Genomic DNA, 57,671 nt, shown 5'->3' with positions numbered 1-57,671 from the left:
CAGCCAAAGCCACAACCATTGCAGCAGGCATAATCGGCAACCCAACTCTTACAGCTGCTGGCACGAGTAAGGCACATATTAATGGTACAGCCGGCGTTGGCCAGAAAAAGAGTGATATAATAAACGTAATAACAATTAAGATCAAAAACGCCACATGGCCATTTGTCATAAACTTTTCTACCGGTTTGATCATTTGTTGATCTGCGCCCAAATCTTTCAAAGAATGCAATAAAGCAACCATAAAAGTGATAATTAAAAAGATACTGAATAACTCTATAGCCGCTGTTAAATTAGCATTAAATACGGATGTAAAACCTGTTATTAAACTTCCGCTATACACCCAAGCAACTAAAAATGTTCCAAGTAGTGTAGGAAGAACAACACCTCTTCGGAACACCATTGTTAAAATAACAATAAGTGTCACTAAAGCATATAAACCATGTGATAGGGTTAACTCCATAATAATGCCCCCCTCCTTTTGAGAGCATAATATGTACAATCGCCTATATTGGTTCCACATGTTAATAACTTTTTCATCTACAACAAAAACAGTACATTTTTCACTACTTGAGTGAAACGGCATTAATCAGGCGAACTCCCAATTAATTAAACGTTCGCCCGATTAATACGAATTTCGCCTAATTATTATGAATTTCGTCTAATTATTATGAATTTCGTCTGAAAATTTAAAAGATCGCCTGATTCTCAAATAATCAGGCGATTTCACGACACAAAAAAGCCGAATGATTGGTTTAACCACTCGGCTTCTACTTTAACTCATCTACACACGAACTATTTTCGCTTCAACTTGTGTGTATAATTCATCTAATAATTTTTTATAATGATCAGCTTCTACATCAGGTAAATGTAGATGAGCATTTTCATCTAGCATATCATAAATTCCACTAACCATAACACGAGGTTGAGCAGGAACTTGTACTCCCAAATGACTTAATACTTCACGTAAATGAAGCTGTGCTTGGATCGTTCCGCTTTGACCTGGTGTACCACCAATCACACCAGCTACTTTACCTCCAAGAGAATTATCTCCAGCAGGGCGAGTCATCCAATCAATTGCATTCTTTAACGCTCCAGAAAAGGAACCATTATATTGAGGAGTTGCAAATAGGATAATATCTGCACTTTCAATTTGATTCTTTAATCGCTTGACACTTTCAGGTACAGGTTTTTCAATATCTTCACTAAAAACCGGTACGTCAGAGTAATCAGCATATTCATACTCTACATTATCAGGGGTTAATATTTTAACCAAATCTAATAACTTCTTATTAACTGAGTCTTTGCGTAAACTACCGCAAACACCGACAATCTTCAGTTGACGATCCATTACACTTCACTCCTATGTATAATCTCACTATTATCGTAAATGTTTGCAGCTATATGAGCAAATATATTGCTTAGCCTATTATAATTCTCACTACTTGTTTAATTTATAGACTAATACAACCGCCACAAAAAATGAAAGGCTCATATACATGAGGAATGTATTTACATTATAGAGTTGATGGTTCATATGACTTGAAACAAACACTGTTGAAATTGAATCAATATAATCCCAATCCACATACCCAAATTGATTCTCAAAATGCTCAGCCAACTGCTCGCGATATTGATTAATAGATTTATATTGATCACTAATAGCAACACCCCAATGAATTGAAACGAAAACCGCAGAAATTGCAATCCATTTTCTCACGACATACGGTCTGATCAACTCATACCACAAATAGACTAGATAGAAAAATAAACCAATTAATAAAACTATTATAGGTAGTGCTCGGTTTACAGAATCAATTGATTGACCTGGAAGGGTACTCATCGCTCCCACTTGTAAAAATAATACAAATGCCAACACAGCAGTCATAATCAGTAATGTGTAAGTATTTCGCAATAACTTCGCCAATATAGACCCCTCCCTAACTGATTACTAAATAGTTTATGAGAAAGGAGAGGTCATTAGACTAATGTGACTCACCAAATGTTAACTGTGATGAGCAAATATAATGCACCAATTAATCCACACAATATAAACCAAGAGTAAATATGTTTCGGACTTTTTATAACATCAATAGTCAAACAAACCACTAGATAAAATAAAAATAACGCACCAAAAAAATATAGTATAATAAATACAATCATCGGATCCATTTATGACCACCACCTAAAATTAAAACGAAGCGTCTTTAGATTAGTAACTAGGTCGAGTTAAAGTTAAATTTCCATAAATGTCTTAAAAACAAAAAGAAGAGGTCTTCACCCCTTCTTTTAATGGACTTTTAAGTCTGTAATAAATCGCCACGCCTCTTCAAAGTCAGACTCGGTATAATTCTGTTGGCTTTTAACCGTTTTTACTTTATCTTCAATTTCTTCTTTTGAAAAATTATCAAAATATAACATAGTAGCGACTAACTCTAAAAATTTTGAACTGTGATCATCCATTTTTTGAATAACATGGCTCATATCTGATGGTTCAACTCCAGAATGGTCCAAAAAGCCAACGCCGCGGTCTGTTAAATGATAACGATATTGATAATACCCTTTTTCCTTTTCACGTTCTTCATCTAAGAAACCTAAATTACATAGCTCTTCAATTCGTGTTGATAACTCTTCAGAATAAGGCCCATAAAAATGAAATGAATACCGTTCAGAGAAAGCAAAACCACACTTTTTTAAAATGTAAACCATCTTTTGTAAACGTTTACGGCCTACTACTTCTTTAGCCTGTTCAAAAAGCACCATAAGCCTCGCGTGATCTTCTAACATGAGCACAACTCCTTACTTTTTCAAGATTTCATTTATCCGCTTCTTGATGTCATGATCTGGTAGTTGATCAATTAAATCTTTCGCGAAATACAATTTATGATCAGTGCGTTTCTTCCCTGATATAGATTCCACAATATCAGATTGTCTTGATAACTCTTTTAATTCGCCATTTGGCAATTGAAGGTGAATCGGAAGTCTCTCTTCTTCTTCACCCGGTCGGTAGAAATCATACGGCAAATCTGATGAGGAATCGACTTCTAGATAATATGTAGGGTCGACACCTGCCTTGCTAAAACATTCTCGTAATTCCATAAATTCCTGATATTGATTACCCGGGTCAAATTCTACATATTTATATAAGTCGCGATTAACAAATCTACGACATAAATCAGCTAAAATAGCATCATCTTCCTCTTGCCAGATGTGGAAATAATAAAATACCACATTCTCATCTAACTTTAAATAGTCCTCTAAACTCACATTTTTTAAAAAGAAGCTCTCAAAATGCCGTGGCTTTAGTTTAAACTCATAATCACTTGATAAATATAACTGTTTCGCACGGTGTAAAATTTTTGACAAGATCACCTCTGCACTTCTCGTAACAGGGTGAAAATAAACTTGCCAATACATTTGATAACGACTCATAATATAATCTTCAACCGCGTGCATACCACTTTCTTTAATCACCATTTGATCTTCTATTGGACGCATCACTCGTAAAATACGTTCCATATCAAAATGGCCATAGCTGACACCTGTAAAGTAGGCATCCCGTTGTAAATAATCCATTCTGTCAGCATCAATCTGACTTGAAATTAAACTTACTACTAATTTATTTGAATATGTCTTATGAATAACATCGGCAACATCTTGCGGGAAATTTACATCAACACGAGTGAGAATTTCATTAACTTTCGTATCACCTAAAATAACCGCTCTTGTGAAGTCTTCATGATCTAAGTCAAATACTTTCTCAAACGAATGCGAAAACGGCCCGTGCCCTAAATCATGTAACAAAGCAGCACATAAACATAATAAGCGCTCATCATCGTCCCAAAACGGTTGATCGCGGAAATTTTCAATAATTCGACGAACAATTTCATAAACACCTAATGAATGGTTAAAGCGGCTATGTTCAGCCCCGTGGAACGTTAAATAAGTGGTTCCAAGTTGTTTAATCCGCCTTAAACGTTGAAATTCAGGTGTCCCGACCAAATCCCAAATCACCCGGTCGCGAACATGTATGTAACGGTGAACAGGATCTTTAAACACCTTCTCTTCATGTAATTTTTCATCACGATATGCCATTTTCCCCGACCTTTCTTTCAAAGTCTATACTACTTAGAATAATTATAGCTTTTTTCTTACATGATTGAACTACTCCACCTTAATTTCTTACGAAATTTGAAGATGGAGATTCCTAAGAACACCAACCTAACGGTCAGTTATGGATTAGGCTAACCCCGAAGTCCCTTCGGTTAGAAGCCTTAACGCTTCAGCTTCAATATTTTTACTTGCGTTAATATCTCTATCGTGGTGAGTATGACACGTTGGGCACTCCCACTCACGCAGGGCGAGATTCTTAACGTCTTTATGTCGGTAGCCACAGCAAGAACAAATCTGACTTGAAGGAAATGTTTTTCCAACTGCAACAACCTTCTTACCGTACCATTCCGCTTTATATTCGAGCATAGCTCTAAACTCTGCCCAACTGACTTCACTGATGGCTCTTGCAAGTTTATGATTTTTTAACATATTTGACACCTGCAAATCTTCAATACCGATGATGTCGTGGTTTTTGACAATGTTGGTACTGATTTTATGCAAGTAGTCTGTACGTGCATGTTTGATCTGTTCATGAATACGTGAAACTTTTACTTTCTGCTTTTGATAGTTTTTTGCTTCATTTAACGGTTTTTTGTCTTTTTTCGCCTGTTCGTATCTTCGTGAAAACTTACGTTGTTCCATTTCTAATTTCTTTTCTAACGAACGGAGAAAGCGAGGGTTTTTATGAATTGTGCCATCTGACAGGATAGCGAAATCCTTTAAACCAACATCAATCCCTACTGATGTTTCAGTTTTAGGAAGTTTATCGACTTCGGTTTCTACAAGAATGGAAATGAAATATTTCCCTGTTACGTTCCTTCTGATGGTAGCAGACAGAATACGTCCTTTAACTTCACGACTTTTGGCAAACTTGACAAGACCTAGTTTTGGAAGTTTAATCTTCTGATCAACAATAGCAATATTTCCGTTTGTGTGCTTTGTTGTAAAGGACTGAATAGGGTTCTTTTTTGACTTATAACGTGGGGGTTGATTCTGTTTTTTGAAAAAACGGTCAAAGCTGTCGGATAGATTTTTAACACTTGTTTGCACAGCAATACTATCCACTTCTTTTAACCATTCATGTTCTTTTTTCAGTTTCGGAAGTTGGGATGAACAAGCACTATATGTTAATCCTTTGCCTGTTGTTGTGTAGGTATCATTCCACTTTGAAAGAAAGTGATTGTATACAAAACGAGAACACCCAATCGTTTTGGCAATTAAGATTTCCTGTTCTTTCGTTGGATAGATGCGGAATTTGTATGCCTTGTTTACCATCATAACTTTCACCTCCTTACATGTTACGATATACATATTATACCATAGTTCGTTAAATAGGAGGACTATCATGGAGAAGCAAACAGTTGTATTAAAATTTCCCAAAACTCTTTTAAATAGAGTAGATGCATTCAAAGAACAAAAGGGTTTTGGTACTCGTACACAGGCTAATTTTCATCTATTGCAAGTAGCACTCGAACAGTCGGACAATCAAGATAGCTTTAGGCTATCCCTTGTCCGAAGGCAATTCATCCCCCACTTACTCATTGAGCTTCGCCCTTCACATCACTTGAAGATGGGGGTTTTCTCGCCTACTTATTGATAAAACAGGCTTAGTAGATAAATCTAGTTTTATTATTTAGATTAGAGAATCATAATTAAACCTCTTTCCACTCACTCAATAAATCTTCTGCCTCTTCCAAGGGCAGTCGAGTAAAATTGACCTTTGATCCCGGGATTAACTGAGCCAACTTCCAGTGATCTACAGATACGACAGTCCCGACAGTCGTATAACCCCCTGTCGTCTGAGAATCAGCTAACAATACCATCGGCTGACCGTTAGATGGGACTTGAATTGTTCCAAATGTAACTGCATCTGATACAATATCAGCCGTACCTCGATGTTTTAGTGGTTCTTCACCTTCTAACATACATCCCATACGATCGCCTTTTTTAAACGTATACGTTGATTCATAGAAATAAGCAACTGATTCCTCTTCAAAACAACTTTCCTGATAACTTGGAATAACCCTTAGCTTGACATCTTTTGTGTAAACGGGGCGCAAATCACGGCGCAATGTGCTTCCGAATGATGGCTGATCACCGGATTCGTTTTGGTTCACAAAGTCCCCTTGACTTAAGCGTTTTCCCATACTCCCTCGTTCAAAAACTGACTGACTTCCAAGCCACTGTTCTGACTGGACCCCACCTGAAACACACAAGTAAGACCGCACCCCTTGAACAGGGCGTTCCAATACTAACGTTTGACCTTCTTTTACCTTAAAGGTTTCCCACATTGGTACACCCTTCCTGTCAACATGCGGAGCTAAATCAGCACCCGTTAGACAAACCACTGTTTCTTTTAAAAACGTCAACTCTGTTCCACCTAGCGTAATTTCAAGTGCTGCAGCATTCCTATTATTACCTAAAAGAAGATTACCTGTTACAAGCGCATAACGGTCCATAACACCTGAAATTGGCACACCTAAATGCTGATAACCAGATCGACCTAAATCTTGAATTGTTAAAAGTAGTCCAGGTTCTTTAACTTTTAATAAAGTTGACATATATCATCACCTTATTTAATCAAACGTTTGATTAATCAACTAGTTATTGCTTTAACTTGTACTCCTTCTTGTTCTAACTTTGTTCGAATACGATTGGCATGGCGAAACACTGATTTTCCATCACCGTGAAAGCATAGCGTATCAGCTTCAATAAATACCCGCTCCCCTGTTATCGTCTCAACATATCCATGGAAAACGAAGTTAAATACTTGCCGTTCAATTTCCTCATAATCCGTTATAACAGCTTTAGCGTCTTTTCGAGGTGTTAAGAAACCTTCTTTCGTATAAGTTCGATCAGCAAAAACTTCTGAAGCAACATTCAAGTCTAATTGATGCCCTACTTCTACAAGTAGACTATTGGCTAATCCAAATAAAACTAGATTATGATCAACATCTTTTACTGCTTGTACAATGGCTTTAGCGACCTGTTCTTCCTTTGCTGCTTGGTTATACAATGCCCCGTGAGGTTTAACATGGCTTAATGGTACATCTTCAACATCACAGAAAGCTTTGATTGCACCAAGTTGATAGATGAGTAGATCATAGATTTCTTCAGGCGCTAAATTCATTTCCCTTCGACCAAATCCAAACAAATCAAAATAACCAGGGTGAGCACCAATTGCTACTTTAGCTCTTTTAGCCTGTTTAATAGCTTTAGGAATCGTTCGATAATCCCCTGCATGAAAACCACAAGCAACGTTTGCAGATGAAATCACTGTCATTAATGATTCATCTTCTCCCATATCATAATGACCAAAGCCTTCAGCTAAGTCAGCATTAAGATCAATTCGCACTACTACTCCTCCTAAGGACGATAAAGTCTTTAATTCGCGCATGTTGTTCAATTTGGATAAATTCACGACTCGAAACAGGTTCAAACCTTAGCTGGTCTCCAATTTCAAATAAAGCAGGGTCTTTTTGTTTTGGGTCGAATAGCTTGATTGGTGTTTTTCCGATAATATTCCACCCACCAGGTGATGTTATGGGATAAACACCTGTTTGCTTTCCTGCAATACCCACACTACCACTTGTAACCTGTTGTCGTGGCGTTTCTAAACGCGGTGTTTCTAGTCGTTCATTTAAACCGCCAACATAAGGAAATCCAGGTAGGAAGCCAATCATATAGACTAAATAAGTCGGTTCACTATGAAGCTTAATGACATCAGTTTCTGTCATATTATGGTATTGGGCTAGTGGTTTTAAATCAGGTGCAACTTCTTCTTCATAACAAACGGGTAAATAAATCGTCTTGCCCTTTTTAAACGCCCTATCTTTATTCGCTTGCCACACCACTGATTCGACAGCTTGCTTCATATCTTCATAGTTCACTATTTTCCAATTATAATAAACCGCAATCGAACGATATGTCGGAACCAGACCTTGCACCCCTACTAAATCCGCTTCTTTTAATGCGTTATAATTTGTAACAACCTGTTCATGCAACTCAGTCGAAATGTCTTCTCCAAATGTAACGATGAGCGCTTGGTTTCCTAAAGGGCTAATCGTAAATTCCATCTTAATCATCCTTTAAACAAGACAAACAAACTTTAATAGCATCAGTCAAATCTTGTTGTGACCAGCTAGGGACCTTACCATGCTGGATCGCTAATTCATGGGACGCAGGAATGTGAATAAAACCTGATGGGACTGTCCAACCTTTTTCTTTTATATAATACAAACTATGATACATCACATTATTACATAAATACGTCCCTGCTGAGTTTGATATTTCAGCCGGGTAACCAGCATCTTTCATCCTTTTAACCATCGTAAGAATCGGAAGTGTACTAAAGAAGCCATCATCGCCACCATCAATAATCAGCTCCCCTTCAGGCTTTTCCCCTTGGTTATCAGGTGCACCTCCATCATTACAATTAATCGCAATTCGCTCAGGTGTTATTTTGTGCCTTCCACCAGCTAACCCTAAAGATATAATCGCATCTGGTTTAACTTCATCAATCATTTCAATTAACTGTTGTCCACTCGTTGAAAAATCAACCGTTAATATTTTACCAATAATTTCATATCCATTAACCTCACTACCCTCTAAGGCTCCCACCACTTCCATTGTCGGATTAAGTTTAAAATCTAAAAATGGTTCAAAACCTGTTAAAAGAAGCTTTTTCATATAGACTAAACCTCTCAATCTAATTCTAATTAAATCTATTCTAACACTTTATTTTTATAAAATTAAAACTTATTAGAAAATAGTTGTATACTTAGTGCTTTTTCTAATGTTAGAACAATCTGCTATAATGGTTACAGCTTACTATAAGGAACGATCAAAAGATGAGACATGAATTATTACAATTTAATGAACTTAGGTTAGTTGACCATAGTAACCCTAAGTCATCCAATATTACACAATCATTCGCAACAGATGATGCGCTTTGTCTATCTGTGAGTGAATCCAATATGACAGCGATACGGTTTTGGGTACACGAGCCAACTGTTGTGTTAGGCATACCTGATAGCCGCCTTCCTTATATTGGGGAGGGGATTGATTTTTTAAAGAATAATGGATACAACACTGTTATTCGTAACTCAGGCGGTTTAGCTGTTACTCTAGATGAGGGTATTTTAAATATATCTCTTATCTTCCCAGACACTAAACAATACGATATTCATGATGGTTACGAAGCAATGGTCGACTTCATAAAATGGCTTTTTGAAGATGAAGGTATGAAAATAGAAGCCTATGAAATTGAACAATCCTATTGCCCTGGTGCTTATGACCTTAGTATTAATGGGCAGAAGTTTGCTGGTATTTCACAGCGAAAAGTCAAAAGTGGTTCTGCCGTGCAGATTTATCTTTGTGTCGAGGGTGATGGTGGTAAACGAGCTGAATTATTACAGCGCTTTTATGAAGTTTCTTTAAAAGATGAACAAACGAAATTCAAATACCCTAATATCAACCCAAATGTCATGGCTTCACTCGAGCAATTATTCGGTAAATCGTTAAGAGTACAACAAGTCCAAGACAAGCTTTTAAACCGTCTAAAAGAGTGTGGTGTCAATGTTCTTGACCAGTCATTAACTGCACAGGAGAAAGAATGGTTTCAATCACGACTGCAATTAATGCAGAAACGAAATAAAGACCTCTCAAGTTAACAAAACGTTCATAACCATATCTTTTAAACTCTAATTAAGGTTGTGTTATATTTATATTGAAATTGTTTAAGACGACTTAAGGAGAGTGACATAAATGGCAGAAGCAGTTGAAACTTTAGATGGTTGGTATATGTTACATGATTTTAGACAAGTTGATTGGACAGCTTTTAAGAAAGCAAGCACTGAAGAACGTGAACAGGCAATTAGTGAACTCAATCATTTAATGGCCTCATGGCAAGATGTCGAAGGTGAGAAACAAGGTAGCTTCGGATTTTATACCGTCATTGGTCATAAAGCTGATTTACTATTCCTAAACGTTCGTCCAACGATGGAAGAACTGACAGAATTAGAAACAGCTTTAAATAAGACGAAAATGGCTGAGTATTTCACGCAACCTTATTCTTACGTATCAGTTGTTGAATTATCTACTTATATGGCCCAAGGCAAAGACCCTGAAACAGACCCAGAAATTCAAGCACGTCTAAAGCCGATTTTACCTAAGTGGAACCACGTATGCTTCTACCCAATGGACAAGCGTCGTCAAGGTGATGATAACTGGTATATGATGTCTAAAGAAGAACGCGTGAAGCAAATGTATCAGCACGGCATGACTGGCCGTAAATACGCTGGTAAAGTCCGCCAAATCATCACTGGAAGCCAAGGCTTAGATGATTGGGAGTGGGGCGTCACATTATTTGCTCACGACACATTACAATTCAAAAAACTTATTTATGAAATGCGCTTTGATGAAGTAAGCGCACGATTTGCGGACTTTGGCTCATTTTATATCGGTCACCGCAAAGAACGAGAAGAACTCGAAAGAATTATGCACGTATAACCTCCTAACCTTAAGCCAGACATTGGCTTAAGGTTTTTTTAGAATGGACAATCATCCACATTCTCCTTCAATTTAATACTTGTCCAGACAATTTTCTTCAATTAGGTATTCATCATTCCCTAAGTTCTACATATACATGAAATAGTAATGGATTTTGAATAAAAGAGGTGGTGGTTAATTGGCACTTATAGCATATACAGAAGCGCAACTTAAAGAGCTCGCCCGCCTCATGCGTGCCGAGGCTGAAGAGGACGGGGACCAAGGTATGCTTCTTGTTGGAAACGTAGGAGTTAATAGAGTTGTAGGCGATTGTTTAGATTTTGAAGATATACGTTCCTTACCTGATATGATTTACCAATCCCCAGGTGGGTTCGAAGCTATTCAAGAGTCTTATTTTTATCAACGCGCACGCGAAAATGAAATTCGCCTTGCTAGAAGAGCAGTTCAAGGTGACCGAATTCACCCAGGGCGTTTTTCACTTTGGTTTTTCAGGCCCCCAGGTGGATGTCCGCCTGAGTGGTTTGGTCAGCCATTTGCTGGAGAATTTGGCGCCCATTGTTTTTACGAACCATATCCGGGCGAATGCCCAGCAATTCATTAAAAGTTTAATAATTTTTTTAAATAATTGAGGGAGGTTGATTTTTTGGATCAGTCTAATAACAATCAAGACAGACGCCAAAATGAAGCGAACAGATCCAAATTGCCAAAAGGGGATGCTCACAAGCAGCCTGCAAAAAAACCGTACCAGCCAAAGGACAGTAAGCAAGGTTGGTATCCTGACAAAAAACACCCAGGAGCTAAGGGACCACAAGCTAAACACGGTGACAAAATGCCACCCAAAATGCCTGGAGTAGGATTCGGGAAAGGGGGATCAGACTACAAGCCAGGTGGCAATAAACCAATGGGAGCAGGCCAAGGTGGAGGAATGCCTCCTTATGGTGGTATGCAGCAACCTGGAGGCATGGGGCCTGGGATGCAGCAACCAGGCGGCATGCAACAACAAGGTGGCATGCAGCAACCTGGTAATATGCCACCAGGGTATGGAATGCAGCAACCAGGGGGCATGGGGCCTGGGATGCAGCAACAAGGTATGCCTCCATGGATGCAGAACAATAATGGCCCCAATGGACCAATGCAACCGCAGCAGCAACAACCACAACAACCGATGCAGCCGCAACCGGGTCCTGGTGTAAATGGTATTCCGCGTGAACGATCTTTTATTGAAAACATTTTGCGATTAAACACAGGTAAAGAAGCTACATTTTATATGACATTCGAGAATAACGAAGAATGGAATGCGATGGTATTTGAAGGAATCGTTCGAGAAGCTGGTAAGGACCATATTGTCGTTGAAGATCCTGAAACTGGTAACTGGTACTTACTTCTAATGATTTACTTAGATTATGTACAGTTCTATCAAGAGCTTAATTATGAATACCCATTTGCTTAGAGCTTAAGAGCTTAAGACAAAAGGAATAAATTGTTGTTAAAATACCAACATTTGATGCTTTGTATAACATGAGCGGTTTTTCGAGCGGATCATTTTATCAGCGTTCAAAGCAATTTATCAGCGCTCAGACAATTTTATCAGCGTTCAAGCAGTTTTATCAGCGCTCAAGCTTTTTAAATGAAATAATATCAAAGAACGAAAATCCGAACAAATTCATTTATGATGAATCGTTCGGATTTTCTTTATAACAACTATTTTAGCCCTAACCTCTTCTTTATGTTGTAAAATTTAGCTTTTTCAATGAATTAAAATGAGTCCCATGCAAGCTTTTGCCAACCAAATATTAACAAGTTCAAGTTTTTTTAATTTTATTGCCACTTTTCAGATAGTTCTAACGATTATAACATTAAAGGGTGTTTAACAAAAAAATAACAATATTCAACAAAATGCAAAAATCTATGGAGTTTTTGTTTATTATTGCATTTTTTAACGAGATAATCGCTTTTTCCAATGTCTATTTATTTCAAATAACAAAGGTGACAGATCAAGTTAATCTTATATAGATTTATAGAAAGAGTCATTATTCTAATGGTCGAGTTTGTTAAAGAGGAGTTAAGGGAAATGAATAATCCAGAAAGTGATCAATCTTTTGAAGACATTTACATAAAATATAAGCGCATGATCCATTATCAAATTCATAAATTAAACCTCCGTGATCCACACCAAGAATTCTTCCAAGAAGGCATTATTGCTCTATGGGAAGCTCACCAAAAGTATGGGCATGATCCAACATTTCCAAAGCTTGCAACGATTCACATCCGAAGTCGCTTAATTGATTTAATCCGAAAACAAAAAAGAATTCAAGACAAAGAAGCGCTCGATGAATTCATTCAAGAACAGCCTGTATTAAATAATAATATTGAACATTATGACCCTCAGTTTTGGTCGACTGTTCGTAAGCACTTATCTGATAAACAGTGGATATTTATTCAAAAGAGGATCATTGAAGGTCATTCAATCAAAGAAATAGCACAGCAGGAAGAAGCATCAATCGACGCTGTTAAAGGTTGGGGACAAGCAGCAAAACGAAAACTCCGCTCAATCATGACCGACTACCGTTAACCTTTGGGGTTAGGTTTAGATTATGTTCAGCCTGAAGCATGATATTATTTCGACCTCCGTACCGTTTTAGAGAAATGCTAAACACCGTAAAATATTGTTTAGATCACAAAACGGAGGCGATTTTATGCACTTAGAACCCATGGTAAAGGACGTTATATTAAAAGAGTTACAATCAAAATATATTAGACAAAGCCAAAAACAAAGACCGAACTCAGCTACAATTAAACGTTAGATTATTTCTTTAAAGATTAGCATTTGAAGCATAAAAAATTAACCCAATAGTAATTTAGTTGACACAAAATGCTCAAAAGCGTATATTAAAGAATAAGAAACACGAATATAATGCCTATAAAGACTATAAAATAAAAGAGACAGGATGCTACTAACATCCCATCTCTTAAGCAGCATTCGCCAAAACAAGGCGTAGGCTGTTCTATCTAGTTGTAGATTCCTGACTACCTTGCTTCTGGCGTAAGCAAGGTAGTTTCTTTTTGCCTGCATTTATAAAAAACATAAATGGTATGACAATGAAATGAGCTTCGACTGTGACGATTGTTATAGCGATCACTATTAACAATAACGTCCATATTCGATCACTCATAGGCATCACCTCCTCTCTCGCCTATGAAAGACGACATGGAGGCATAACCTACTACCTTGCTCAAACGAATAACTGCTTGACTTTATTATAAACAATAATCAGTTGCAATTAAACAACCTAAACGAACATTTATTCTAATTCGATCAGGTAGTCCTAGGCAATGATAAATTCTGTTTCACTATGTCCATCTTTAGTCTTATTTACTTCTAAAATAGCTGGAATTGCAGTTTTAAGCTCTTGAACATGTGAAATAACACCAATCATACGGCCAGATTTCTGCAAATCAACTAAGGTATCAATAGCTTTATTTAATGACTCATCATCTAATGAGCCAAACCCTTCATCAATAAACATCGTCTCAATAGAAACTCCACCTTGAAAGCTTTGTATAACATCAGACATACCTAACGCTAAGCAAAGAGAAGCATTAAACTTTTCCCCACCAGATAATGTCTTCACATCACGCGACTGCCCGGTATAAGCATCAAAAACATCCAATCCTAAACCACTTTGACGACCACGTGCTTCTTGACGGTTACTTCTTACAAGATAAAATTGTCCATTTGAAAGTAGACGTAACCTTTCATTAGCCGCTTCAATGATTTGTTCCAAGTATTCAATTTGTAAATAACGCTCGAAAGATAGTTTCTGTTCATTTTGTCCTCGTAAAAGGTCATACAATTCAGCAATTTGATTAAGTTTCTTCTCTTTTTCAGCCGCTTGAGCATGAGATTGTTCAATTTGATTTCGTAAATTAACAATATCCTCTAAACGCCGTCCATTTAAATTATATTGATTTAGTACATCCTCATACTTTGTCTTAATAGCGTCTAATTGCTTTTTCAACTCTTCTAAGTCCGCTTTTTCTTGACCTTCTAACTCTTGGTCCAATTCTTTAACCCGCTCAGTTAACACTTGGAAAGACTGTTCATACTGCTCTATTTCCTGCTTTAGAGCTTGACGCTCACTTTCAGCCTTTTTCGATTGTTGATAAGAGAACTCATCAGTAAATGAATTGTTCTTTAGTTCTTCGTAAAAGGATTGTTCGTAGCGTTTTTTCTTTGCTTTAAGTTCGTCCAAGAAAGCCATTGCATTTTTACAATTCGTTTCAACTGCTGTATAGTATTCTCGTGCTTGCTCTAAGCTTTTTTGAGCGTCTTCAAAGCTTTTCTCTAACTGCTGTAGCTCACTTTTAGTCCGCCTAATTTCCTCTTCTAAATACGTTAAAGAACGGACCTCCTCTGGGATCGACTGAAGTTGGTCTTGATAGACACGTTCTTCGGTTTGAAAATCAGCGTATTGCTTGTGATAATCACGCTCAACATTATCTTTTTGTATTTGTACCTGTTTTATTTGTTCTTCGAGTGACCTTATACTAGATTTCAATTGATCAAGCTGAGACTGCTTTTCATTAAGCCTGTCTACCTCTTTTTTTAACTCGACACCAGCATCATAAACTTTGTTAAAAGATTCCTCAGGATTTTCAATTGATTCACCTAAATCTCCAATTTGTCCCTCTAACTGCTTTGTTTCTTGTTGAATCGTCTGTAATTGACCTTCAACCCTACTATGATGCCTTTGAACCTCATCCATTTTAGTTCTTGCTGCATTCATCTCTTCTTTACTCGGTGCCTTATTTGTAGCCGCTTGCTTATCTGGATGATCTACACTTCCACAAACCGGACATGCATCACCCTCATGTAAATGAGTAGCCAGTATGCTTGCTTGACTTTCAATCCACTCTTTCTCCAAGCGATCATACTCATGCTTTTTCGTTTGATAATCTTTTTTATAATTGTCTAAGTTCTCAAGCAATTGAGTTTGGTTCTTTAAGTAATCTAAGTATTTCTTAAACAAACGATATTTCTCTCGTTCACTGCTTAGCTGGTCATTTTTCGTTTGGAAAGATTGTAATGCAGTTTCTAACTCGTGAAGTTTTTTTTGTTTTTCTTCCCTTTCCTCGGTTAATTGCTGTAGGTCTTGTTTTGTTTTCTTAAGCGTTCCTTCAGCTTGTTTCATATGATCTTTCAGTTTAAGCACTTGATCTTCTTGTTTTTTTAAAGACTGGACTTTAGGGTGAAGTTCTTCAAGTTGTTTTAATCTATCTCGAACTTTTTCGCGTGTTGATTCTTTGTCTTTTTCCTCTTGATAAGTTATTTCAGCTTGGTTTAAAAATTGCTTTGCTTTTTTTTGATCAGCTTGTAATTGATTAGCGTGCGTTTGCTTTTGTTCTACATCTGTTCTTACTTCTTTTACTTGCTTTTCGTATGGTTCAATGTGACTAGCGCGCTCAGCTTGTGCTAAGCTTTCTTTTTTATAATTAAATTCTTCAGATTGACCTTCTAATTCTGTTATTTGATATTGCTTTTTCTTTCGCTCATCGTCTTTTTCATGGATCGACTTTGCATGATGGTATTGCGTTGTCATTACCTCTTGTTGTTCGCTTAACTTTATCTTTTCTTGTTCAAGGTGTTGTACGTGTTTTTGATAATACACTTGTTCATCATTTAATCCTGCGACTACTTGGTTCACATTGTAATGATCTTGATTAATGACTTGAAATAATGTTGAATCATCACGTTCTGGCAAATTAGCACTGACTTCTGATATATAATGATCGCGCATTTTCAACTCTTCTTCACTGTCTTTTTGTGCTTGATCTTTTTTATCTCTTAAGCGTTCATTTAACTTTTGATAGGCTTGAGTTTTAAAAATTCGTCTTAAAATCTCTTCTTTATTCTCAGTTTTTGAGGTTAGAAGTTTACGGAACTCACCTTGTGGTAGCATCACAATTTGCCTAAATTGTTCCTTCGTTAACCCCACTAATTCTTCTACACGATTATTTATTTCTGATACAATTTGACGATCCACACAGGGCTCTTCCTCGCGACTAGTAATTTTGACAAATTCATAGCGATCACCTGTTGCGGTTTTATTCCCTTGCTTCACATGTCCAAGTTGACGAAGAATTCGATACGTTTCATTGTGTAATTCAAAAGTAAGCTCTACACTCGTATGCACATCATCATCTGCAAAGTCACTGCGTAGCATTTGATCATTTTCACGGTCTTCACCACTAGCTGCTCCGTATAGAGCAAAGCTAATGCCATCAAATATTGTCGTTTTTCCGGCCCCTGTCTTTCCTGAAACGACAAATAAACGATTATTTTCAAGTTTTTCAAAATCTATAACTTCTCTGTCCTTATAGGGTCCAAATGCAGTTAACGTTAATTTTAACGGCTTCACAACATTTACTCCTCTCTCTTAGCTTACTTACGCTCTTCGTTTAATAACCCTTCAAACACTTCTTCCATAATTGCTTCAACTTCATCAGACGGTGATTCACCTTTAACATCTTCATAAAATGCTTTAAACAATTCTTGGTCTGACATTTTATGCCTTGCTATTTTCCGTTCAGATTGCTCTTTTAAAGTATGTGCATAAACACGCCGTTCAACATGCATAGCATTTGGATAAACGGAGCGAACTTGCTCCATCGGGAATAAAATCGGGTGTTCATCTAGCAATTTAACAAACACATAATCTTCATTAACTTCTTCTTTTAATAAATCTTGTAAATACCCCTCAACCGTTCGCAGGTCTTTGCGAGGTTTTAACATCCTTTTCTCCACTTCAACTTCCCCGTGCTCGTCCATTTCAACAATAAAATAGCCTTTATTATGGTTTTCTTCTGATATTGAGTATTTTAAAGGAGAGCCTGAGTACCTAATCGTTTCATCACCAACATGATGTGCTTGGTGTAGGTGGCCTAACGCTGTATAATGAAACGGCTTGAATAAATTTGCATCGACATGCTCAGCACCACCAATCGATAACGGGCGTTCTGAATCACTTGTGTTTTCTTTTTCCTCACCACGCGGCGTAACAAATAAATGTCCAACAAATACGTGGCGTGCTTGATCTTTCATTTGGTGTTTTAGATGGTTAATAACTTTCTCAGTCGCGTCATGATGTGATTTAACCTCTTCATCACCAAACTTGTTTCTAACAATACTTGGATCACAATAAGGAACTAGGTGGAAATGAACTTCACCATATTCATCTTGTAATCTAACAGGGCTTAAGTCTGTTGAAAGTTCACCTGCGATATGTAGGCCATTATCTTTCATAATTTGACTACCGAAATTTAACCGCCCAGGACTATCATGATTACCCGCCACTGCCACAACTGGTATTTTTAAATCCAAAACAATTTCAGCTAAGCAATCATTTAACAAATGAACCGCATCTGTCGGCGGAACTCCCCGATCATATAAGTCTCCCGCAATAATTACCACATCGGGCTTTTCCTTTTTAATTTCTTTAACAAATTGTTCTAAAATGTAACGTTGATCTTCCGTCATGTAAATTCCTTGAACAAGTTTCCCTAAGTGCCAATCCGCTGTATGAAAGATTTTCAATTCCAATCACCCTTTTAACTATTCATTACTTCCTATTTTAACATCCATAAACACAAACGTATGTTCGTTTATCAAATTAAATTTTACCATGATTCAAAAGAAAAATCCAGTTTATCGCCATGACTTATTTTGCTGAAATATGTCGATTATAAGCTGTTTGAGCGATTGGACTCCATTTTAGAAATTAAACGGAACTATTTCGACAAAACTATGGGCTATTTTCACTTTCCGGGCTTCCCATTCGACAAGTTGTCCTATTATTGAATTATTGAATCTTTTCTGAATATTTTAACAAGATGTCAAGCATTACACTTTGTTTATTGTCAGAAAGTTTAATGTAGTTAGACACTTTAATCATAATGAAACTTTTTATAGAATTTTAATGCCAAAATGTTTACACGTAACCAAAACATGGGTATACTATATATGGAAAGTCAATGATTCGCTATAAGGAGGCGATAAATATGTTTGATCATCATATGCTTCGTGAAGCGATTGTTAAAGATAAAAGGAAACAATACACGCAACCAAGCAAGAAAGTTGTAAAATCATCAAATTCAATCTTTCACTTCTTTAAAATCTTTTAATCTTCGCACTCAAACTAGCGCAACATGAACATAACAACTTCTTAGATTCATAGTTTGTTAGATATATAAAAGCCATCAACTGCTCTTAGTTGATGGCCTATTTTTTAAATTGTTCATATCTTAAGAAGTAATCAACATGTTCATATGTTTCTTCTTCATGATGGATCTCGCGGTGCCCATAAGGAAGAACGATAAAATCCTTTAAACCCGGATAATAAACAGAATCAACTTCCACATAACCATCATTATCCCCTGGAATAAATGGATCAAAAGCAAAATTACTTTGATCCCCAGCAATCGCTCCAATATCAATTCCTGTATCATTTTGAAAATCAACATTTTCTAAATACTCAGTACTTAATGATCGTACAGTTTTAAATATATCAATATAACCTCTAACTTTACTGGCTAAATCAGCCAGTTGACTCCCGCGGTTTGGAGTTCCAATTAAAACACAGTTACCGATATAATCTAAATAATTAGTATCGGTTAACAATTTGCGAATAACTAATCCACCTGTACTGTGCCCAACTAAATGAACCTTTTCATCAGCTCCGATCCCAGAAGCTACCACTGCTTCTAATAAGTCTTCCACAAGTGTGACAATAACATCAAATTCATTAAATGTTAACGGCAAATCAGGTGTGTAACAGTCATACCCTTGCTTCTCTAAATACTCAGCCATAGGTTTCATGTCTCGGTCTGTACGAAAGAAACCATGTATTAAAATAACTTTCAAAAGACACTCCCCTTCATCCACCTACTAACTATACTGTACTAATATGGGAAAGATTATTTCAAAGATATTAACTTAGAACAGTTTGAAAAGTCATAAAGTTGTAACTTTGATTAATATTATTGAAGTACCTCTTATTTTACATACCCGGTGTGGTTGAAAGGATGTTATTATGAAAGAAATGCCATTAAATAACCCTAAAGAAATATCTTCTGATGGTTCATTCAAAAGACAGACGAACCGCTTTACGACTCCATTTGGAAATCAAGAAGGCTGTCTACCTATCGAACCTGGTCGCTATCGTCTATTATCCTCACCTGCATGCCCATGGGCTCATCGCGCTGTCATCGTCCGGAAGATACTCGGACTTGATCAAGCCATCAGCTTAGGTACTGCAAGTCCAATACGCCCTCAAATTGATCGAGTGGATTGGGAGTTTTCTTTAGATGAACAGCATTTAGACCCCGTCTTAAAAGTACGTTACATAAGTGAATTGTACTTAAATGCTGAGGCAAGTTATACTGGAAGACCGACTGTTCCAGCGATGGTTGATGTGACAACTAAGAAGGTTGTCAATAACGATTATTTCACACTAACTAATAGCTTTGAGACTGTATGGGCGCCTTACCATAAAGAAGGTGCACCTAATCTTTATCCAGACCATTTGCGAAAAGACATTGATGAACTAAATGATATTCTTTTTCACGATGTTAACAATGGTGTTTATAAGTGTGGGTTTGCTCATTCAAAACACACTTATGAATCAGCTTTTGACACTTTATTTGCTCGAATTGAACAGCTAGAGCAACGACTTGAACAAAAACGCTTTTTATTTGGTGATTATATAACTGATTCAGACATACGTTTATACACGACGCTCGTTCGATTTGATGCAGCTTATTACACCGCATTCAACACAAACAAACATTTAATTCGCGAATACCCAAATTTATGGGGGTATGTTCGTGATTTATATCAAAGTACAGGTTTCAGCGATACAACTGACTTTGAAGCCATCAAAAAACATTACCACTTATCAATTACAATTAACCCTGTGCAGTCAAAACCGTCCATTTTACCAAAAGGGCCAGATTTAACCGGTTGGGATCAAGCACACGGACGTGAAAGCTTAAGCCAATCTGAAAAGAAATTTCTATTTGATAAGGAGTCATGATATGAATACTTTAACCATTCGAAATGCAACACTTGAAGAAATACCACTAATACGAAAGCAACGTATTGAAGCCTATCAAGAATATACTAACGTTTTATCTGAAAGCCACTGGCAAGCATTAAAAGGAACACTATCACAAGAAAGTGATACAAAAGAAGGCGTCGAACTGATTGTAGCTGAATTCAACGACGATATTGTCGGAAGTGTCGTCCTATTCCCAGCTAAGACAGATGCCTATGAATGGATCGACGCGTTAGACTATCCGGAATTACGCATGCTTGCTGTAACCCCTGATGGTCGGGGGAAAGGGGTTGGAAAAACTTTAGTAGACGAGTGCATTAAACGAACGAAACAACAAAGCCACACTAAACTCGGGTTACACACAGGTGAATTTATGACATCAGCCATTCAGTTGTATGAACAATTTGGCTTTAGACGTGTTCCTGAACACGACTTTCAACCTGCTGATGATGGTGTTAATGTCAGAGCTTATGTATTTGATTTATGATTAGGGAAGGAAGTTGAAATAAAGGGATTGAAGAGATGTTATATTACGAACATTTGATGCCTTATATAATATGAGTAGTTACCCGAGCGGATGAGTTTATCAGCGTTCGGGACTTTTTTATCAGCGTTCAAGCTAGTTTATCAGCGCTCGAGACTTTTTATCAGCGTTTAATATAGTTTATCAGCGCTCAGGGTCAACGCTCACAATATCTTAATTCCTACCGACTCAGACGACCAAACCCAGTCACTAACCCATAAATAATGACAAATAAACCAAGTGCGATAACCTCTAATGATAAAATATACCACGGATAAGGCCCAAGATAGTCTAAAAACGTCGCACTGGCTGGCTTTCCATTTAAAAACATATAGTTAGATCCTAATAAATTATTAACGTTCCATACGACAAAAGCAATAACATTAAGAGCGACAAACGCACGGCCAACTGATTTAAAAGTCGGCTTAAACTGCTCAACCCAAAGCATGTATAAACAAGCGATTACGATCGCCATATGTGAAATAAAAAATTGAAAAAACCGCATATGCGGGTAACCAAAAAATAATTCGGGTGTCACCATTGCGATAAAAGCACCCGTCATACTAACAAAGAAAGTCACCTCAAATAGCCGGTAGTCTTTAGTCAGTAACATCAAAGCACATAAGTACATGGAAATCGAACTAAGCTGTAGTGGCAAATTAACGGCTAAACGCCACTCACCATGTACCAAATACCATAAATGAAAAGTAATTTCCCCTAAGATTAATAGAGTTATTAAGCTATAAGTCCAGGCTTTTGAATACTTCTCCCTTATATGTTTTCGGTAAACATACAAATAACCAGCTACGACAAAAGTAAAAAGGAGCATCACGATGTGAGGTGCTCCAAACAGCTCAAACGGGTATTCAGCTCGATCAAACCCGACTAATCCCCACATTATGATGACTCCTTTCGTATTTAAACTTTCTGACTAACCTTTTGATGTTTCTCAAGAAAGTCTAGCATGGTTTGATACACATTAATTTCGTTTTCTTTTTTAGAAAAACCGTGCCCCTCATCATCTAACACAAGATATTCGACATCACGGCCTGCATGACGTAACTTATCTACAATTTGATCAGATTCTTCCTTTACGACACGTGGATCTTTAGCTCCTTGAATGACGAGCATTGGCTTCTTCATACCATCTAAGTAAGTCACAGGTGAGTCCTTTTCAAAGCGCTCTTTGTCTTCTTCAGGATCCCCTAACCAACGCTTCATAATTGGTTTCCAGTGTTCTGGTACAGAATTAACGAATGTGAACAGGTTAGATACACCAAATATATCAACAACTGCTTTAAAATACTCTGGATGGCGTCCATGAAGCAACAGTGCCATGTAACCACCATAACTACCTCCAACTAAGAATAGCTTCTCAGAGCTTGAGATTCCTTGGTCGAATAACCATTCAATAGCATGAATGTTATCAAGTCGTGGCCCCTCTCCCCAGTCTTGTTCAACCATTTTGACAAATGAAGAACCATAGCCTGTACTTCCTCGGAAGTTCGGACAGAAGATCGTATAGCCTCTATTCAACAAGCATTGGAACATAGCCCGGTAAAATTTGCGCTCAGCTGCTTGAGGGCCTCCATGTGGCCAAAAGACTGTATAACCATTATCATTCTCTGGCTTTGCACGAAATAATAACGCTTCAATCTCCATACCATCAAATGATTCATACGTTACAACCTCTGGGTCAACCATATCTTCTGGACTTACACCTAAGACTTGGTTCGCCGTTAACTGCTTCCATCCTGATTCATTGTACTTAAAAATATTATGAGGAATTACAGCACTACGCCCTAAAATATAGACATTGCCAGACTTAGCCACTTGAATCTTTTCAATAACGTCGACTGGGGCATCAATGTTTTCAAGCGTGCCATTTTTAACATCATAACGATAGAAAAAGTCCTTTACACCTTTTTCTGTCACTATATAAAACTGTTCTCGTTGCTTGTCATACTTAAGGGTCTTCACACTTTCATCTTCAAAGTCTAGCACCTTCTTAAACTCTTTCTCTTCAAGGTCGAACTTTGCTAGATAACTAAACTCGCTATCATAATTAGTCATGAAATAAATCGTACTATCAACAAAAGTCGCTCCACCACTAACATGAACTTGTTCACGATCAGGTGTTAAATCATAAACACCATCTTCAGTCTTTACGAAGGATAATGTATATGTATTTGCTAAAATGGTAGAGAACACAAAAGACTTCTCATCTTCAGAGACAGCAGTCAGAAGGGTTGCCCCTTGCTCACCCTCCTGTATTAACTCATCGTCACCCGTTTTTAAATGACGCACATGTGTGTTTATGAACCTTGGATTACCCTTAGACGTACCATAGTATAACCGTTCCCCATCCTCAGATAAGTGAGCATAAAAGTATTTTTCCTCTGAATCTCCTGTTACTAATGGTTGCGGTAAACCACCCTCAGGCGCAATAGCATAAATCTGATAATTCTCATCACCATTACGGTCGAACCCTGCTAGGACATAACGCCCTTCAGGATCGAATTTTAAGAAATCACTCGATTCATCCTGATGTGCGAATAAATATGGATATTGATCTGGTAAATTCATCGCCCAAACATTCATCGTCCCATTTAAATTCGAACTAAACAACAACTGGTCTTCATTCGGACTAACTGTAAAATTTGAAATCACATACGACCGAAAGAACTGCTCAACAGTCGGCTTTGGAAACTTAATCATAATCACAACTCCTTTAATTATTTAAATAATTAAATATTTCTTACTATTATAAATCATATGTGGCTAAAGTGAAACAATCCCTCTATCAAAATACTCACAAGTTCACTGTTTCTTCCCTAATCAAAGGCTTATTATGTTAAATTAGTAAATAAGTAAGGGGGATTCATAATGGAGTTAATCAGCAATGTGTGGACGACGATGATGGCGATTGGAATAGTTATGTTTTTAATCATCGTGATCATCGACCGAGTTAAGGGGAAAGAACCAAACCGTGCACTTAGAGAATTACAATCATCTACTTTTTTCACGTTTGTCATGTTAGTAACAGCTGTTTTAGCAGTTATTGAGGTAGGTATGACTTTCATCTTTTACATCAGTCTATTATTCAGCTTGGCGGGGATTGGAATGATCTTATTTGCTTCTTTCAAGTTAAAAAAGAAAAATAAGGAGGCAACTTAATGCACCCTCACAGAAAATTAGTCATTGGAAGTATTGATGAGGAGACTAGGTGTAATCATTACCATAGTGAAGTTGATCGCGTAGCTATTAAATTCAAATGTTGTAACACGTACTATCCTTGTTATAAATGTCATGATGAAAATACCAATCATCCAGTAGAAAGATGGAGAATAGATGAGCGGAATATACAGGCGATTTTGTGTGGTTCATGCGGCAGCGAACTAACCATTGATGAATACATGAACCACCCAACCGCTTGTTTTAAATGTCACGCTTCTTTTAACATTCATTGTCGAAATCACTATCATCTTTATTTTGAACGCTAACTTTAAACTACACCAAGTAACCCTAAAATAGAGACTAGAAATAATAGACCTGCTCCAACCATAAAAGAAATTCCGTTAAACTTAGAACCTGTTCTAATGTTTTCAACACCAATAAGTAAAACTACCACACCAATTAACGAGGTTATAAATAATGGTGATGTATTAAGGTTGGTAAAATAATTCAGCAAGATCAGCATGAACACCGCAATAGATAACATAAAATTTACTCGAACTAGCATTTTTAACACTCCTGAGCATCATTTCTTACAAAGCTTATTCTACTATTTTTTATAAACATTTGAAAAGAAAATATCCTACTTTATAGTGGTTTAACTCTTAAAGAAGGAGGTTGGCTTAAATGAGAACACTGCCTTATATTATATCAGTAATCAGCTTCTTTTTGACATTACTCGTTTTTTATTTCATAAGCTCGGCCGCAATCGTATTTAACTTTCAGACGGGAGAAGGATTTTTTCTAAACTTTGAAATAACCTGGGTCCCTCTGATTGTAGGTGGTTTAATTAGTTTTCTAAGCTATAAACTCGTCAATAAATGGTTGTCTAGCCATGGAGTGACAATAAGTACGAAATAAAAGCTAGGCTTTTTTGGACATTGCGTTGATATATCAGCATTCGTGAGATTTTATCAGTGTTCGAGCTCTTTTATCAGCGATCAGTCGATTTTATCAGCGTTCGGGCTCTTTTATCAGCGCTCAGCAACTTTTATCAGCGTTCACGCACTTTTATCAGCGTTCAGTCGATTTTATCAGCGCTCACACCATCTACTGTTCTGCGTTTCGTTCCAATGCTTCTCTTAAATCTTTTAAAATTTGTTGGCGTAACGTTTCCGGTCTAATGTGGCTGACTGAGGTGATGTATTGTAATAACCAATAACGAATATTTCGTTGTGAGGTCTGCACCAATACATCAAAATGGTTGTCATCAATCTTGCGTAATTCCGCACGATCGCCAAAGAAATCGACAACTTGGTTAGCGATATGGTTTTCACAACGGAATTCGACTTCTTCATTTTCACCACCAAACATAAAAACTTGTTTCTCAATATAATCTTGAGTTGACTCTCCCCCTTCAATTGGGTCGCAGGGTTCATCTAACAATTGAATATCTTTCATTCGATCAACCCTTAAAAATCGCTCTTTGTCCTCCCCTTCTGTATTCGTGCAAAATAAATAATAATGACTTAAACTCCAAACGATTTTATAAGGGTTAACAACTTTAATGCCATCATTATTTTCTTTATATGGAATCAACTTCTTACTAGAATCATATGCCAAATAGGTAAACTGAACTTTCTTCCCCTCTTCAATCGCATCGCGTAACTGCTCGATGTTCGTAAACATTTGAAAATTATAATCTTTACGTTCTTCTTTATAAAAATGAATATTTTCAATCAAACGTTTGATTGAGTCTTCATTACCATTGTAAAGAACCCCCAATTTTCTTAAAAGGTCCTGTCTATGTTGCGGATAAATAAAGCTCGAGGATGCAATGGCATCAGCTAACAGTTTAACTTCTGAATCTAAGAAGCTATGATTGACATAATAAGAATGCCGCTTCTCTTCATGCTCTACGATCTCCTCAATTATTAAGTCTTTATCCGATAATTCAATTAAATCCTTAATATAATTACCAATTGTCTTACGTCCGGGCGGATCACCATATTGCATAAGTTTCTTTCTAATTTCATGATTTTGTATCGGCTTCTCGTAATCAGTCTGACGCAATATTTGATATGTACGCCATAACCATTCTGTTGACTCCGGCATAACTTTCGCACCTCCATCATACTTTTAAAACAAACATACAAAAATGTACTAGTTATTGCAATACCGTACTGTGTCAAATATGACTCATTTAATTTGTTATATTACCACTAAATCAGCTTGGAGGTATGAAAATGAGTGTGACCTATAAGGATCAAAACGACAACTTTATTAAAAAGCAAATTACAGAAAGTCAAGAGCACGGATTAAAACAAGAAACACTGTCACTACAATTACTCAAACAAGCAAGAGATTCAGAAGATATTAAAGCTCAAGTCGTTAACATGATTAATAAGCTCGAGGAAAAAGGACTTCAAGCTAAAAGTCAATTTGAACAATTAAACGAAAAAAATATGTTAACCAGAAATGAAATGCATGATTTACTAAAGTGCAGTAAACATTATGATCTTATTTATTACTGTCAAAAGTTAAAAACCGCTTTAAATTTCTCTGAAAAGGAACCTATTGATGATCAAGTCATGGTATCTGTCGGAGCATGGCGAAAACTATTATCAATTGTTAATCAACTGTAATCATTTATTTATTTCTATAACGCTTGATTTGTGGTAACTTGTCTTTGAACGATATGGTTAAGGAGTAATCACCATCTCAATTGGACATAATAACCATGAGGTGACGAGCGTGAATAAAAGACTTAAAAGTAAAAATACTGACCCACTTTTCATCTGGGTCTTAATTAGCATTTTTTTAATTGCTTTAGCATTTGATTTGTTGAAATGGACTTTTGAAATCCCTGGCATTGCCTGGATTGCAACAGCGGCTGTCTTAGTTACAATCTATATTACCCGCTCGAAATTAAACAACCGGAAACGGGCTATAATGATTGAATATCGTAGACAATATTTACAAAAAAGAGCAGACCTAGATACTTTAAAACAAATGCCAGAATTCGAGTTTAAACAGTTTATTAGCGATCTATTTGTTCAAATGGGCTATAATGCCTTCATAACAGAACCAGATGGAAAACCTTGTGAGGATTTAATTGTTTCAATTGACGATTTCTTTGCAGTTGTGTCCTGTCAAAATGGTGAACATATTACCGTTACAAAACAAGACATTAAACGATGTGAGAATTCACTTAAAAAATCTAATGCATCTTTTGGCTTTCTCATTACAACTGGACAATTTGACCAAAACGTACAGTCACGAAAGTTAAAATTAATAGATGGACAAGGTCTAATAAAGTTGATTGATGATGTAACTGCTGAAACTGAAGGTGGACAAACATACCGGCCGCTAAAACTGTTACAATTTCAGTAACCCCCTCCTGGTGATCCTTATCAGTCATTTGGAGGGGAGAACACGACCTGTCATAGCGATACATTCCTTATTTATATAAGACTAACAACCTATGAATCTATTTCTTTATTTAGTTAAAGTTTTATTTTCTATATTAAAATTTCGAAATGGGTTAAATGTTGGAGGTGTAAGAGATGAATATAGATACACCAGCTGGATTTTGGATCAGGTTAGTGGCCTTATTTGTTGATGGAATAATTGTCTCAATTACCATTGGTTTATTCACCGCAACAATATATGGTCAGTTCTTTTTGGAGGAATATACGTTCCTAGAGGTCATAGGTCCGATCTATTATGTATTGTTGCCTGTCCTATGGTATGGTTATACGCTAGGTAAACGGGCGATGGGCATTCGGATTTCTAGAGTAGATGGCGGTAAAGTCGGTGTAGGAACTATGTTGTTGCGAGAGATTGTTGGTAATCTCATCTATGGCTTAACAATTGGGATCGCGATTATTGTCAGTATCTTCATGGTTGTCTTTCGTGAAGATAAGCGAGCCATTCATGACCTTATTGCGAACACATATGTAACTTATAGCGAACCAGAAGAATTGAGATATAAAGAAAACTAACCGTATAACGAGCCTTTATAGACGAACAACAGAATACGGGCGTCGCAAAGTTAGCTCCTACGGGGTCATCGCCTTTCGTTTCTCAAAATCCCTTTTATCAAAAAACTTTAACAGAGCTTATTTAAAAAGGATTAGGTATTGCCGAAATACGAATATTCGATTGCCTTGTAAGGTGAGCAGTTTCCTGAGCGGATCATTTTATCAGCGCTCAGACACTTTTGATGTAGCGCGGAAGTTGCATCAAAAATCGTCTCAGGTTATTCTTGCTCCCTCGTAAAAACCCCCATTTTAATGGGGATTACTACTTCCTTATTATTTAGACGCTTATGAGAAATAACCCTCTCCTTAATCAAACAAGTCCCTGCAATTCTGTTAAGTCCCGGATAACTGTATCTGGCACATATCCCATTCTGACGGTTGACCCACGCTGTACGAAAGCCAAAGTTATTGGCACCGCTAATATCCCATGGGTTAAATGATAAAACCTCTTTCCTATGAACGGAAAATCTGTCTAAGACACATGAATACGCTGCGGATGTTGGCTTGAATTGCTTAACATCTTCCACACTAATAATGTCAAGGTAGCGCTCGAATTGGTTTCGCTTAACTAAAGGATTCAACATATTCTACTTTTTCCAATATTGGTTAGGTTATGTAGACTATTATTTAAAAATTCGATAAATTCAATTTTCTATGTTGTATTTATTTACCATAACTGATACCATTTAATTATAAAAAAATTTGAAAAGAAAAGATGATCTACATCGTTATTAAAACAACACATGATACTTCAGATTTACTAAAAACTATTTACGATTTGAAACCTATTAGTAACGGTTTATAAAAGATTCAAAAGGTAGGTTCTTATGAAGAATTATAGATGGTTACTTAAAGGTGATTTTTTTAAACTTTGGAGTAGCACTTTTTTTTCGCAGTTTAGCGCTGTATTATTCTTTTATTCATTAATTTGGTGGTCATTATCTGAAGAACAAAGCCTATTAACCGGTAGTATTGTTATTGGAATAGGTGCTGCTGTTTCTTTGTTAATATCTCCTATAGCCGGATGGTTAGCTGATCGATATCCTCGTGGGAAACTGTTAGCCATAGTTGACGGTGGACTTTGCTTGTTATTCTTATTACTTGCTATCTCATTCTCTTTTGTGGGTGTAGAACAGGCATGGATAGTACTTTTCTGTCGTATAATAATATCGGCTGGTGTAGGTTCTACCGATGCTGCATCTCGATCTCTGGTGCAGGAGACGGTTTTAGAGGATAGACTAGATAAGGCCATTGGTTTTCAGGAATCGTTAGGACAAACTTCACAATTAATTGCACCCGCAATTGCCGGTATCATTATATACCTAGTTGGGATAGATGGCATATGGTATATCTGTGCTATTTTGACAGGTTTATCAGCTGTTTTGGAGCTTTCAATTCGTGATAGAACTAGGAAGGACGACACAACAAAACTTAATACAAAAAACCTCCTCACTGGTTTCACAAGTGTACGTGGTAACAAGCCTTTAAGATACTTACTATACGGAACAGTAGTACAACAACTTTTATTTAGTGGATTTGCCATTTATATTGCTGCTTGGAGTACGTACGCTTTGCATAATACAGAATGGATAAGTGGAATTTTGCAAGCTGTATGGGGCTTTGGATCTCTTGCTGGGGCATTGATGGTTGTTTTTTTAATTAAGTCCAAAAAAGTAAAAAAACCTTCCGTATTATTGTCTATTATTATTGGGTTTATAATTGCCCCCTTAGGATTTGTAACTAATATAATGGTAGGTTTTGCGATGCTAGCATTAGCTGGTATTGCAAGTGGAGTTTTGAATGTTTACTTAGAAACACACCTTCAAAGACAAACAACAACTGAATCTAGAAGTCGTGAATTAAGTGCATTTTTTGCTATAAATAATTCGTTAATGCCAATAGGTTATGTATTGGCAGGAGTTCTAGCCGAATTCGTCCAAACAGAATATTTATTTTTAGTGCTTGTAATACCATTCCCAGTAGTTGCTTGGTTTATATATAAATCTTTCTCTGAAGCTGAACAGTTGAATAAAAATCACAGTGTGAAGACAAGTCCTGCCACAGCACAAATTCGGGTTACAAGACAAACGGATAAATTTAAAGACTCAATTGATTTTTACGAAAAGGGTATTGGGTTAATAAGATTAGCAGAATTCACACAGCAGGATAAGCGGGTGATTTTTGGTCCAACTAATGCTTCCTATCATCTAGAAATCACAGCGCACGTTGAGGGAGATTCATATCAACCAGCGTCTGGTGATAATATGTTAGTTTTCTATATTAGAGAACAAAGTGAGATAGAAGAAATAACGAATAGGTTACATTCTATGGGTTATCAAGAAAAATCACCTGAAAATGATTGCCGGAACAAAGAAGGAGTTAGGATTAAAGATCCAGACGGTCGGGGGGTTATTTTAATGAACACCAGTTATGTGGATCATTAATCTTACGGTTTAATCTATGTCACCATATAATGGATCCATAAATTCACTTTAACATCTCCTTATTTCGTATCTAGATTTATGGGTTCATTATAATAAGATCGATAGCGGTTTCACAAAGGGTGTTGCATTTACTATTGCAATTTAGGATTTAAATAAATTACTAAATAAGTCCCTCGCTTCTACACTTGTTAATAAATAACCATCTAAAAGCACTTCAGACATAGCCACATCATATGTATTAGGATTCACCTCAAACACGATCGTCACCTGATGAACTTCTTCTTGCTCAAGTAATGTGCCTGTATAGACCGCTTCTTCTATGACACTTTCAAGCTCATTCATTTGCCACTCACCAAACATAAACTGCTCTTCAAACACCTCACCAATAGTCCTTCCACCTTCAGTAAATGTAGACTGAGTGACAATATCGACTGATGTAAGAAGTTCTTGTTCTTTTGGGTCAACACTTGCTGGTTGTACTTCTCCCCACTCCTCATTCACTATATCAACTACAACAAAATACATTAATCCAACTACCGCTAAGGTTAAAATGGCTGACACACTTGATATTAAGGATGTCCGCCCAGTTTGCTCGGCCCCTTTTACTTGTTTCTCACGCGAGACAGGTGTATAGGCGATAACTTTCACATGACGATAAACGTGGTACATATAATAATGATTGCCGAGAAAACCAATTATTAAATGAGTAAGTAACAATACGCCTACTACTACAACCCAAAACTGTTCTGGTGATTGTTCATGTACTTGACGAAAGACCATCAACCCTATTAAAACAGCTATAATCACTCCAAATGCAGCAGCGTGTCGATACATCTTCCGAAAAGCCAACCAAGCAATTCCAAGTAAAAACGCAGCGAAATTCCATGACAACTTCGACTGCTTTCTTTTCATATTCGTGAAGCTTTTTAAGTAATACCAATATTTATGACCGATAAAATCTTGAACAAGCTCATCATCCATTTGAAAAACTTTCGGTTCGTTTCGTTTAGTCATGAGCTTCTCTCCCATTCACGCTTTGACCTCTTATATTCAATTTATTAAATAGAGAGAGTGAACATGACAATATGAAAATATAACCCATTTAAAAGTAAAAACTGCCTCAAAGTCACTGTTTATGACCTTAAGGCAGCGTATTGCTTAGTTATTCTTCATATATTCCTACTTGATCAAAGCCACTAGCAGTAGCCAATGCTTCATCACTATCCTCACCATATAAATCAACTGCTGATTGTACAATAACTTGACGAGCTTCATCGAAGTCAGAGTTTGGTGTTAAATAATGTACAAGCGCACGGTAATAGATTTGCCCTAATGCATCACGCCCAATTTCTTGAGCAGTCAAATAAGCAGCGTGGTTAATTATAGATGAGTTAATGTGTACACCACCATTATCTAAGTGAAGTGGTAGATCATAATATTCATCCATATGAGATGGATACATCCCATCACCATCTCCATACTCTATATACTCTTCATTCACTGGGAATTTACTAGGGTCACTCAAGCTACGTAAAGCTGTACGTCCATCTTCAATAGCACCTGGACCCATAATATCCTCACCAATCTCCCAATTTTCATCATCAATAATCGCACCAAAGATATCAGCATAAGCTTCATTTAATGCACCTGGCTGATAACGGTAAACCAGATTAGCCGTATTAGTAATTACACCATGCGTCATTTCATGTGCAGCCACATCTAGACCAGCTGATAATGGCACCATAAAATCACCATCTCCATTACCATATGTCATATGGCGCCCATTCCAAAACGCATTATTAAAATCAGTTCCATAGTTTACGTAAGAAATAATCGCCATACCTTCATCATCTAATGAATTGCGGTCATGTTCTTCTTTATAATACTCATAAACTATTTCAGAATTGTAGTGAGCATCTACAGCAGGATGGTGATATTCATCTTTAAATGATGCACTATTATTTTCAGCTAAATCACCCGTGTTATGATCATACGTATAGATGCCTTCTAACCCATCATGCGAATGGTCTGCTAACATAAACACTGTACCACCATTATCTGGCTTTACACGTGACATATGAAGATCCCCACGATGTTCACCGTGTACACCTGTCCCAACACCTTTATGACCTTCCATTGCATCTTCATATTCTTCAATAGGGTGAATAGCATTATACTGATCAATGACTTGTCCATTATGAGCATCGATATAAACAAACCAATTACCAGGATCATCTGACATGAAGTTGACATTCACTTTATGTGCTAAATGGTTTTCACCGTCAAACGGATAAATAACGAGTTCAGATTCTGGTTCATATGATAATTCATCAGGGGCTTCTACTGAGGTTTTAGCGTTCTCAATTGCCTCGTTCTCACTTAATGTAGCATACGTGTTAAGCATTCCGACCGATTGGTGATCACTAACGTGGCCATTCATCAAAACAACTTCATTTTGGTCATTAAAATGAACAATCACTTCTGTTCCTTCAATCGGTATACCATTTTGCTTTTGGATAAAGCGAATGTGCGTCATACCAAGCTCGTCTTCTTCAACGTCTTTTACTTTTAAGTCATCATCTACTGATTGGATCCCAAGGTCACCCTTTTTCTGACTCAAATAAGATTTAGCACTTTCAACATCACTGCTTTCAAAACGCTCTGTTTGTTTCTCTTGCACGAAAATTGGTACATGATCTTGAAGTTCAGTAACTTTCTGTTGTGATGTATCATGTGGTGCTTGAAGGTCTCCTTCTATGATAGCGTAACTAGTCTGGACGCCGCCAAATAATAACGTTGTTGCTAATACAACAGATGTCGTCCTTCTCATTCTCTTCATAAAAAACCCTCCAATCTATTAATTAGTTACTATTATAGATTGGAAGAATTAGGTTGTCATGATTAGTTTTCATTATTTTTAGAATATTCTATTATTAGGATAATAGTTTTATAGATTAAATAATAAATGCGCTTTAGGTCTTGCAATACAAAGCCTCAACACCATGCTGTTACTATAGTATGATATTTCGTATTACGAAGGTTTCTAGTAGTTGTGGACTAGGGTTGGTTTATCGTTTACTTTATTCTCGTTAAAAATCCAGCCATGAAACGATTCGTTCATGACTGGATTCTATAAAGATCACTATACTTAAACTAGACCCATTCCAAAGCTATTCACCCGCTACATCACGTTTCGTAAAGAACGTCCAAGCGAGAGTTAAGAATAACACGAAATAAACCATCAACATCGTAATTGAAAAGCCTAACGTCATCCCCTCAAACATAATATTACCTGTACTAAATTGCTGTAAATCTGTATTGGCAAACAGGATATATTTCGCCCAATCACGATCAGCGAAAAATTCTACAATTGTATTTCCTGTAAACATCAAGAAAATGGCTAAACCAATCGCCAGTGAGCTTTGTCTAAAGACAGCTGAGATCATAAAGGCAAATGTCGCCATCATCACTAAATTAATTAGCCTAAAACCATAAGTCTTCATCACTTCAGAGAATAAGGTGACTTCTTGGACGCCATCTGGACGATTCACAACTGTTGTAGCTGTAAAACCTTCAAATCCAAAGAAGGCCATCCCGACAATTAACGAAGTAACCCAGACAAACACTAAAGTCCATAACGCAAATAACAAGACTGATATATATTTGGTTATTAATATTTTCGTTCTAGTTAAAGGTCGAATTAATAATAGCTTAATCGTTCCCCATTTAAATTCATTGGCGATAATTCCAGCAGCAACAATAATCGTGAATAAGCTAACTAATGAGAGAAGAAAAACGTTATCCTCAACAAATGACCATGCACCATATTCGTTCGGTGGAATCTCATTTTCTAGCCTATAATTGTTACGTTCAATAGCTTGCTCGTTCATCTGAATACTCAGTTCATTATTAAAATCGGCTTCCCTTAAGTTTTGAATGACCTCTTGGCTTTGTTGATTTTCTTCTTCCAATGCTTGTTCCCAGTTTTCATGGTTATTAGTTAGATCTGTTGTTTGTGTTACAGCTGCAATACCAATCACCAACGCCAACAAAATAAAGTACATAACCCAAGTTGGCTTTCTCACATATATTTTAATATGTTCATTATAAATTTGTTTAATAAAACTACTCAATGACATTCTCTCCCGTCAGTTCAAAGAATTTATCTTCTAACGTTCCTTTCATTGAAACAACTTGGTAAACATCCACTTCATGTTCAACTAACACCTTTACAATTGAAGGAACGTGATCTTTTTCAATTTGACATGATAGAAAGCCTTTTTGAATACTTGAGTCTATTTGTAGCTGGTCTTTCAAGATTTCTTGCGCCTTGTCTTTCGGGGTTACATCTAACTGAAGTTTGATCACATCTTCATCTTGATCATCTGACTTTCCAATAGATTCAAAGTTAACCATTTTACCATGTTGAATAATACCAACACGATCACACATAAGCTCAATTTCCGATAATAGATGGCTTGAAATAATCACTGCTATGTTCTCATCTTCAGCTAGCCTTCTAATATACTGACGAATTTCACTAATGCCTGCAGGGTCAAGTCCATTAGTCGGCTCATCCAAAATCAATACAGACGGTTTATGTAATAATGCTTGCGCAATTCCTAATCGCTGACGCATTCCAAGTGAATAACGTTTCACCTTCTCATTAATTCGTTTCTCTAAGCCGACTAACTGTATCACTTCTTGAATTCTTTCATCCGTTACACCTGGATGCATCCTAGCATAATGTTTAAGGTTTTTATACCCACTCATAAACGGATACATTTCTGGATTTTCTATAATAGCCCCGACTTCACTAATAGCGTCCCTATATTCTGATTGAATGCTCTTACCCAGAATTTTAACTTGACCTTCTGTGATACTTAATAGACCCACCATCATGCGAATCGTTGTCGTTTTACCTGCTCCGTTAGGGCCGATTAACCCAAATACTTCACCACTGTGAACGGAAAAGTCCACCCCTTTTATAATCTCGTGTTTGCCAATTTTTTTATGAACATTATTTAATTCCATTGCAACATTCGGCAAAATTAAAAACCTCCTCTAAGTAGTTCAACACAGACTAAAAACATATTTTTACACAATTCTATATTACCAAAACTTACATCATAACTAAACTCAATATTGAGAAATTTTACTTTAAAATAAAAAAGGGTCCTTCAGCCATTTCCATGACCTTAGGAAACCCCTACTTGATTTTTACCATATTCTCTTTTGCAGTTGTTAATAATTCTTCACTAATTCTATTAATCCATAATCAAGGCAAGTACTTAATGCTAGCTCCTTTAAATCACTTTCAAACTGAATCATAATCGAACCGCTCATATAATCCACGATCTCACCTTTTCCGAACACACGGTGTTTCACTATTAGCCCAACAGAAATCTCGTCTTCTGACTGAATGGCATTAGGATTATATTGTTTTTTCTTTACTGCAACATGTTGTTTTTTTACTTGTCTGTTCTCAGATGGATTAACTAAACTCGCGACATCAAAATAAAACTTTGACGGCTGGACTTTCGCATTGTACTTGCGCTCATATGTTAATAATTCTAGTTTCGTCTCTGCTCGAGTCATCCCAACGTAAAAAAGACGTACCGCTTCTTCGATTGATGCCACTTTCCCTTCTTTGAAATCTTCCAAATCAGTTCTCGACGGAATAACACCTTGAATTAAATCGACCATGTAAACAGACTGGAATTCAAGCCCCTTCGCACTATGGAAGGTTGATAAAGTCACAGCATTTTGATGTTTATTAAACTTGGACTCTTTCATTAACTGTTCTAAATGTAGGAGTCGCCTCGCAAAGGCAATCATATCTTCAGCCTTTTCTGCGATCACCTCTAGTAAATTCAATGTTTCGATTAATCCTTCTTCATTAAAACCAAGACGCTTACACATGTCTTTAATGACTTTCTCATAGCCTAAATCTTTTCGAATTTGGCGAATCACTTCTTTAGGCGAGTAATCATGTATATTTTGATAGATCAATTGATATTGTTTAAACTTTTTAACTTGGAAATCTTTTAGGTGCCCATACTTTATTAACCGTTCAAAGACAGATTGTTGAGATGGATTTTGTCGCACTTGTTCGACTTGTTGTTTTGATAGAAAACCGTAAAACTTCGAATAAACCCGCTCAAATACATCAACTCGTGACACATCATATGCTAGGCGCATGAAGTTTAATATGTCTTGTACGACCCAATGATTAAAAAAGCGCTGGTCCTGATCTTTCATGTAAAACGAAATTCCTGCTTCATTTAACGCATCAGCCAGTATAATAGACGACCCATTATTACGATACAAAATCGCTACATCATGGTGATTGTTCACACTCTTAAGCTGCTTGATGATATATTCGACTTGTTCATCATATAAAGTAAATGACTTCAGCTGTACTTTTTCATGTGATCGGTTTTCGGTAAACATATGTTTATCATAGCGATTTTTATTTTGTTTAATAAATTGGTTAGCGGTTTGTACGATTTCCTTTGTGGAGCGATAATTTTGCTCCATCATTAGGATTGTCGCATTCGGGTAAATCTTTTTAAAATCGAGCAAATATTGTGGCTCAGCAGCTCGCCACGTATAAATCGACTGGTCATCATCAGCAACCACACATAAGTTTTGATGTTGTCGAACTAACTTCTCAATAATCGCATGTTGCACCATTGATGTATCCTGGCTCTCATCGGTTAACAGATAGTCATATTGCTGTTGGTATTTGGCTAAAAGCTTGTGATCATTTTCAAACGCTTCATTCGCGGTCGTCAGCATATCATCAAAGTCTACTAATAAATGAGCAGGTGCTTCTTGTTTAAATGCTTCATACCGCTTCAAAATATCAAGCGCAGCAGGCACGTCACATTCAACCGTCTGCCACTTTTCCTCAGGTAAGAGCTTATTTTTCACTAAACTAATATAAGTCGACAGCTCATCAAGTTGATCATCCGTAATGTGCTCATCATTCAATTGCATGAAAAGGTCTCTTAATACCATCCGTTTATGGAACTGTGGCCTGTCAATTTCCCCTTCAATCAACTCATAAGTGACACCTTGTTTATATAAATACTCACGCACAACTTGGAACGCTAAACTATGAATCGTCGAAAAATCAACCGGTGCTAGCTTGGGGAAAAAGGCTTGATAACGCTCCTTCATATCAAGTGCTGATGCCCGGCTAAATGTCACAGCTTTAATCCGTGTTGGCTCGACAGCTTTCTTTTCGATTAAATAACCAATCCGCATAATGATGGTTGTCGTTTTTCCAGAACCTGGTGAAGCTAACAAGAGAAGCGGACCTTCTGTTGTGAGAACTGCTTCTTGTTGGACATCATTTAACTTAACGCCGATTTCGTCTTCTTTCCGGTCAAAAAATGTATGTAAACTCATGCTAGTACTCCTTCTAATTGGACACTCTTCTATCATTCTACCATGGTTAATCAGGCGTTCGCCTATATATTTCAACGTTCGCCTGAAAAAATGATTATTTCGCCTGAAAAATGCTGAAATCGCCTGATTATGTTTTTTTCAGGCGAAAAAAAGTGATATGTCCTTCTACTTAAAAAAAGTAAGTCAACTCAATCACTTACCTTAGATTTTCCACCTTTTCCGCACCCCAAAATTGTTCAAAACGGGTATAAGCTAACGGTTTACCGAGACGCATTAAGTTATCAGCAAAATCAATAATCGCACATTGTTCTGTCCCACCAAACTTAGGTCCTCGTAAGCCGCGACCAATAATTTGTTCATATAAAATATCACTCGTCGTTGGCCTTGTGATCACAATGTATTCTGTATTAGGCGCGTCAAAACCGGTCGTTAACACCCCGTAGTTAAACAAATAGTCAAGCTCACCATTTTTAAAGGCGTCGATATAAATCCGTCTTAACCCTTTTGATGTTTGCGAAGAAATAGAAGCCGCCTTTCTCCCTAATGCGTTCATCACAGATGATAAAAACTCAGCATGTTCAACTGTACAAGCATAAACTAAAGCTGGCTTACCTTTAGGAATATCAAGTAACCGCTCAATAATCATTTCATTCCGCTCTTCATCAGCTGCTAACACTTTTAGAAATTCTTTATTCAAGTCATGATTCTCATCGATCTTGTCTTCATCCACTTCATAGTCTTTTCCTGATTCATGAATAATGTGAACAGGCGTCGCTAAATAGCCTTCATCTCTAAAGAAGCTAATCGGATTAACCTCATATTCCGCATAGTTTGGTAGTTTTGGTTTTATAAGATGAGCCTCAAACTCACCTACAAGCTGATCTGTCTCACCAAAACTACGTCCAGGTGTTGCCGTCAACCCACATACCGGAAAAAGGTCTTCACCACATAGTTCACGCGCTTTATTAATTAACAATTTATAACTAGGAGCAGCTGCGTGATGTGCCTCATCAATAATCATTGCCCCACAATTTTGCAAGATTTCCGTTAAAACAGGATCTTCACCCTTCAGTCTTGAAACAATTTGCTGAATGCTTGCAACAACTGCACCACCAGTTAAATCTTCTATACCTATGTCATGACCGTTAAAATAACGATAGATTCGTAGCGATTCAGGATACTCCTTCTCTTGCCACATATCCGCAATACATGAGATCGCCTGTTCACACAACTCAGCACTTTGCGCAATCCAAATCATATACTTCTGCTCTGAGAAATGTACATGCATCCACTCAATAAAGCTTTCTACCGCCACCCGCGTCTTACCACCACCAGTTGGAAGTGTTACGATACAACGCGTTCTGTCACCATTAAGCTCTAAGACATCTAACATGTCATCTTTCAACTGCGCTTGAAAATCGACTAAAGGAGGCACAGGCTTACGCGCTTCAACATCCATAACAGCTGATTGTTTAGTTGCTTGCGGCACTTTAACTCCAGAGAACACGAGCGGAAAACCAAGTGTCACAACAAAATCCCGCGGCCACACACGTCCATCACTCCAACGTTTTTCAGCTAAAGCCTTATACATATAAGACGGCGATGTAATCTTCTTTCCACTTCTCGGATTCCGTTCATATAGCGCAACTAGCTGTTCATCCGGCAATTGCCTTAACAGATGCTCACGAAGCTGTCTTACTGCCTGATGACTTCCCTTAAGTAACTCAGCCCCTTTTTCAATAACGACCATTCGTGCCAATTCCTTAGTTGTTAAATTCACCCCTTGAAATGTCCTGTAATGGCGACTAATCTCCTTCATATTCTCTTTTCCTAAAAGCCCCTGAATCAGGCGACCTGGAACTTCATATGTATTCATTAACAGATCAACCGCACGATTAATCTCTTGATTCGATAAAAACGCAGACACTCTTCATCAACCTCTCCTATCATTCTTCTATCATTTTATAACAAAATGATAGAAAACGAACGGGGAAATGTTGTCTAAACCGTACTTTAATTTGGTATTAAGTGGTAACATGGTGGTGAAGGTAATTATATGAAAGGGGGAATAGAGGGTGGAACATACACAAAATGACATCGCCAAGATCATTAAAATTATTGGGTATGCCATCTTCCTAATTGGCGTGATCATTGGAAGTGTCGTCATGATTGATCACGCACTAACCGGCCTACTCATCATTCTCCAAGCATTTATAACAGGAATGCTTTTCATCGGCTTTGCTGAAGTCATTAGACTACTCCACACAATGAACGAAAAAATCAGTCACTCTATTGGGGAGCAAGATCCAACAAACGAATCAAACCAACCACTTAGAAGTTGGGTTAGTGAGGTAAAGAAAGAGAATGAAAAAGAGGATTAACGCTGAGTTAGTCCTCTTTATTCGAACAATCTATTATTAGTAACCGCTACTTCATCTTCAACATCTGCTTTTTGTATAGATACTTCTAATAATGGTTTGAAAAGCTGTTCATACTCTTCTTCACCACTGATATAACGAAAGCCTCCCGAATTTTCTATTTCTCCAACATTATTCGAGACAATGCAATTAAATAAGTTCTCTACTTTCTGCTTAGCTTCAGAATACTCACCTTTTTCATCATTTATAATTTCATATATCGTTCTAGTTTTGTCTTTGCCCTTTACTTCCCCTATACCAATTGCAGTTTCAAAATTATTTATAGAAGTAATTATATCAACGTTCTCTCCCTTAAGTTGATAAATATTTTTGCAGTTAGTTAACTGAGATTTTAATGTCGGCAAAGAATAGCTTTCCTTATTATCAATATCATGTAACACAGTATATCTAGAATTAAATTGGTTCAATATTTTCATTAGAGTACAAATTGTTGACTTGCCTCTTGCTCTTATTATGTGTAAATTTTTGTTAGTTAGTTGGGAATAATGATTAAAAGCAATGTATTCCGTATCTCCCTCAACAATTACTATATTTTCTGAAAAGAAAAATTCATTTATATATGAGTCAACATAATTAAGTATCCTCATGTTTTTAATATCATTTTCATCAAACTGTTCAGTGTGTGATTGATATAATTGAATAGCTTCATTTTCACCTACTCTAAATACTTGAATGGATGTATGATTTTCTGAGAGGTTAATTAAAATAGGTGAATGTGTTGAGACCATTAATGGCATTTCCTCTCCGATTTCATATAACGATCTACTAAGCGCTCTTACTGCTTCTGGGTGTAAAAATGCCTCCGGTTCATCAATTAGTAAAAGCTTATTTCTACTCCCGCCCATAAGTTGTTTTGAAATCATATTTTGAATTAAATAAATCAAGCTCATTCTTTGCAAACCTGTACCTTGATTAGAAAGTGGCATACCCGTTTTACTATCCTTGTCTATATTTACACTAGAATTTGTTGATTTTAATATTTCGCTAGATGAAAACCCTTCGCTTTCTCCTCCTATAACATTTAAAGACAAGCTATTAGTTGAGAACAAACTATTCAGATCACTTGATACCGCTGAGCTAATATCAATTAGAACTTCATCAGTTTGTTCCTTTAACTTCTTAAGAAAAAGTGGGTAAGCCTTTTTTAAACCAGAATATTCCCTAGCTAATTCAACTATTCCTTCATCCTCTTCAGTTTCTTCATCCATGTTTTCAATTCTCTCCAAATTCTCCAAATCACCTTTGAGAATCTCTGCATAAATTTCTTGAATTAAGTTGTTTATATCATCAGGTAACATTGAAGGAGTAATATAGAAAGGCTTATTTTCTATGATTTCTTCAAATTTCTCTCTGAATGAATGATTCTTTTTTATTTCTTTATCGTCCTTATAAAATTTTGGAGCTGATTCTATACTATACTTCTTAGTAATTTGATATATACCATCATCTTCTTGGAACGTAGCGTGCATAATAATCTCTTTACGCTTGTCAGAAAAACTATCACTTGAGATAGTTTTAGGTTTTGATTCTGTTTGAAAAAACCTATATATTGCTTCAAGAATTGTAGACTTCCCAGTATTGTTTCTTCCAGTCAAAATTGCAATAGAATCATTATTAAAGTCAATTTCAAACTTGTCTTTAAATACCTTGAAATTTGATACACTAAACTTAGTTAATTGCACAATTACTCCTCCCTTTCGACTAATTTAGTATCCCCTCTGTTCTTCAGCTGCTAATAACGATTCATCGCTTAATTGATAGGTGCTGTTTAACCGCTGCGATAAATACTCAGCTAATTCCTCGTCAACACAGTAAACAAAACAACCTTTCTGGCCCCGCGTCATAAGTGTTCTATAAGTGTTTCGAATAATATCATCGGCAATTTTATGTGCGTCTTCAGGATTTTCTTTCATTCTCTTTTTGATCCCACGTAAAGACTGATCTGTTTTAGCGCGTTTGGTGTAATCCGTTTGTACTTCCCCATCTCGAAATACTAGGTCTTCACCAATAATTACCCCAACATAATCAAATTCTAATCCTTGACATGTATGAATACAGCCTGCTTCATTAACTGATGTATCATCTATAGCCCAGGTTTGTGTGTTGCCTAAGTTCCAACTAATATTAAAGTTGTATTCTGGTATCTGAATATCAAAATGATTAGTGTCATCGCGCTTGTCTTTTTCCCACTCCCAGCAATAGCCCGCTAACATTCTAGATTTATTATTAATATTGTTTAACCGTTCTACTTCTTGACGCATGTCGTTGGGATCGCGATATATACGAAAGTCATAATCCCTTCCTATAGAATCACTATTAGCTGTTTCCCTTATTTGTAAGACATCATCTAACCAAGCTAGATAACCATCTGAACCGTTACACCTGAATTGTGATTGTAGCTGTGTTGTATGGACTTCACCATCTAATCCTCGTGCAAAACGTTTAATTTGCTCTGTTCCACCAATATCCTTTAATGTAACGCGTTGGTGTTCATCAATGAAAAAGATTGAGAGTTTTGATGATTGAATAATTTCTTTCATCTGATTTTCACCAAGATTTTGGAACAAACCTGATTTTTCATTAAGACGGTGAGCCTCATCAACAACTAAAACATCAAATTCATCTTTAGGTGTGTCTACATAACTACCAGAGCCTTTAAATAGATTATCTATATGTGTTTTTCTAAAGTCTTTCTTAAGCTTTGTTGAATAGACATGGCGAGGTGTTGCATTTTTCGTGACATATTGACTCACCATATTCCGCTTCGTTAGTTCTACTAATAAATTTATCGCTAAAACTGATTTCCCTGTACCAGGACCACCCTCTACTACAAGAACTTGTTTCGAATTAGTACGAGAAGCTTTATTAGCTAATTCTAGTGCTGTTTCATATACTACTTTTTGCTCATCAATCATGGTGAACTCTTCATTTCCTTGAAGCATACTATTTAATGAATCCTGAAGAGATTTTGAAGGGCGAATTTTTCCACTTTCAATTTTATAAATGTTTTCCTTATCATCCCCGTATTGAACATGCCTTTTTATAAAATCGCGTAGCTTAGCCGCTTCACCTTTAACAAAAACAGGAGCTTGATCAATATAAAAGCTATAATAGCTGTCGGTTAGTGGATCATCATCATGTTTTAAGTAATTATGTAAGTATGCACAAGGGTACATCTCAATAGAATCTTCTTGAACGTTCTCATTATAATCTTTTATTAAAGAAGCATAAGACCATGCCTGATAAGAAGGATGGGTAGTTTCCCTCAAGCCATGACGGAAGAAAGTCTTCACAATAGCCTCTTTCCCCTCAACCTTTTCAACCTGATCCCATTGTTTTAACTCCACAATTACAACCGAATCTTCATCTTCTTTTTTACCTGTTATTAAAAAGTCAACACGTTTTGATGTGTAAGGGATCTTAAACTCAATCGCCACGCCTGCATTTTCAGGAATAGTAGGATCAGTTAGTACACGATACATGTATTGCATAGAATTATCCCACGATCGAACCTCTGCTTCATTTATTTTACCGACTTTTTTTGAATAATTATTAATGATATTCGGCACGAGATCATCATTAAAAACGTCACCCAAAAACTCATCCTTAGTCGCCTCATACACAATCATAAGGAGCCCTCCTTACATATTCATTAACTTTTGCTGCATTTTAAAGTTATTCATAAGGCTTTCATCACGTCTGCGTGAGAGAATCGCTCAAATTCCTTAACTACCTTTGTACATTCTATCACTAGCAACAATTAGTCACTAGTATTTTCCTATATAAACTCTCTTACTTCAAATGATGATTCTACAAGCCTCATGGGTAATTCTATGAACTTCTCGAACCGGTTTTTGAGCCTCTCGAACACTTCTTTGAGCTTCTCGAACCGGTTTTTGAGCCTCTCGAGCACTTCTTTGAGCTTCTTGAACCGGTTTTTGAGCCTCTCGGGCACTTCTTTGAGCCTCTTGAACCGATTTTTGAGCCTCTCGAGCACTTCTTTGAGCTTCTTGAACCGGTTTTTGAGCCTCTCGGGCACTTCTTTGAGCCTCTCGTACCGTTAGAAGGGGATTTTGTTGACTATACTAAGTATAGTTCACAAACTTTTTGATTGAATAAGTAGTTCTTTTTCTTATAAAATAGCATTATGACCAGTTAGTCATTTTTTTGACTGAATGGTCACTCTAATTATGAAAGGACGAGGAAACGATGTTTTTCCACCCAATGGATATATTAATATTTGCAGCTCTCGGTCTAGCTATGTGGGCGCAGTCAAAGGTTAAAGGAAATTTTGAGAAGTGGTCGAAAGTGCAAGCGTCTGCTGGTATGAATGGGGCGCAAGTGGCAAGGCAGATTCTTGATCAAGAAGGGTTGCACGATGTCAAGATTGAACGTTCTAAAAGTGGTACACTGTCTGATCACTATGACCCTCGGGCGAAAACGGTGCGGTTATCAGATCCCGTTTATAATGGTAATTCAATTTCGTCGTTGTCTGTTGCAGCGCATGAAGTGGGGCACGCGATTCAGGATGCCTCTAACTATTCGATGTTAGTGCTACGTCATAAGATTTTCCCTGTAGCTAATTTCGGTTCGCAGCTTGCACCTATGTTATTAATTGGTGGTATTTTCTTAGAGATGTTTAACCTAATTACAATCGGGATTATTCTATTCTCCGCTGCTGTACTATTCCAAGTCGTAACATTGCCAGTTGAGTTCAATGCTAGTAGCCGGGCTAAAGATCAGCTAGTTAAACTCGGCATGATTTCAAATAATGAAGTCAGTGGTGTCAGTAAAGTATTGAATGCTGCAGCACTTACTTATGTCGCTAGTACGCTAATGGCTGTCTTACAGTTGGTTAAATTTATTATGATTGCTAAAAGTCGACGATAAAGGAGTGAATCGATTATGAATCTATTTACACCTAAAGATGCTTCAACTTATGTAAAGAATGAGTTTGATCACATGCAGTCGCAAGTTTCACCATTCATGAAACGCAGTATGATCTATTCGTTTATTGCATTTCCACTCATTGCGATTTCGGTTTTTAATCTGTTTTTCGTTATATCTTCCATGTCTTTAACAAGTGATAGTGCCTTAGTAATTGGTGGTTTGGCATTAATCGGAGCAATTGGCATGGCTCTTTTTAAAGAGTCTGTCCATAATAACAAGTCTCTTCATCAAACGAGCTTAGAGTATGTGAAGAGTCGTATAAAGAAAAGCGAGATTATTCCCGAGCATGCGATTGATCGCTATTTAAAAAATATTGAAAACAGCCCGAATCGATTGTTTCAAACCTTCCATGACTTTTTGCAACACGAAGAAAGGCTGAAAAATCATGAATAACAAAGAGACGATCATTTTAGAAAATGCGATTAAGCTCTTTTCACATAAAGGATTTTCATCTACTTCAATTAAAGAAATCGCTGATGAGAGCGGGATTGCTAAAGGGTCGATGTATGTTCATTTTAAATCGAAGGATGAGTTGTTAATTGCCGCTCTAGACTACTATTTCGACCAAGTCATTCAACAGGTTGAGTCGATGAATGGAGACTTTAAGGACCCACGCGATACCTTCACTCAACAGTTAACGACTTTTTTCGAGAGTGTGATGGAGCATCGTGAGTTTATGACGCTTCCTTATGAACAAGGGGGGTACTTAAGTGAGTCCATTCGCGAAGTCATTAGAGAAAAGCACGCAGAAGTACACCAATTCTATGCATCTAGTTTAAAACAGATTTATGGTGAACAAATTAGCCCGTATATTTATGACTTATCTATCATGTTAGATGGGGTGATTCGTTCTTACCTTCAAGTCGCGATCGTCTCTGAAACACTTTATGACATTAAGCGATTAATGTATTTCGTGATGAATCGGATGGACGACCTTGTTAGAGGGATTCAATCAAAATGCGAAGACCCTTTTTTAAATGACTTCCAAATTCGTCAATTATTAAAAAAGGCTCAGCATAAAGGCGTATCTTTTCGAGAAGAGATTGAAACACGTCTGTTAAAACTAGAACAACTCATCCAAGGGGGATCAAAGGAAAGTGATTATCAAGTCTCAATTGACGTTATTTTTGAAGAGCTTGACCGAAAACAACCTAGAAAACCCGTTATAAAAGGAATGCTTTCAAATTTACGAGAAATTCCACATAGTCATCGTTATGTCCATGAGATTGAGATGATTTTATATGATCTATACCGAAAATAAGCCATGCAAAGTGTCTGTACTTCGCATGGCTTATTTTTGAATCTAAACTTGCTCTGGAACTAAGTCAAAGAATTCAGTGTAGTAGAACACCGTTAATAAGGCAATCATGACTGCTGACAATGACCAGATTACAATATACTCCCGTTTCTCTCGATCATGCCACCATTCCATAGCCCCTTCTAAACTATAAATCATAACATGTAAACCTATAATCCAAAGTAAAAAGATTGTTAAGTTATCTGACAGAATCACAATAGCAACTGAACCAACACCTGAGAGAATGGTGATAAACAACCATGCGCCATATTTAAAAAACGATCCTCGATTGGTCTTTTTACCTTTGGGATGTCTAAATTAGAACGCAAAATTCTCTCCACGATAAAAACGATCGCACCCATATTTAATAAAATAAGAAAAAGTGGGATTAACTCAACCATCAACTAGACTCCTCACATCAAAGACTGATTACCTCTAGAAAAAGAAACACAAATCCAACTATGACAACACTGTTAATAACCATAATGATATGGACCTTCTCTTCACGCCGGTAGATCCAATGCATGACGATATCTACCACTCTGTACCATACAATAGTTAGTGCCGCTACTGCTAATAGAAGCGGGTTCGGAAAGGCAAAATGGTAAATAGCAAATAAGCTTAGACTAATAATGGCGACCCCTTTACTTACTCGCCCATGCGTTTGATTAATACACTTTTCTTTACTGTTTAAAATAGCATTTGCATTAGCTTCTACACCTAGACACTTTCTAATCAAGTACTGTAGCAGCAACAACGAAAATAAAAATACTAGAATGATATAAACAATGCTTACTGGCTCCATCCAATCCCTCAATTCTAATTAATCAAACGTTTGATTAAACAACTCCTGAATTAGCTATAACGAGTAGGAAACTAAAAAAGCCTAGAATGACAACAGTATTGACAATCATGATCCAATGAACTTTTTCTTCTGGTCGATGCTTCCAGAACATGATGATATCTAAGCTTCTAAAGATCAATACAAAAGCAATCAGAATTATATAAGTTAAATGATCAAAATCAAATAAGACATAGTGCCCAATAAGCAACGAGATCCCAATTAATACGAAGATTTGGTTTAGTTTACGGTGCCTGTCATTCACATATGGATCTCTCCCTTGAAAAATAGCTTGCCAACTCGTATCCAATCCCATTAACTTTCGGACTATCCTTTGTAACAAAACGATAAAAATGATAAACGATATAATAATAATAAGTAGCTCAATCATAGTCATGTTGCCCCTTTCTCGTTTTCAATCAAACGTTTGATTGAATTTCGATGATATATGAAGTAATCTCTCTAATCAGACCGTTCTTATGTTTGTTTAATTTATAAATTTCACTAAACTGATACCTTTTCCCGTCCTCATTAGTATATGTACCTTCCACAACTGCTTCAATACCATGTGTAATGACACGGTTGATACTATGTTCAGTCCCATTATTGGCATTAAATTTTTCTTTTAATTCGTCTTTACCATTAATTTGTTCCTCACCGACGATTGTCCATATAATATGGTCTGTTACATTTTCAAACACAAAATCATAATCACCTGTAACAAACGCCTTGTTAAAATCATGGAAAAATAATTTCTTCGGATTATTCATAAACTACTCCTTCACAATATTAATTATAGGCATAATACCATAAACTGTTATTTCAGAGAAGGTAAAAATAAAAGCCCTACCAAAATAGTAGAGCCAAAGTAAATTCTAACGGACTTAACAATTCTTTAACTCGGGGCTTTGCCTAAAAACTTAAAAGGGGATAAGTTTTAGATAAGCCAATTCCAAAGTTTCTTCTACGCATGAACTTGAATATCCTTGAGAAGGGTGCCATACTGTTAACTTCCTTGTCCATATGCCGGAAAGATGATCGGTCAGGGGGCCTTTTAAGGTTTACGCTGTTTTACACATGGAAAAAACCTCCACCTAATGTTAAATTATTTTTATGCCGTTTACGAAAATGATTACGAGATTGATATCATTAACATTTTACCTGCACGTTCAAAGCGGAAGCGTAAAAGGTAGCTCCCTGAATAGTGAAAGATTATTTTCCCTTTGGAACTAAAAACCTTTAGAAAAATTCCCACTCATCAACATGCTTACCTTGATCCACTTTCTTCGCAATACGATAAGCATCAATAAGGTTAATCACCCAAATAACAAATGTCGCCATGCCAACTGTTACAATGGATGCTAAAATCCACACCCCAAATAGAACAATCCCTTTCAACCCTTGCCCAGCATAAAGTTGCCCTAAACCTACAACTAAAGCTGAAAGAATCAATGCGAGAATTGCACTCTTACTCCTTTTAGGTTGTTCGTCATTAATAACAGTTGATTGACTTTGATTGTCACTTATATTTGATTTCACTCGTTCACCACATCTAGAACAAAACTGATCATTAACAAATAATTGATTTCCACATTTATGACAAGTCATTTTATCACCTCAAGTTTCCTTGCATACTTATATTATAATGTTTAAGAACCTTTGTAAAACGTTCACGGGCTCCTTTATTCCATTCACTAATTTAGATTATTTACTTAAAGTATATGCTTGTTAGTCTACAATTCTTTCAAAATAGATGAAACAAACAGCCTAATGCTGTAAAATTATTGTAAGAAGGGGGTCATCACATGGATTATCCAACGAAAAAAGACGTCTGGGTCGCGATTCTGTTATTCGGAATTACTGGTTTTATCGTCGTTTATTCTATCATCAATTATGATTTATTTATCATTATTTTAAGCATCCTTCTCTTAATTTCCGTCGTTTGGTTTTGGTTCACTGTCCATTACCGCGTAGATGAAGGACAAGTGATCATCAGATACGGACCATTTAAGAAAAGGATCGCCATTCAAGACATTGAAAAAATCCGTTTAATTCGTAGTTTGAAATTGTCACCAGCTTTATCAGTGACACGTTTAGAAATTACATATGGGTTCGACCATCGTGTTATAAGAATTTCACCAGCCAACAAGAGTTTATTCACAAAACAAGTCATGTCAATGAATTCTGACATTGAATTTGAATAAAATTGTAATGAGGTGATATTATGGCTATTTGCCAGCATTGCGAAAATACATGGTCTTATAAAGGTTCCTTAAAACAAATACTAAAATTCCGAAGAAAAATGACCTGTGAGCATTGTAAGCACCACCAATATTATTCACAAAATAGTTATTGGGCCATGCAAATGATCATGGTGCCAGCGTATTTCATCTTAATTCCATTATTAAATATCGTACTCGACGTACAATTTTTATTAGGGCTTCTTATTGTAACCTTACTTCTTGTCATTTACTTCTTATTAACGCCAAAATTCCTGTCGTTATCTAATAAAGAAGAGCCTCTATGGTAGACTTCTGTTTCACCCCTAGGCGTGTGCCGTCATAAACTAGATCAGCATATGTTTAAGGGGGATTTTTTAATGTATTATGGTTACCCAAATGATATGATGCAACACGATTACACAACAATGGCTAGACAAGAAGAGCAAGAGGTCGGATTATTATCACTTAATTTAATAGAGCCGTTTATGTTTTACACACTTCAGGGACTTGACGGTTTAAATGTCGTCGTCCAAACGACACAAGGTTCAAAGCGAGGCACCCTTATTGAAACGAGTCCAGATCATATCACTATGGCAGTAAGTGGGAAATACTTTTTCATTCGTATGCAAGAAGTCGTCTGGGTTATGCCAACTGAGGTGGAATTTGATCAAGTGTAAATAATACGAGATTTCTGGGGAGACCCTAATCGATTTTATGAAGGCGATACTTTTATCAGCGGTCGGGACTTTTTATCAGTGTTCGTATGCTTTTATCAGCGCTCGTAACACAAAAATCCGAACAATTCATTTAAAATGAATCGTTCGGATTTTCTATTATTACGCGTGTATTATTTCTACCTGAACTGAACCCCTTAACCAATCAAACCAACCCGTAATCATTTCACTAAATCTTGATCTTCTTTTTCACTTATTCTAGTCATGAAAAAGGCTAAGATTAAACCTAATAACGAGAAGACCCCAGCTAAGAAGAAAGAGGCATTCACGCCCTGCAATTCTCCTTGTACACCTTCACCTGGTATAGCTAACGTTAGCATGATCGTAACCATTAGTGCTGTACTAATAGCTCCTGACATTTGTCTTAACGTGTTGTTCATCGCGGACCCGTGAGAGATTAACTTTTCTGGTAAAACATTTAAGCCTGCTGTTGTGACTGGCATGAGTACCATTGCGATGCCAAGCATTCTAAATGCGTTGACGGTTGCTAAATAGGTGAATGTCGTCTCAGGTGTTAAAACCGAAAACATAAATGTCGTCACTGTCGTGAGCGTCAGACCAACATACAGCAACCATTTCGGCCCGAATTTATCAAACATTCGCCCTGTAATTGGATTCATAATTCCCATTAAAATTGCACCAGGCATTAACATTAAGCCGGCTTCGAATGCTGTAAAACCAAGCATATTCTGCATCATAATTGGTAAAACAATTGCTCCACCAATCATTGAGAAGAATGCTGTCATCCCAATCGCGGTTGAGATGGTGAAGATCTTATACTTAAAGATTCGAAACTCTAGTATAGGTTGCTTTAATTTAAATTGTCGATCAATAAAGATGACTAAAGTAATTGCACCAATCACCATAGACACAAATACTTCTGGATGTGTCCAGCCAAGGTTACCAGCTACACTAAACCCATATAATAACCCGCCAAAACCAAGAGTTGATAATATGATCGATAGTATATCTAATTTTGGAAAATCACGCTTCGTCACATTCTTTAATATGAAATAAGCGACAATGATATCAATAATTGCAATTGGCAGTACAACCCAGAAGAGACTGCGCCATACAAACTGCTCAACTAACCATCCTGATAATGTCGGTCCAATAGCGGGAGCGAAAGCAATAACAAGTCCAAACAGTCCCATAATTGATCCGCGCTTTTCAATTGGAAATACAAGGAAAATAATTGTTTGCATCAGAGGTAAAATAATACCAGCACCAGCTGCTTGTAGCACTCTTCCTCCTAAAAGCACCTCAAAGTTAGGCGCAATTGCACAAACTAATGTTCCAACTGTAAATGATCCGATCGCCGTTAAAAATAGAGCTCGCGTTGTAAACCGGCCAATTAAAAAAGCCGTAACTGGAATCATTACACCATTTACAAGCATGAAGATCGACTGAAGCCACTGTGCTGTAGCCTCATCTATTTGTAAGTCTGTCATTATATGTGGTAAAGCCGTCCCTAGAAGGGTCTGGTTTAAGATCGCAACAAATGCCCCTGATATAAGGACAATCATTAATGGAACGCGCTTAACATTTTCCCTTTCATGTTGGTCTTCTATAGACATTATATTCCTTCTTTCTATTATTAAGTGCACTAATATATAATGATATCAGAAAAACTTCGACTTGCGAAGGAATCATTTTGTGAAATTATTAATTTGATCATTTTCCGCTTAATTGCCGGACGAAACGGAGTTATTGCCGAACGAGCCTCACTTATTGTCGAACGAAACGGCGTTATTGTCGGATGAACACCCATGGGAGAACCACCTTAACACCACCTCAGTTAACCACATGAAAAAACACCGCCTAATGCGATGTCTTAACCTAAATCATTCTCTATTTTTGAACCATCACATTCACCCAATTCATCGACTCATCTACTAAACCACGATTTTCAATATAGTTAAATAAAAAGTAGATTAAAAACCCCATCACAATCACAATACCGAACAATATTCCAACAATTGCTTTGCCACTTAATTTCATATATTAATTCCTCCGTTAACAGCTTGGTTGATTTCATTATAATGGTGACAGCTAATCGTGCAAGAATTTACACTTTCTTTGCTTCATATGTCATCATTTGTCCTGATTCAGTTGGCTTTCTATCATATTGATAATTAGCACTGATTACAATGTCTTTAAACCCTGTCGTTTCTAGCATCATCCGAAATTCTTCTACACCATACCACTTTAGTGGAAAGCGCTCGATTTCCGCTTCGACTAACTGCTGGTTGTGCCACTTTTCGTATTTGTGGTGGGCAACTGTTAACTGCTTAACATAATCAACTTCTGTTAGCTTTTCTTCTAGTGTAATTAAATCACCATCTAGTGTTTGCCATTCACGCGTTTTAACTCTTCCAGTATCAAAATCTGTTGTTAAAAATATATCTAAAATTAATCTTCCACCAGGCTTGAGGTGTTTATAAAAGTTCCCTAACGCTTGATGAGCTTGATCACGATCCTCCATTAATAAAAAAGATCCAGCGGGTAAGATAATGGCCTCATATTGTTCTTCAATTGATAGCGTGTGCATGCTTCCTTTAAACAGACGGGTTGGAATGCCCCGAGCTTCACAATGGTCTTTACACAAATCAAGCATGTCTGATGATAGATCCATACCTTCTACCTTAAAACCTGCTTCAATCAATGGAATCATTACACGCCCAGTTCCAACAGCAGGTTCTAAGACTTTCCCTTCAACGTCTTTTAAACGGTCCAAATAATATTCAACATCACCAAATGAATGACCGACTGGTTTATCAAGATCATATACTTCTGTAGACAAGTTATTATAAAAACCATACATTTTCATAATCCCCTTTATTTTCTTTTAAATTTACTACCATTACTACCTCGTCTTAATCGGTCTACGCGCTTCTTAACAGATTGTTTTTGCTCAGCTGTTTTCTGTTGGTTAATCGTTAATTGAACAACCTCACCATCTTCAACTTCTACATTTAGCCAATCTCCTTCGCGGGCTCCCTCTGGCAGGTCAAATGCAGAAATGTGAAATGTTTTATTCGTTGATTCAATTAGAATGGTTGCTGTTTGTCCATCGACAATCTCATCAAGTACACCTTCATATTTGATCATCTTCAACCTCCGACACATGCTACACCCTCTGACTTAATATCACCTAAACGGCCATCACCAATGCCATGTACGCGTGTCAATTCTGATACTGAATCAAATGGTCGTAAATCCATTATTTCTTGAGCTCGCTCTGGACCAATATGAATAATCGCTTGTAGCTCATCAGTTGAAGCTGAGTTAAGGTCAACACAACCCTCTTTAGAATCAGAGTTAGCAGCTTCTTCTTCAGTCTCGTTTGTCTCTTGTTCCTCAGTGTTCTCTACTTCTATTGTTCCATTATGTTGTGTTTCAACATTAAGGTCTTCCCCATCTGTTGTCACAGTTACAGTTCCATGGACATCTGTTCCATATAAATCAATATTAGCATTCTTAACTCGTTCAACGACTTCTGAGTGAGGATGGCCATAGCTATTGTTAGCTCCTGCTGAATAAATAGCTATATTAGGGTCTACCGCTTCTAAAAATTGAGACCCTGTAGATGAGCTGGACCCATGGTGACCCAACTTTAACACATCTGCATCTAATTCATGACCAGCTTGTAGCATAGAAGCTTCCGCGCCCTCTTCAGCATCACCTGTGAATAAAAACGACACATCACCATAAGTCATTTTAGTCGAAATGGAGTCTTCATTATAGTCACCTGTTAACTCATTAGGGTGAACAACATCCACTTCTAAAGGACCAATGTCATACTCCTCTCCTTTACGTGGTTCATGATAATCGACATCACTCGTTTCAATAGCAGTAATAGCCTGTTCATATGTTTCTGAGGTTCCTTCATTACCTGTCATCCATACTTCATCGACTTCAAAATTCTCAATCACTTCATCCATTTGTCCAATATGATCAGCGTGAATATGGGTGCCAATGACAAGGTCAATCACATCAATTTCTAAGTCATTTAAGTAATAAGTGACATCACTACTAATCCAGTCACCTGTATCAATTAAGATCCGATACAAATCTTCCTCATGCTCGTATTTCAATAACGTCGAGTCTGCTTGACCAACATCAAAGTAATATACTTCTAGCTGACTTTGAAGGGATTCCTCACTGTTTTCTGATTCTTCTTCTGATCCATTTTCATCGACTGAATCCACTTCAACTTCTTCTGCTGATCCATTTTCAACGACTGAATCCTCTTCAACTTCTTCTCTTTGTTCTAGCTGACTTTCCTCTACTTCTTCAATTTCTCCAATTGGTTCTGATGATGGTTCCTGCTCTTCACAAGCAGATAGGAAAATAAAGCCTAACAACGCCACAATCAGACCTACTTGAACCCTCATGTCATCTCCCTCTCTACTATTCCATGAACCCTATTATACCAAGATTACTTAGCAATCGTAACGGAGAGAAAGGGCTTTTTTCAATTCACTAACATTAAATAAGCCATCATACTTACAGGTACAGCTAAGGCAACTAAACTGCAAATCAAACCAGCCCTTGCTAAACCTAGTCCAGATTTATCACTTTTACGGATCATTCCAATAGCAAAAACTCCAAAAATAACACCGATTACAGACAATGCAATGCCTATTAACGTAAATGACAATAACCCTACAATAGCAACAACACCGATTACGAGTGACGCAATGGCTAAACTACTCAATTCTTGTTTTACTTGTATTCGATCTAACATATCAATCACCTCTTATTTATTCATAGCCTCATCAAACGTTTTATAACCATATTTCTCACCATTTCTAGAATAGGTCAGAACTCCAATAACAAAAGACAGTAACAATATAAAAATCGATAAAAATAGCATTGCCTGAATTGAAGCTTCGACAAAGATCATTGTAGGTGTCACACCATCGATTATGTACTGAAACAGGAAGGTTATTATTTTAACGAAAAAAATATTTAAGACACTATACCATAAAAGACCTTGCCACTTCTTCCACTTCCGGATTTTGTACCAGATCTGCTTCCTTTTACCTTCAAAATAATCATCAAAAATAATAGCCACCACTATGAACAGCACCACTGGTATAATCACTATGTAATAAAGGATGGGTGCATGAAGCTCCATTTCAAACAAATATGGAAAGATCAACAAAAGGAAAGCTAATATTAATTGAGCAAACTTTCTTGCGCGAGTCATTCAACCTCTCCCTCACAAACTAAGTCACTTATTTCCACCATGGTAACACAATTTTCTAAATACATAGGATTTTATCACCTAAAAATCGTATACCTATAGTAATAGTTTTTTGGAGGTATGTTCATGGTGGCTGAAGAAATTATAACTCCGGTTCAATTATGTGACCGAAAAGGAAAACTGAATCATGAAAGTGTTGGGTGGTCTCGCACGCCTTTAACTTCTTGTAACGTAGCCGGAAGCTTTTTAAGGAAGAAGAAATGGAACTATTGGTGCTTTACTAGCGATGAGGCATTATTTTCAGTTACGATTTCTAACCTTGATTACGCATCGGCTGTATTTGTGTATATGTTAGATTTAGAGACGTTAAATTTCAAAGAACAAACGATTGTGATGCCATTTAGTCGAGGAACGATCATGCCTGATAACGTTTGGGAGTCTGTGTATTTTGAGAAGAATGGGGTGAGAATAGAATTTATCGAAATGGAAGATGCGACAAAGATCTATGTCCACTGGGCGAATTTCCATGAAGGTAAACCGTTAGAGGCCCATTTATTAGTTGATCGCGTCCCTGATTTTGACTCGTTAAATGTTGTGATTCCTTGGAGCTCTAAACGATTTCAATACACATCAAAACAACTCGCCCTACCCGTACGTGGTGAGGTCAAATGGGCAGCTCGGCGTTATTCATTCCAACCAATTAATGCTTTTGCTACTTTAGACTTTGGTCGTGGTAAGTGGCCTTATCATTCGACATGGAATTGGGGTGCTGCTTCAGGGTTCATCGGTGATACACGGATTGGAATTAATCTAGGGGGCGGATGGACAGAGGGAACCGGTCAAACTGAAAATGGAATGATCGTTGATGGACGGCTTCATAAGGTAAGTGAAGAAATCGATTGGGTATATGATCGCCACAACTATATGAAACCATGGGTCATTCAAACGCCTCAATCAAGAAGAGTGAAACTATTATTCGAACCGTTTTACGAACGAGTTGCCACGAAGAATGCCGGGGTCGTTCAATCTAACATGCGTCAATTAATTGGAAACTATTCAGGGAGTGTTCAACTACATGAAGGCGATGAAATTGAATTTACTAATCTTTTAGGTTGGACAGAAGCGCACGAGGCAAAATGGTAAAACGATAATATTTTAACCCTTGTCTGCGTATGATTGAATAGTGGCACTTAAGCTAGAAGCACAGGGGCTGATTATTTGGGCTTTTTACATTATTTTATTCTACTGATTGTAACGGTATTACTAGCTCTTATTTTGCGGGTTGTTCAAGTGCGTAGTTATACAAGAATTGAGATTTATGTATTTGTGTTTGGGCCGCTTCTAGTGATGAGTGTGATCATGCTTTTTTTAGCCTTAGTCGACTTAAATCGCCCAGTGTTCTTTTCAATTGGGCAAGTTATGGCCATTTACTCAGCAATTGGACTTGGTGTTGGTTACATATTTTCAACAATGATTGAACGGTTTTAATTTAAAAAGCTCGCCAACTTACGGCGAGCTTTTTATGATATCGATGAAAAAATAAACTCATGTCAATATATACTGACATTTTAGTTACGTTTTGAAATGGTTATTACTGTTCACTTTTATCTACCCTAGTAAGGTTAAGATTCAGTATGTATTTCTC

Annotated in this window: 63 protein-coding genes and 1 pseudogene (2 of these 64 cut by a window edge); 24 read left to right on the top strand and 40 right to left on the bottom strand. The window is 37.0% G+C overall.

Annotated features, from left to right (window positions below):
• From ABDZ63_RS01330 to tnpB, 6 genes are all read right to left on the bottom strand, one after another.
• On the bottom strand, positions 1–460 hold the beginning of the coding sequence (locus ABDZ63_RS01330; protein ID WP_343781270.1) for a hypothetical protein. The gene continues 965 nt to the left of window position 1, outside the view; 460 of the gene's 1,425 nt are visible here — the first part of the coding sequence; it begins with the start codon at positions 458–460; its stop codon lies off the left edge, out of view.
• 321 nt (positions 461–781) lie between these two features.
• A complete protein-coding gene (locus ABDZ63_RS01325) occupies positions 782–1,348 on the bottom strand; it encodes an NADPH-dependent FMN reductase (protein ID WP_343781268.1) in 567 nt (188 codons plus the stop codon).
• Positions 1,349–1,438: 90 nt separating this feature from the next.
• The gene (locus tag ABDZ63_RS01320; RefSeq protein WP_343781266.1) at positions 1,439–1,924 is read right to left on the bottom strand and encodes a hypothetical protein; all 486 of its coding nucleotides are present in this window, start codon (positions 1,922–1,924) and stop codon (positions 1,439–1,441) included.
• A gap of 362 nt (positions 1,925–2,286) precedes the next feature.
• Positions 2,287–2,784 (bottom strand): YwgA family protein, encoded by a 498-nt coding sequence (locus ABDZ63_RS01315; RefSeq protein WP_343781265.1) that lies wholly within the window; start codon positions 2,782–2,784, stop codon positions 2,287–2,289.
• A 12-nt stretch (positions 2,785–2,796) separates the two neighbouring features.
• Positions 2,797–4,092 carry an HD domain-containing protein gene (locus ABDZ63_RS01310; RefSeq protein WP_343781263.1) on the bottom strand — a complete coding sequence of 432 codons (1,296 nt, stop codon included), beginning with the start codon at positions 4,090–4,092 and terminating at the stop codon, positions 2,797–2,799.
• 144 nt (positions 4,093–4,236) lie between these two features.
• Positions 4,237–5,388, bottom strand: a complete 1,152-nt coding sequence (gene tnpB / locus ABDZ63_RS01305) for an IS200/IS605 family element RNA-guided endonuclease TnpB (protein WP_343781262.1) — start codon at positions 5,386–5,388, stop codon at positions 4,237–4,239.
• 67 nt (positions 5,389–5,455) lie between these two features.
• Here tnpB and ABDZ63_RS01300 point away from each other — a divergent pair, with 67 nt between their 5' ends.
• On the top strand, positions 5,456–5,707 hold the full coding sequence (locus ABDZ63_RS01300) for a hypothetical protein (RefSeq protein WP_343781261.1): 252 nt from the start codon (positions 5,456–5,458) through the stop codon (positions 5,705–5,707).
• Positions 5,708–5,762: 55 nt separating this feature from the next.
• Here ABDZ63_RS01300 and ABDZ63_RS01295 read toward each other — a convergent pair whose 3' ends face one another.
• From ABDZ63_RS01295 to ABDZ63_RS01280, 4 genes are read right to left on the bottom strand one after another with little or no spacing between them, the layout of a single operon-like run.
• Positions 5,763–6,671 carry a 5-oxoprolinase subunit C family protein gene (locus tag ABDZ63_RS01295; protein ID WP_343781260.1) on the bottom strand — a complete coding sequence of 303 codons (909 nt, stop codon included), beginning with the start codon at positions 6,669–6,671 and terminating at the stop codon, positions 5,763–5,765.
• Positions 6,672–6,706: 35 nt separating this feature from the next.
• Positions 6,707–7,465 carry a LamB/YcsF family protein gene (locus tag ABDZ63_RS01290; protein WP_343781259.1) on the bottom strand — a complete coding sequence of 253 codons (759 nt, stop codon included), beginning with the start codon at positions 7,463–7,465 and terminating at the stop codon, positions 6,707–6,709.
• Positions 7,455–8,186 (bottom strand): 5-oxoprolinase subunit PxpB, encoded by a 732-nt coding sequence (gene pxpB, locus ABDZ63_RS01285; RefSeq protein ID WP_343781258.1) that lies wholly within the window; start codon positions 8,184–8,186, stop codon positions 7,455–7,457. Before pxpB ends, ABDZ63_RS01290 begins: the two co-directional genes overlap by 11 nt.
• 1 nt (position 8,187) lies before the next feature.
• Positions 8,188–8,799 carry a pyroglutamyl-peptidase I gene (locus ABDZ63_RS01280; RefSeq protein WP_343781257.1) on the bottom strand — a complete coding sequence of 204 codons (612 nt, stop codon included), beginning with the start codon at positions 8,797–8,799 and terminating at the stop codon, positions 8,188–8,190.
• A gap of 161 nt (positions 8,800–8,960) precedes the next feature.
• Between ABDZ63_RS01280 and ABDZ63_RS01275 the strand changes: the two genes are divergently transcribed.
• The 5 genes from ABDZ63_RS01275 (at position 8,961) to ABDZ63_RS01255 (ending at position 13,192) form a co-directional block, all read left to right on the top strand.
• Positions 8,961–9,782: a lipoate--protein ligase family protein gene (locus tag ABDZ63_RS01275; protein ID WP_343781256.1), complete on the top strand. Its 822-nt coding sequence runs from the start codon at positions 8,961–8,963 to the stop codon at positions 9,780–9,782.
• 94 nt (positions 9,783–9,876) lie between these two features.
• Positions 9,877–10,620, top strand: a complete 744-nt coding sequence (hemQ, locus tag ABDZ63_RS01270) for a hydrogen peroxide-dependent heme synthase (protein ID WP_343781255.1) — start codon at positions 9,877–9,879, stop codon at positions 10,618–10,620.
• A gap of 178 nt (positions 10,621–10,798) precedes the next feature.
• On the top strand, positions 10,799–11,221 hold the full coding sequence (locus tag ABDZ63_RS01265; protein WP_343781254.1) for a cell wall hydrolase: 423 nt from the start codon (positions 10,799–10,801) through the stop codon (positions 11,219–11,221).
• Between the two features lie 42 nt (positions 11,222–11,263).
• Positions 11,264–12,070, top strand: a complete 807-nt coding sequence (gene gerQ, locus ABDZ63_RS01260; RefSeq protein WP_343781253.1) for a spore coat protein GerQ — start codon at positions 11,264–11,266, stop codon at positions 12,068–12,070.
• A 621-nt stretch (positions 12,071–12,691) separates the two neighbouring features.
• Positions 12,692–13,192: a sigma-70 family RNA polymerase sigma factor gene (locus ABDZ63_RS01255; protein WP_343781252.1), complete on the top strand. Its 501-nt coding sequence runs from the start codon at positions 12,692–12,694 to the stop codon at positions 13,190–13,192.
• Between the two features lie 433 nt (positions 13,193–13,625).
• Here the strand turns inward: ABDZ63_RS01255 and ABDZ63_RS01250 are convergent, their stop codons facing one another.
• The 3 genes from ABDZ63_RS01250 to ABDZ63_RS01240 form a co-directional block, all read right to left on the bottom strand.
• Positions 13,626–13,793, bottom strand: a complete 168-nt coding sequence (locus tag ABDZ63_RS01250) for a hypothetical protein (protein WP_343781251.1) — start codon at positions 13,791–13,793, stop codon at positions 13,626–13,628.
• A gap of 153 nt (positions 13,794–13,946) precedes the next feature.
• Positions 13,947–17,039, bottom strand: coding sequence for an AAA family ATPase (locus tag ABDZ63_RS01245; RefSeq protein ID WP_343781250.1), 3,093 nt, complete (start codon positions 17,037–17,039; stop codon positions 13,947–13,949).
• A 23-nt stretch (positions 17,040–17,062) separates the two neighbouring features.
• Positions 17,063–18,214, bottom strand: coding sequence for an exonuclease SbcCD subunit D (locus ABDZ63_RS01240; protein WP_343781463.1), 1,152 nt, complete (start codon positions 18,212–18,214; stop codon positions 17,063–17,065).
• 464 nt (positions 18,215–18,678) lie between these two features.
• Here ABDZ63_RS01240 and ABDZ63_RS01235 point away from each other — a divergent pair, with 464 nt between their 5' ends.
• On the top strand, positions 18,679–18,801 hold the full coding sequence (locus ABDZ63_RS01235; protein ID WP_343781249.1) for a hypothetical protein: 123 nt from the start codon (positions 18,679–18,681) through the stop codon (positions 18,799–18,801).
• Positions 18,802–18,898: 97 nt separating this feature from the next.
• Here the strand turns inward: ABDZ63_RS01235 and ABDZ63_RS01230 are convergent, their stop codons facing one another.
• On the bottom strand, positions 18,899–19,540 hold the full coding sequence (locus tag ABDZ63_RS01230; RefSeq protein WP_343781247.1) for an esterase/lipase family protein: 642 nt from the start codon (positions 19,538–19,540) through the stop codon (positions 18,899–18,901).
• 169 nt (positions 19,541–19,709) lie between these two features.
• Between ABDZ63_RS01230 and ABDZ63_RS01225 the strand changes: the two genes are divergently transcribed.
• Together ABDZ63_RS01225 and ABDZ63_RS01220 are read left to right on the top strand one after the other, a co-directional pair.
• Positions 19,710–20,711, top strand: a complete 1,002-nt coding sequence (locus tag ABDZ63_RS01225) for a glutathione S-transferase family protein (RefSeq protein ID WP_425541925.1) — start codon at positions 19,710–19,712, stop codon at positions 20,709–20,711.
• A gap of 1 nt (position 20,712) precedes the next feature.
• On the top strand, positions 20,713–21,219 hold the full coding sequence (locus tag ABDZ63_RS01220; protein WP_343781246.1) for a GNAT family N-acetyltransferase: 507 nt from the start codon (positions 20,713–20,715) through the stop codon (positions 21,217–21,219).
• A gap of 217 nt (positions 21,220–21,436) precedes the next feature.
• Here ABDZ63_RS01220 and ABDZ63_RS01215 read toward each other — a convergent pair whose 3' ends face one another.
• On the bottom strand, positions 21,437–22,153 hold the full coding sequence (locus ABDZ63_RS01215; RefSeq protein ID WP_343781245.1) for a YwaF family protein: 717 nt from the start codon (positions 22,151–22,153) through the stop codon (positions 21,437–21,439).
• A gap of 20 nt (positions 22,154–22,173) precedes the next feature.
• A complete protein-coding gene (locus ABDZ63_RS01210; RefSeq protein WP_343781243.1) occupies positions 22,174–23,973 on the bottom strand; it encodes a S9 family peptidase in 1,800 nt (599 codons plus the stop codon).
• A gap of 168 nt (positions 23,974–24,141) precedes the next feature.
• Here ABDZ63_RS01210 and ABDZ63_RS01205 point away from each other — a divergent pair, with 168 nt between their 5' ends.
• On the top strand, positions 24,142–24,432 hold the full coding sequence (locus tag ABDZ63_RS01205) for a hypothetical protein (RefSeq protein WP_343781242.1): 291 nt from the start codon (positions 24,142–24,144) through the stop codon (positions 24,430–24,432).
• Entirely contained in the window at positions 24,432–24,758 is a 327-nt protein-coding gene (locus ABDZ63_RS01200; RefSeq protein ID WP_343781241.1) for a CHY zinc finger protein, read from the top strand. The genes ABDZ63_RS01205 and ABDZ63_RS01200 overlap by 1 nt, the downstream gene beginning before the upstream one ends.
• A 2-nt stretch (positions 24,759–24,760) precedes the next feature.
• Here the strand turns inward: ABDZ63_RS01200 and ABDZ63_RS01195 are convergent, their stop codons facing one another.
• Positions 24,761–24,997: a hypothetical protein gene (locus ABDZ63_RS01195; RefSeq protein ID WP_343781239.1), complete on the bottom strand. Its 237-nt coding sequence runs from the start codon at positions 24,995–24,997 to the stop codon at positions 24,761–24,763.
• A gap of 542 nt (positions 24,998–25,539) precedes the next feature.
• Positions 25,540–26,544, bottom strand: a complete 1,005-nt coding sequence (locus tag ABDZ63_RS01190; RefSeq protein ID WP_343781237.1) for a helix-turn-helix transcriptional regulator — start codon at positions 26,542–26,544, stop codon at positions 25,540–25,542.
• Between the two features lie 131 nt (positions 26,545–26,675).
• Between ABDZ63_RS01190 and ABDZ63_RS01185 the strand changes: the two genes are divergently transcribed.
• The 4 genes from ABDZ63_RS01185 (at position 26,676) to ABDZ63_RS01170 (ending at position 30,916) form a co-directional block, all read left to right on the top strand.
• Complete coding sequence (locus tag ABDZ63_RS01185) at positions 26,676–27,074, top strand: hypothetical protein (protein ID WP_343781235.1); 399 nt, start codon at positions 26,676–26,678, stop codon at positions 27,072–27,074.
• A gap of 109 nt (positions 27,075–27,183) precedes the next feature.
• The gene (locus ABDZ63_RS01180; RefSeq protein WP_343781234.1) at positions 27,184–27,822 is read left to right on the top strand and encodes a restriction endonuclease; all 639 of its coding nucleotides are present in this window, start codon (positions 27,184–27,186) and stop codon (positions 27,820–27,822) included.
• A gap of 173 nt (positions 27,823–27,995) precedes the next feature.
• Complete coding sequence (locus tag ABDZ63_RS01175) at positions 27,996–28,433, top strand: RDD family protein (RefSeq protein WP_343781233.1); 438 nt, start codon at positions 27,996–27,998, stop codon at positions 28,431–28,433.
• 866 nt (positions 28,434–29,299) lie between these two features.
• A complete protein-coding gene (locus ABDZ63_RS01170; RefSeq protein ID WP_343781231.1) occupies positions 29,300–30,916 on the top strand; it encodes an MFS transporter in 1,617 nt (538 codons plus the stop codon).
• A 141-nt stretch (positions 30,917–31,057) separates the two neighbouring features.
• On the opposite strand, the gene ABDZ63_RS01165 is transcribed toward ABDZ63_RS01170, so the two are convergent.
• The 6 genes from ABDZ63_RS01165 to ABDZ63_RS01140 all read right to left on the bottom strand — a co-directional run bounded on the left by ABDZ63_RS01165 (position 31,058) and on the right by ABDZ63_RS01140 (position 40,259).
• Positions 31,058–31,930 (bottom strand): DUF2628 domain-containing protein, encoded by an 873-nt coding sequence (locus ABDZ63_RS01165; RefSeq protein WP_343781230.1) that lies wholly within the window; start codon positions 31,928–31,930, stop codon positions 31,058–31,060.
• Between the two features lie 148 nt (positions 31,931–32,078).
• A complete protein-coding gene (locus ABDZ63_RS01160) occupies positions 32,079–33,755 on the bottom strand; it encodes a M4 family metallopeptidase (RefSeq protein WP_343781229.1) in 1,677 nt (558 codons plus the stop codon).
• 331 nt (positions 33,756–34,086) lie between these two features.
• Positions 34,087–35,055, bottom strand: coding sequence for an ABC transporter permease (locus ABDZ63_RS01155; protein WP_343781228.1), 969 nt, complete (start codon positions 35,053–35,055; stop codon positions 34,087–34,089).
• Positions 35,042–35,965, bottom strand: a complete 924-nt coding sequence (locus ABDZ63_RS01150) for an ABC transporter ATP-binding protein (RefSeq protein WP_343781227.1) — start codon at positions 35,963–35,965, stop codon at positions 35,042–35,044. Before ABDZ63_RS01150 ends, ABDZ63_RS01155 begins: the two co-directional genes overlap by 14 nt.
• A gap of 195 nt (positions 35,966–36,160) precedes the next feature.
• On the bottom strand, positions 36,161–38,332 hold the full coding sequence (locus ABDZ63_RS01145; protein WP_343781226.1) for an ATP-dependent helicase: 2,172 nt from the start codon (positions 38,330–38,332) through the stop codon (positions 36,161–36,163).
• A gap of 196 nt (positions 38,333–38,528) precedes the next feature.
• Positions 38,529–40,259 carry a DEAD/DEAH box helicase gene (locus ABDZ63_RS01140; RefSeq protein ID WP_343781225.1) on the bottom strand — a complete coding sequence of 577 codons (1,731 nt, stop codon included), beginning with the start codon at positions 40,257–40,259 and terminating at the stop codon, positions 38,529–38,531.
• Between the two features lie 148 nt (positions 40,260–40,407).
• Here ABDZ63_RS01140 and ABDZ63_RS01135 point away from each other — a divergent pair, with 148 nt between their 5' ends.
• A complete protein-coding gene (locus ABDZ63_RS01135) occupies positions 40,408–40,713 on the top strand; it encodes a hypothetical protein (RefSeq protein ID WP_343781224.1) in 306 nt (101 codons plus the stop codon).
• 17 nt (positions 40,714–40,730) lie between these two features.
• Here the strand turns inward: ABDZ63_RS01135 and ABDZ63_RS01130 are convergent, their stop codons facing one another.
• From ABDZ63_RS01130 to ABDZ63_RS01120, 3 genes are all read right to left on the bottom strand, one after another.
• The gene (locus tag ABDZ63_RS01130) at positions 40,731–42,452 is read right to left on the bottom strand and encodes an ATP-dependent nuclease (RefSeq protein WP_343781222.1); all 1,722 of its coding nucleotides are present in this window, start codon (positions 42,450–42,452) and stop codon (positions 40,731–40,733) included.
• A 24-nt stretch (positions 42,453–42,476) separates the two neighbouring features.
• A complete protein-coding gene (locus ABDZ63_RS01125) occupies positions 42,477–44,399 on the bottom strand; it encodes a DNA/RNA helicase domain-containing protein (protein WP_343781221.1) in 1,923 nt (640 codons plus the stop codon).
• Between the two features lie 149 nt (positions 44,400–44,548).
• A complete protein-coding gene (locus tag ABDZ63_RS01120) occupies positions 44,549–44,809 on the bottom strand; it encodes a hypothetical protein (protein WP_343781219.1) in 261 nt (86 codons plus the stop codon).
• A 170-nt stretch (positions 44,810–44,979) separates the two neighbouring features.
• Between ABDZ63_RS01120 and ABDZ63_RS01115 the strand changes: the two genes are divergently transcribed.
• From ABDZ63_RS01115 to ABDZ63_RS01105, 3 genes are read left to right on the top strand one after another with little or no spacing between them, the layout of a single operon-like run.
• The gene (locus ABDZ63_RS01115; protein WP_343781218.1) at positions 44,980–45,660 is read left to right on the top strand and encodes a zinc metallopeptidase; all 681 of its coding nucleotides are present in this window, start codon (positions 44,980–44,982) and stop codon (positions 45,658–45,660) included.
• Positions 45,661–45,675: 15 nt separating this feature from the next.
• Positions 45,676–46,113 carry a DUF5392 family protein gene (locus ABDZ63_RS01110; RefSeq protein WP_343781216.1) on the top strand — a complete coding sequence of 146 codons (438 nt, stop codon included), beginning with the start codon at positions 45,676–45,678 and terminating at the stop codon, positions 46,111–46,113.
• Complete coding sequence (locus ABDZ63_RS01105; protein ID WP_343781215.1) at positions 46,106–46,981, top strand: TetR/AcrR family transcriptional regulator; 876 nt, start codon at positions 46,106–46,108, stop codon at positions 46,979–46,981. The genes ABDZ63_RS01110 and ABDZ63_RS01105 overlap by 8 nt, the downstream gene beginning before the upstream one ends.
• 42 nt (positions 46,982–47,023) lie before the next feature.
• Here ABDZ63_RS01105 and ABDZ63_RS01100 read toward each other — a convergent pair.
• From ABDZ63_RS01100 to ABDZ63_RS01080, 5 genes and pseudogenes are all read right to left on the bottom strand, one after another.
• Positions 47,024–47,308: pseudogene (locus tag ABDZ63_RS01100) on the bottom strand (hypothetical protein); the annotation flags it as partial.
• Between the two features lie 127 nt (positions 47,309–47,435).
• Positions 47,436–47,834, bottom strand: coding sequence for a DUF4181 domain-containing protein (locus tag ABDZ63_RS01095; RefSeq protein WP_343781213.1), 399 nt, complete (start codon positions 47,832–47,834; stop codon positions 47,436–47,438).
• A gap of 22 nt (positions 47,835–47,856) precedes the next feature.
• On the bottom strand, positions 47,857–48,249 hold the full coding sequence (locus tag ABDZ63_RS01090; RefSeq protein WP_343781211.1) for a hypothetical protein: 393 nt from the start codon (positions 48,247–48,249) through the stop codon (positions 47,857–47,859).
• A 28-nt stretch (positions 48,250–48,277) separates the two neighbouring features.
• Positions 48,278–48,628 carry a nuclear transport factor 2 family protein gene (locus tag ABDZ63_RS01085; protein ID WP_343781210.1) on the bottom strand — a complete coding sequence of 117 codons (351 nt, stop codon included), beginning with the start codon at positions 48,626–48,628 and terminating at the stop codon, positions 48,278–48,280.
• Between the two features lie 469 nt (positions 48,629–49,097).
• Positions 49,098–49,466: a zinc ribbon domain-containing protein gene (locus tag ABDZ63_RS01080; protein ID WP_343781208.1), complete on the bottom strand. Its 369-nt coding sequence runs from the start codon at positions 49,464–49,466 to the stop codon at positions 49,098–49,100.
• A gap of 197 nt (positions 49,467–49,663) precedes the next feature.
• Between ABDZ63_RS01080 and ABDZ63_RS01075 the strand changes: the two genes are divergently transcribed.
• From ABDZ63_RS01075 to ABDZ63_RS01065, 3 genes are all read left to right on the top strand, one after another.
• A complete protein-coding gene (locus ABDZ63_RS01075; RefSeq protein ID WP_343781206.1) occupies positions 49,664–50,062 on the top strand; it encodes a PH domain-containing protein in 399 nt (132 codons plus the stop codon).
• A gap of 20 nt (positions 50,063–50,082) precedes the next feature.
• On the top strand, positions 50,083–50,388 hold the full coding sequence (locus ABDZ63_RS01070; protein ID WP_343781205.1) for a TIGR04104 family putative zinc finger protein: 306 nt from the start codon (positions 50,083–50,085) through the stop codon (positions 50,386–50,388).
• Between the two features lie 69 nt (positions 50,389–50,457).
• The gene (locus tag ABDZ63_RS01065) at positions 50,458–50,757 is read left to right on the top strand and encodes a DUF2642 domain-containing protein (RefSeq protein ID WP_343781204.1); all 300 of its coding nucleotides are present in this window, start codon (positions 50,458–50,460) and stop codon (positions 50,755–50,757) included.
• 218 nt (positions 50,758–50,975) lie between these two features.
• Here the strand turns inward: ABDZ63_RS01065 and ABDZ63_RS01060 are convergent, their stop codons facing one another.
• The 7 genes from ABDZ63_RS01060 to ABDZ63_RS01030 form a co-directional block, all read right to left on the bottom strand.
• Positions 50,976–52,391: a DHA2 family efflux MFS transporter permease subunit gene (locus ABDZ63_RS01060; RefSeq protein ID WP_343781203.1), complete on the bottom strand. Its 1,416-nt coding sequence runs from the start codon at positions 52,389–52,391 to the stop codon at positions 50,976–50,978.
• Between the two features lie 274 nt (positions 52,392–52,665).
• A complete protein-coding gene (locus tag ABDZ63_RS01055) occupies positions 52,666–52,815 on the bottom strand; it encodes a hypothetical protein (protein WP_343781201.1) in 150 nt (49 codons plus the stop codon).
• Between the two features lie 67 nt (positions 52,816–52,882).
• The gene (locus ABDZ63_RS01050) at positions 52,883–53,638 is read right to left on the bottom strand and encodes a class I SAM-dependent methyltransferase (RefSeq protein ID WP_343781199.1); all 756 of its coding nucleotides are present in this window, start codon (positions 53,636–53,638) and stop codon (positions 52,883–52,885) included.
• Between the two features lie 14 nt (positions 53,639–53,652).
• On the bottom strand, positions 53,653–53,925 hold the full coding sequence (locus ABDZ63_RS01045; RefSeq protein WP_343781198.1) for a DUF3006 domain-containing protein: 273 nt from the start codon (positions 53,923–53,925) through the stop codon (positions 53,653–53,655).
• 2 nt (positions 53,926–53,927) lie between these two features.
• A complete protein-coding gene (locus tag ABDZ63_RS01040; RefSeq protein ID WP_343781196.1) occupies positions 53,928–55,211 on the bottom strand; it encodes an MBL fold metallo-hydrolase in 1,284 nt (427 codons plus the stop codon).
• 80 nt (positions 55,212–55,291) lie between these two features.
• Complete coding sequence (locus ABDZ63_RS01035) at positions 55,292–55,564, bottom strand: DUF4190 domain-containing protein (protein ID WP_343781195.1); 273 nt, start codon at positions 55,562–55,564, stop codon at positions 55,292–55,294.
• Positions 55,565–55,576: 12 nt separating this feature from the next.
• Positions 55,577–56,029: a hypothetical protein gene (locus ABDZ63_RS01030; protein WP_343781194.1), complete on the bottom strand. Its 453-nt coding sequence runs from the start codon at positions 56,027–56,029 to the stop codon at positions 55,577–55,579.
• 123 nt (positions 56,030–56,152) lie between these two features.
• Here ABDZ63_RS01030 and ABDZ63_RS01025 point away from each other — a divergent pair, with 123 nt between their 5' ends.
• Both ABDZ63_RS01025 and ABDZ63_RS01020 read left to right on the top strand, forming a co-directional pair.
• Positions 56,153–57,169 carry a DUF2804 domain-containing protein gene (locus ABDZ63_RS01025; protein ID WP_343781192.1) on the top strand — a complete coding sequence of 339 codons (1,017 nt, stop codon included), beginning with the start codon at positions 56,153–56,155 and terminating at the stop codon, positions 57,167–57,169.
• Between the two features lie 75 nt (positions 57,170–57,244).
• On the top strand, positions 57,245–57,514 hold the full coding sequence (locus ABDZ63_RS01020) for a hypothetical protein (protein ID WP_343781191.1): 270 nt from the start codon (positions 57,245–57,247) through the stop codon (positions 57,512–57,514).
• Positions 57,515–57,648: 134 nt separating this feature from the next.
• On the opposite strand, the gene ABDZ63_RS01015 is transcribed toward ABDZ63_RS01020, so the two are convergent.
• Positions 57,649–57,671 carry the 3' portion of a YczE/YyaS/YitT family protein gene (locus ABDZ63_RS01015; protein WP_343781189.1) on the bottom strand. Its footprint extends 607 nt past the window's final position, so the window shows 23 of its 630 coding nt (coding positions 608–630); the start codon falls outside the window, past its right edge; the stop codon is at positions 57,649–57,651.

The organism is Alkalibacillus silvisoli (assembly GCF_039521975.1).
Lineage (GTDB): Bacteria > Bacillota > Bacilli > Bacillales > Alkalibacillaceae > Alkalibacillus > Alkalibacillus silvisoli.
The sequence above is the reverse complement of the archived record's forward strand: the minus strand, read 5'-3'. Positions and strand labels throughout refer to the sequence as shown.

Bases quoted from the DNA above. Each gene is read 5' to 3' on its own strand.
- ABDZ63_RS01080 (WP_343781208.1), bottom strand. From the start codon at position 49,466: ATGACTTGTCATAAATGTGGAAATCAATTATTTGTTAATGATCAGTTT.
- ABDZ63_RS01280 (WP_343781257.1), bottom strand. From the start codon at position 8,799: ATGAAAAAGCTTCTTTTAACAGGTTTTGAACCATTTTTAGATTTTAAA.
- ABDZ63_RS01310 (WP_343781263.1), bottom strand. From the start codon at position 4,092: ATGGCATATCGTGATGAAAAATTACATGAAGAGAAGGTGTTTAAAGAT.
- ABDZ63_RS01110 (WP_343781216.1), top strand. From the start codon at position 45,676: ATGAATCTATTTACACCTAAAGATGCTTCAACTTATGTAAAGAATGAG.
- ABDZ63_RS01235 (WP_343781249.1), top strand. From the start codon at position 18,679: ATGTTTGATCATCATATGCTTCGTGAAGCGATTGTTAAAGATAAAAGG.
- ABDZ63_RS01215 (WP_343781245.1), bottom strand. From the start codon at position 22,153: ATGTGGGGATTAGTCGGGTTTGATCGAGCTGAATACCCGTTTGAGCTG.
- tnpB (WP_343781262.1), bottom strand. From the start codon at position 5,388: ATGATGGTAAACAAGGCATACAAATTCCGCATCTATCCAACGAAAGAA.
- ABDZ63_RS01225 (WP_425541925.1), top strand. From the start codon at position 19,710: ATGAAAGAAATGCCATTAAATAACCCTAAAGAAATATCTTCTGATGGT.
- ABDZ63_RS01210 (WP_343781243.1), bottom strand. From the start codon at position 23,973: ATGATTAAGTTTCCAAAGCCGACTGTTGAGCAGTTCTTTCGGTCGTAT.
- ABDZ63_RS01115 (WP_343781218.1), top strand. From the start codon at position 44,980: ATGTTTTTCCACCCAATGGATATATTAATATTTGCAGCTCTCGGTCTA.
- ABDZ63_RS01085 (WP_343781210.1), bottom strand. From the start codon at position 48,628: ATGAATAATCCGAAGAAATTATTTTTCCATGATTTTAACAAGGCGTTT.
- ABDZ63_RS01160 (WP_343781229.1), bottom strand. From the start codon at position 33,755: ATGAAGAGAATGAGAAGGACGACATCTGTTGTATTAGCAACAACGTTA.
- ABDZ63_RS01045 (WP_343781198.1), bottom strand. From the start codon at position 53,925: ATGATCAAATATGAAGGTGTACTTGATGAGATTGTCGATGGACAAACA.
- ABDZ63_RS01090 (WP_343781211.1), bottom strand. From the start codon at position 48,249: ATGATTGAGCTACTTATTATTATTATATCGTTTATCATTTTTATCGTT.
- ABDZ63_RS01175 (WP_343781233.1), top strand. From the start codon at position 27,996: ATGAATATAGATACACCAGCTGGATTTTGGATCAGGTTAGTGGCCTTA.
- ABDZ63_RS01325 (WP_343781268.1), bottom strand. From the start codon at position 1,348: ATGGATCGTCAACTGAAGATTGTCGGTGTTTGCGGTAGTTTACGCAAA.
- ABDZ63_RS01055 (WP_343781201.1), bottom strand. From the start codon at position 52,815: ATGAAATTAAGTGGCAAAGCAATTGTTGGAATATTGTTCGGTATTGTG.
- ABDZ63_RS01195 (WP_343781239.1), bottom strand. From the start codon at position 24,997: ATGCTAGTTCGAGTAAATTTTATGTTATCTATTGCGGTGTTCATGCTG.
- ABDZ63_RS01250 (WP_343781251.1), bottom strand. From the start codon at position 13,793: ATGAGTGATCGAATATGGACGTTATTGTTAATAGTGATCGCTATAACA.
- ABDZ63_RS01060 (WP_343781203.1), bottom strand. From the start codon at position 52,391: ATGTCTATAGAAGACCAACATGAAAGGGAAAATGTTAAGCGCGTTCCA.
- ABDZ63_RS01065 (WP_343781204.1), top strand. From the start codon at position 50,458: ATGTATTATGGTTACCCAAATGATATGATGCAACACGATTACACAACA.
- ABDZ63_RS01315 (WP_343781265.1), bottom strand. From the start codon at position 2,784: ATGTTAGAAGATCACGCGAGGCTTATGGTGCTTTTTGAACAGGCTAAA.
- pxpB (WP_343781258.1), bottom strand. From the start codon at position 8,186: ATGGAATTTACGATTAGCCCTTTAGGAAACCAAGCGCTCATCGTTACA.
- ABDZ63_RS01145 (WP_343781226.1), bottom strand. From the start codon at position 38,332: ATGAGTTTACATACATTTTTTGACCGGAAAGAAGACGAAATCGGCGTT.
- ABDZ63_RS01255 (WP_343781252.1), top strand. From the start codon at position 12,692: ATGAATAATCCAGAAAGTGATCAATCTTTTGAAGACATTTACATAAAA.
- ABDZ63_RS01300 (WP_343781261.1), top strand. From the start codon at position 5,456: ATGGAGAAGCAAACAGTTGTATTAAAATTTCCCAAAACTCTTTTAAAT.
- ABDZ63_RS01035 (WP_343781195.1), bottom strand. From the start codon at position 55,564: ATGTTAGATCGAATACAAGTAAAACAAGAATTGAGTAGTTTAGCCATT.
- ABDZ63_RS01025 (WP_343781192.1), top strand. From the start codon at position 56,153: ATGGTGGCTGAAGAAATTATAACTCCGGTTCAATTATGTGACCGAAAA.
- ABDZ63_RS01105 (WP_343781215.1), top strand. From the start codon at position 46,106: ATGAATAACAAAGAGACGATCATTTTAGAAAATGCGATTAAGCTCTTT.
- ABDZ63_RS01155 (WP_343781228.1), bottom strand. From the start codon at position 35,055: ATGTCATTGAGTAGTTTTATTAAACAAATTTATAATGAACATATTAAA.
- ABDZ63_RS01220 (WP_343781246.1), top strand. From the start codon at position 20,713: ATGAATACTTTAACCATTCGAAATGCAACACTTGAAGAAATACCACTA.
- ABDZ63_RS01170 (WP_343781231.1), top strand. From the start codon at position 29,300: ATGAAGAATTATAGATGGTTACTTAAAGGTGATTTTTTTAAACTTTGG.
- ABDZ63_RS01030 (WP_343781194.1), bottom strand. From the start codon at position 56,029: ATGACTCGCGCAAGAAAGTTTGCTCAATTAATATTAGCTTTCCTTTTG.
- ABDZ63_RS01185 (WP_343781235.1), top strand. From the start codon at position 26,676: ATGAGTGTGACCTATAAGGATCAAAACGACAACTTTATTAAAAAGCAA.
- ABDZ63_RS01200 (WP_343781241.1), top strand. From the start codon at position 24,432: ATGCACCCTCACAGAAAATTAGTCATTGGAAGTATTGATGAGGAGACT.
- hemQ (WP_343781255.1), top strand. From the start codon at position 9,877: ATGGCAGAAGCAGTTGAAACTTTAGATGGTTGGTATATGTTACATGAT.
- ABDZ63_RS01075 (WP_343781206.1), top strand. From the start codon at position 49,664: ATGGATTATCCAACGAAAAAAGACGTCTGGGTCGCGATTCTGTTATTC.
- ABDZ63_RS01165 (WP_343781230.1), bottom strand. From the start codon at position 31,930: ATGACTAAACGAAACGAACCGAAAGTTTTTCAAATGGATGATGAGCTT.
- ABDZ63_RS01125 (WP_343781221.1), bottom strand. From the start codon at position 44,399: ATGATTGTGTATGAGGCGACTAAGGATGAGTTTTTGGGTGACGTTTTT.
- ABDZ63_RS01070 (WP_343781205.1), top strand. From the start codon at position 50,083: ATGGCTATTTGCCAGCATTGCGAAAATACATGGTCTTATAAAGGTTCC.
- ABDZ63_RS01295 (WP_343781260.1), bottom strand. From the start codon at position 6,671: ATGTCAACTTTATTAAAAGTTAAAGAACCTGGACTACTTTTAACAATT.
- ABDZ63_RS01190 (WP_343781237.1), bottom strand. From the start codon at position 26,544: ATGCCGGAGTCAACAGAATGGTTATGGCGTACATATCAAATATTGCGT.
- ABDZ63_RS01040 (WP_343781196.1), bottom strand. From the start codon at position 55,211: ATGAGGGTTCAAGTAGGTCTGATTGTGGCGTTGTTAGGCTTTATTTTC.
- ABDZ63_RS01275 (WP_343781256.1), top strand. From the start codon at position 8,961: ATGAGACATGAATTATTACAATTTAATGAACTTAGGTTAGTTGACCAT.
- ABDZ63_RS01050 (WP_343781199.1), bottom strand. From the start codon at position 53,638: ATGTATGGTTTTTATAATAACTTGTCTACAGAAGTATATGATCTTGAT.
- ABDZ63_RS01205 (WP_343781242.1), top strand. From the start codon at position 24,142: ATGGAGTTAATCAGCAATGTGTGGACGACGATGATGGCGATTGGAATA.